This window comes from Terriglobia bacterium (assembly GCA_036496425.1).
Classification (GTDB): Bacteria; Acidobacteriota; Terriglobia; order 20CM-2-55-15; family 20CM-2-55-15; genus 20CM-2-55-15.
The window spans coordinates 1-46,020 of the sequence record DASXLG010000240.1; the positions used below are offsets into that span (position 1 = coordinate 1).

Consider the following 46,020-nt stretch of genomic DNA (forward strand, 5'->3'; position numbering starts at 1 on the left):
CGAGGGCTTCGCTTTCGGTGCCTTTGGTATTCTTGTCGCGATAGCCGACTCCCGCGGCGAACAGCAGCGCATTGTTTCCGTCTTTGGTGTTCAGTTTCGGATCGGCGCCGTTTTCCAGAAGAAGCCGCATCATCGCCGCGTCGCCCGAGCGGGCGGCGCGCATGAACGGCGTCGAGCCCTCGGTCAATGTGATATCGCCGGTATCCATGCCGCTGCGTCCGGGCAGATTTTTGGTCAGGGCTGTATTGGGCCGCGCGCCGCGCGCGAGGAGCGCTTTCGCAAGATCCATGCTTGGCAACGGATCGTCGCTTTTTCGTTCCGGTAAAGCGGACCAATCTTCGTTCCGGATGTCGATGACGGCATACAGCGGCGCCCGGCCGTACACGTCGACGGTGTTCGGATCGGCGCCGCGATCGAGGAAAAATTTCGCGAAGCTGTACTGTTTGTTCATGATCGCGACCACCATGGCGCTGGTGTTATCGATGTCGCCGTAGTTGATGTCGACTCCGGCATCGAGCATCACTTTCGCGGATTCGATGTCGCCTTCCCGTGCGGAGAATGAAAGAGCGGTGAACCCGCCGCGGGCGATCGGAGATATGGAAGAAGCGGCGCTCAACCGCGGCGCCTTCGTTTCGCGATCGATCGACCGGGCTTTCCAGTCGGCTCCACGAGCGAGCAGCAATTTTACGACTTGGGGATGGCGTTCCGCGGATGCCCACATCAACGCGGTTTGTCCTTTGTAGGTTTCTCTGGCATTCACATTGGCGCCCCGATCAATCAGGACTTTGACGGCATCGACGTTGCCGGCGCGCGAAGCCGTCATGAGCACGGTTTCACCGGCTTCGCCGGTAACCGTGTCCGGGTTCGCACCCGCTTTCAACAGGACCTCGATCATGGCGCCGCTTCCGGAGACGACGGCCTCGGATAAGGGTGATGCGCCATAGCGGTTAACGGCTTTGGCGTTGGCGCCGGCGCGCAGCAGCAGGTTGACGGCTTCGAGATCGTTGAAATGGGCTGCCCAATGCAGGGCCGTTGTGCCGTCCGGTTGCGCGGCGTTCACGTCCGCGTGCTCTTTGAGGAGCGCGCGCAATGCCGGCATATCGCCGCTCGCCGCCACATCGGCGGCGGTCAAACCTGCGCTGTAGCAGGGCAGAGAACACAAAAGGCACAAGAGGCCGAAGAATCGCTTCACGATTACACCCCCGATAAAAAGCCCGTGCTGTCGCCGACGCTTTCCTGTGGAATTCCCGCTTTGTCCAATATCGTCATCAGAAGATTCGCCATCGGCGTATTTTCCGGATATTTAATATGCCGTCCGCCTTTGAGCCTTCCCGCGGCACCGCCTGCAATCAGTACCGGCAGCGGTCCATGGTTATGAACATTGCTGTTACTCATCGCGCTCCCATAAAGAAGGAGCGAATGATCGAGCAGGTTGCCGTCGCCGTCGGGAGTGGCCTTGAGTTTTTCGAGTACGTACGAGAACAACTCGACGTGGTAGGCATTGATTCTGGTCAACGCCGCCAGCCGCTCCGGATTGTTCTGGTGATGCGATGCCGGATGGAAGCTTTCGGAAATGCCCAGCCGCGGAAACGTGCGGTAGCTGACCTCGCGGGCCATCATGAATGTCGAGATGCGCGTGATGTCGGCCTGAAATGCCACCGTCATCAGGTCGAACATCAATTTCGTGTGTTCATAATGATCGTCGGGAACGCCGCTGGGAGAGACGGGCAGGCTGAGGTTCGAGTTCGTGTTCTGCTTTTCGGAGAGCTGGATGCGTCGCTCGATCTCGCGCACCGTGTCGAGGTATTCCGCCACGCGATTGCGGTCCGTCGGACCGAGATTGCCCTGCAGCTTTCGGATCTGCCCGGTGACGGCATCGAGGATGCTGCGTTGGGTCTCGATGCGCTGCAATCTTTCGGCGGGGGTGGCGCCGTCGCCGAACATCCGGTCGAACACGACGCGCGGATTGATTTCCATCGGCATCGGTGTCGTCGGCGTACTCCACGAAATCGTGTTCATGTAGGTGCAGCTGAATCCGACGTCGCAGGAGCCGACGAGGCCGCTGTAGTCCTCGATCGCCAGTTCAAGTGAAGGCAGCAGCGTGTCCTGGCCAATCTTCTTTGCTGCGATCTGGTCGATGGTGACGCCGGCGCGGATATCCGCGCCATCCGTCCGTTTCGGGTGCACGCCGTTGAGGAAGACGGCCGGACAGCGCGTGTGATCGCCGCCGTTGTCGCCGGGACCTTGAGGGCCGGCCATCGCGTGGGCGAGATTCGTCAGCACGACCACCTGGTCCTTGTATGGTTCCAGCGGTGTCAATATCGGCGAGAGCTGGAGCGCGCCTTCTTCTTTAGGAGTCCAGTTGTTCATGACGCCGCCGTGCGGCATGAAGCAAAGCCCGAGCCGAATTCGGGGATTCGCGGCGGTTCGCGCGAGGGGCGTCTGTGCCGGAAGCATGGATTCCAGGAACGGCAGCGACATCGTCACTCCCGCGCCTCTTATAAAGGTCCGGCGGGACAAGTGCTTTTTCGTAATGAAGCTCAATTGGCCTCCTGTTTTGCCTGCGCTTCACGCAACTGAAACGGAGCGCTTTTCACAATTCCCATCACGATGGACGAGAACCGGTAATTCGTGTTCCGGCTGTCGTGCACGATTTTGCGCACGGCCGGCATGTTGTAGTATTCGACGCCTCGCCCGAGGGCATAGGTCAGCATCTTTTCCGTCATCACCCCGACGAAAACTTCCGGCTGCCTGACCAGCGCCTTGCGCAGCGCATTGACGCCGTCCAGCGGCGTGCCGTCGAAGAGCGTGCCGGCCGGATCGATCTTCGCTCCGTCGTCCGCGGTTCTCCAGTGCCCGACAGCGTCAAAATTTTCAAGCGAAAAACCGATCGGGTCCATGACCCGATGACAACCCGCGCACACGGGATCTTTCCGGTGCAGTTCCATGCGCTCGCGCAGCGTCTTCGGCTGTCCGGCGCCGGCATCCTGGAGCGGCGGAACGTTTGGCGGTGGCGGAGAAGGAGGGACACCCAGAAGGTTGGTTAAAATCCATTTCCCTCTTTCGACCGGTGATGTGCGATTCGGATAAGAGGTGACTGTGAGGATGCTCGCCTGGCCGAGAAGACCTCGCCGCGCCTCGTCGGCTACCGTGATGCGGCGGAACCGGTCGCCGTAAATGTCCGGGATTCCATAGTGCCGCGCCAGCCGTTCGTTGACGAACGTGTAATCGGCATTCAAGAGATCGATGACGCTGCGGTCTTCTCGCATGATGCTGTCGAAGAACAGCCGGGTTTCTTCTTTCATCGCGCTACGCAGGTTGTCGTCGAAATCCGGAAAGGTTTCAAGATCCGGCGCGGAGTTCTTGAGGTTGCGCAGGAACAGCCACTGCTCGGCAAAGTTTGAGATCAAGGCGCTCGATCGCTTGTCGGCCAGCATCCGTTTGACCTGCTGCTCGAGGATGGCCGGATCTTTCAATTTCCCCTGCGCGGCGGCGGTCAACAGCGTGTCGTCCGGGATGCTGCTCCAGAGGAAGAACGACAGGCGCGAAGCCAGCGCGAAGTCGTCCACCCGATATACCGCGTTCGATGCGAGAATCGGAGGATCCTGCTCGAAGCGGATGAGGAATTCCGGGCTGGCCAGAATGAACTGGAGCGCCGATTCGATTCCATTGTCGAAGGTTCCGTTGCCTTCGCGGCCGTGCTTGTAGAAGTTCAGCAGCGTTTGCATCGTCGCATTATCGACGGGCTTGCGATAGGCGAGCCGCGCGAGCGACGAAAGAATCTTTGTGGCGCAGCTCAATTCGTCTTTCGGAGCGGCCGGCTTGCAGATGAATATCTTCTTTCGCGAAGGCGTATCGCCGGGACCGGTTGCACTGAACGGTCCTTCAACGGTCAGGCGGTCGACCGATGGGTCGCCCATGATGTCGAGTCCGTCAACCGTCGTTCGCATGAACGGCTTGATCAGATCGTCTCGGACCGCGTGGCTCTTCAGTACGGTGGTTGCGGAGAGCGTATGGATGCCTGCCTTCACCGGAATGCGCACGGTGAGCCGGCGGTCGAGATCCGCTCCGAACGTGCCGGGGTTGGCGGCCATCGAGCGGAAATCTTCCGTGCCGCCCGCGGTGACGAGGCGCAGGCGAACGTCGTCCATTGCGATTTCGATGTCATGCGGGTCTTCCATTCCCCGCATCAGGTCGAACGTATTCCTCCAGAGCCGAAGCTTGATGACATACTCGCCGTCCAGAGGGAAAGTGTGGCGCGCCAGAATCCCGCCGCGAGTGCCCAGCGGCAGTCCGTCGAGATGCTGATCCTGCGAAAGGTCGGGCCGCACACGATACGTTGCCGTGCTGGACGCAATGGCGAGATCACCGACGGCCATCCGGCTGATATTCCAGGAAGCGGACAGATAGCGTTCCATCAATGATGGCGAGACTTTCAGGACGTCGGCAATGTTGTCGAACCCGCTGCTTTCGTCGTCCGGAGGAAGATATGCCGACGGATCGATGTCGAGGCCAAGGAGATCGCGAATCGCGTTCGCGTACTCGGTGCGATTCAAGCGATGCATCGTCGCGCGTCCGGGTCTTGGCCGGGCGGCGGCAGATTCATCGAGGGATGTTTCGAGATACGAAGCGAAGCCATCGAGCGCCGGTTGTTCAGGCCGCTTCATTCCGGATGGAGGCATCATCCCGGCCCGAACTTTGCGGATCACTTTCTCCCAGGTTTCGGCCGACTTCGGAACGTTGGTGAGATCGGCGTGCTCGAGTGACAAGCCGGCCGTGCGCGCCTTGTCGTTATGGCAGGTGACGCAGTAGGTGTTGATCAGGCTGGATTGCGCCGCAGCGTTCTGTCCCGCGGACGCCTGCACAGCCCCCGCCGTGGTTAGAGCCGTCGCCATAAAAGCGGCGGCTGCACCGGCCATCATCGCTCGAACGACCAATTCATACCTCCCTCAAAGGAATTGAATTTACCCGCAGTATAACTGAACAAAGGAGATTAGCCACAAAAGGCACATAAGGGTCCTTTTTGTGCCTTTTGTGGCTAATCTCCTTTGTTCAGGACTGGTTTCTCAGTTGAAGTAGCGCGTCGCGAACTCCAGGAACACCGGCCAGTTCGGACCCGGCGTATGTCCGGATGAATGCTGGCGGAACCCGATATCTCCCGTCACGACTGCGGTTTCGATCTGCGGAAACTCGGTTGTCCCGAGGTCCTTCTTTCCCAGCAGCCGGTACACCGGCCCCGCGCCGACGCCGGCGAGAAACGTGCCTTTAGGATCGACCCACGCATCGTTGATGCTTTCCGCCTGCTGCCCGATGGGTCCGCGGCTCGCCTGGAAGCGCGGGTCGCCGGTGGCCATCAGCTTCACCGTCCCGTCCGGATTCAAATCCGGTCCCTTGCCGGTGCTCAGGAATACGGGCCGAGGCGCGACCAAGGCAACAAGTTCGTGAGAGTCCACCGGAAGGGTGTCCCAGCGTCCGGCATATTTCAGGTAGTTGCCGGCCATCCAGTGATACTCGTTGGTTGCGGCAATATTTTCGATCGCTTCGCCGTACTTGCGGCGATGGAGTTTTGCGCCGCTCTGGCCTGAAGAGCTGATGAAGCCGGTGAGGAAGCGCTCGTCATAGGCGAGCGCCACCAGCGCCGCCTTGCCGTCGCGCGAATGGCCTTGCACAGCGACTTTCTTCGCATCGACCGCTTTGTCCGTTTCGAAATAGTCGAGCACTTTGCTCATGCCCCAGCCCCAGGCGGAAAGGACGCCCCAATCGTCGAGACTGCGCGGCTGTCCTTTATTAAACAGGCCGATGATGCCGCACGTCAGTCCCTGGCCGTTGTCGGCCTGAATGCTGGCAGTCGACACGCTGGCATAGCCCCATCCACGCTTCGCGATCTGTTCCTGCGCCGACGGCGGCGCATTCGGATTCGCGGGCGGAGCGCCGCGGCCGGCAAGTGCTGCCGGAGGCGGCCCGCCCGCGCCTCGTCCTTGCGGAGCGGCGCCGGGGAGGGTGCAGAGCGTCGTTGTTGGAACTCCTTCGGGCGCGCGGCCACCGCCTCCGAACATCAGGACAACCGGAACCGGTTTCGCCGCGTTCTTCGGCGTGCTGAGCGTGGCTAGGATCGTGACGTTCAACTCGGGATAACCGGCGTTATCGACTCGGCCGATGAGTTGTTTCGTGATCACCGGAATACTGCCGGCCTTATCTTCGGTCGTACTTGCCACAGTCCAAGTTACTTTCGGAATGTTTTTCGGCCTCCGGCCGTAGACCTCGCGATCGAACAATTCGACAATCTCCGCGCGGCGTTTGCGCCACTGCGCCGGCGTCTTCACCTTGGAGCCGTCGTTGAAGGTCAGCGGGTCCGGCAAGTTCGGATATGGATTCGCGGTGCTTTCATCATATGTCGATGCGAGGTAAGCGCCCGGCCCGCTCGGGAACAGCGTGATCTTCAATTGATCCATGACACGCTGCCGGTCCTGCTGGCTGCTCATCACGACATGCGTGGGAAAGGAGTGCGCGGCCAGCATCGCCGCTGCGATCAGGCCCAGCAATGGAATCGTTTTCAGCCACCCTCGTTGAGTCATATGGCGGCAGTATAAGTCGAGACCGTCTCTGATTGCGAGTTTGCTGGAGTGTTTACGGGATGCCCAGAATCTTGTGGGTTTGGAGACTGAGCCGCCACCGGGGGTGCGCCAGGCAGTAGTTCATGGCGAGCCTGGTATTTTCCGCGCGCAAGGGGCCGTCCATCGGCTGCAGGAAGAACCACCGGAAGTCGAGACCTTCGAATAGCTCCGGCACCGCGCCGGATTGCGGAAAGACGAGCTTCAGTTCGTCACCGGACTGGAGCACCAGGCCGGCGCCGGCTTTCGGGCTGACGCAGATCCAATCGATTCCGTCCGGAGCCCGCATCGTGCCGTTGGTCTCGATGGCGATTTCGAATCTCTGCTTGTGCAGTTCGTCCACCAGGGGCTGGTCCAGTTGAAGCAGCGGCTCGCCGCCCGTGCAGACGACGAGCGGGCGCGCTTGCGGTGTGATTGCGGCGGGCCACGCCGATGCAATCTTTCCGGCGAGAGCCGCAGCCGAAGAAAATGTGCCACCACCGACGCCATCCGTTCCGACGAAATCTGTATCGCAGAATTGGCAGGTCGCTTTCGCGCGATCCTGCTCGTGTCCCGACCACAGATTGCAGCCGGCAAAGCGGCAAAAGACGGCGGGGCGCCCGGCATTGGCGCCTTCGCCCTGTAATGTGTAGAAAATCTCTTTGATCGAGTACAACTTTAGAACCGGTAGTGCATACCGGATTGCATGATTATATCTATGAAAACCGCAGCCACGCGTTTTGGATTTACTGTAGTTATCCGGGCGAATAGAATGCGGAGGCGGCAATTTAATGTCGTGCAATCTTTTGAAAGGAATCTGATGAGAAAAATTTCGATTTTATCGGTGGTGCTGGCATTGGCGTGCGGCGTCGCAATGGGCCAACGAGGCCGCGGAAGAGGTGCCCCGCCACCGCCACCGCCGGCCCCGATGATGGATCTCGCAAATAAGGTCGTCGATGCCGTCAACAAGCAGGACACCATGGCGCTTCAAAAGCTCGTTACTGCCGATGCCGTCTATCTCGATGAAGACGGACATCAGCCGCCGGTTTCCGCCTGGATCATGAGGCTGACCACCGGCACGCCGGCCAAGAAGATGGAAGTCACTGGTATCCGCGGCCAGATGTGGGACGACGGCGGCTGGTTTTCCTTCAACTACACGCTGAGCGAAAACTTCAAGGAAAAGCCCGTAATGATCAAAGGTACGGCGAGCTTTGTCGTCAAAAAGAACGGGCCGGACTGGCAGATCACGATGGTTCACGGGGCTCTGGAACAGCATATTGCCGGAATGACGCAATAGCAGCATTGCCGAATTGCGATTGCCGGGAGGAATAGATGAGAAGGCCGGTGCCGCTGCCGGTTCTTGCGCATCTGGTGTATTCGAGTCTATTTCTTCCGAAATCGCTCTCCACCGCCGCGCACTCCGCCTGCTCGTTAACGAATCCCAACGTTTACGAATCTAATCATTCCGCTGGATTTGATCGCTGGAAGGGACCTCCGCTGTCCAGGATGCGGATGGACTATAATCCGCATGGCGAAAGCCTCGATGAGTCCGATCTTTCTGGATAAAGCATCATATTGGGTCAATCTCGCCTACATCGGTTCGGTTTCTCTGACACTGGTTGTTTCCGTTCTTGCTGTTTTCATTTCGCAGCAACGCGCCGCCGTGCGGGACGCCGAACTTAAGAAGGTCCAGGCGGACTCTGCCCAGCAGGTTGCGCTGGCGAATGAACGCACGGCTTCGGCGGCCCAACACACCGCGGAAGCCAATGTGGTTGTCGCCCAGGCAGAGTCGCGCACCGCGGCCGCCACTCGGGCGCAGGAAGAGTTGCGTAAGCAGAACCTGGTTCTCTCCGTTCAACTGGAACAGGAAAGAAAGCTTCGCGCCGAAGCGGAGGAACGAGCCGCTCGCGAAGCCGCGGCAAGGACGGCGCGTACGTCGGCCCCGCGGAAACTGACTGCCAATCAAATGCAGGTCATCGCTTCCACCCTGCGTCCCTTCGCTGGAAAACACGTCACGATTGTGGAGTTGGTGGATCCCGAAGCCGGTCCCCTCGCTCAACAACTCACCGCCGCACTGTCGCAAGCGCAATGGTCTCCTGTCGTCAGCCGCTTCGGCGCCCTGACGCCTCCGCAATTCGGCATCGTCTGCACCCACAGCGGCACCGACAAGGCGGCGATCGCCCTGGTCGAAACCCTCCGCTCGTTCAACCTCACCGTTTACGAGCGCAAAGCCGAAGGCAACTCCACGCTGGAACTGCTCGTCGGCCTGAACGGTCCTGCCAATTCCGCCCAGTAAGCTTCCTGACACGGGATTGCCCGGACGGCTTCAGAATGCTCCACGTTTCGTTTCGCATGCAAGACGGCTACAATTTCAAGCGGTACCGTGGAGCGATAGACGATCATGAATTCATAGGGAAATGCGCGATAGAAGAGAACGGGGGCTTTGGTCAAATCTTCACGCCGATGTCCCAGGCGTGGACTAGCTGCAAGGCGCTCGGTTAGTTCGCCGAGGGCCGCTCCACATGATCGATGACGATAACCTCCACGGGAACTTTGGCAGATTCCAGTTTCAGTCCGAGTTGTTCGGTAACGGCGGTGAAGATGGAAGGACGATCGGATACATCCGGATTTGGGATGTTCATGGGGGCCTCGGTCCATTCCAGATGGAGATCGTAGGCTCCGGTCAATCCGGTCTTGTCGATGACCGCCCTGCGCACGGTTCGGGCAATGTTTCCGGCCAGCGTTGCCATGCTCACGCCCGTGCCATCGATGGCACGGTTCGTTCCCGCTTGCGTTAAATGAGGAAATCCGCAAAAAACGGTGCCGGGCGCCCCTGGGGCAGGAGGAGGTGGGGCAGGCGCAGCCAGGGAATAAGTGGTGCAGCTGCCGTCTTTCGTCAGCTGCAGTTTTGCATTGGTGTTGGACCGAGTCAGTTCGTACACGGGAAGCTGCTGGGTCTCGCGATGAAATGCCAGCTTGAATCGCTCGACCAGAAGCGACTGAAGCATCGGTCCTTCCATCTGTTGAACCGTGGCATTGCCCTCCGCCTTGGCCTGAACATCGAAGCGATCCGAACCGATCCAGGATGGGCCTCCGGCGACTTGATAGTCGCCGACGCCGTAAGCCAGAACGATCAGCGTCCGCGGAGCGAAGTTCTCCATCAGCAGCCGGCCCGGAACCGCTTGAATCAACGCCCGATCGGAAGCGCTCGCGCTCGGTTTGACGGATGCGACCTCAAACGCAGCCGTCCCGGGCGTAGTCGCCTGGCCGAGCAGACTGCAGCAAAAAGCCAAACAGATGAACGCCAGTCGTTTCACAATTTCCTCCAAAGGCGTTTATAGACACCGCAATATGTCTTTTGTTCCGTCATACAATCTGGCGGTTGATTCTATGCGCTAGTGTGGAGGCGCGATTAAGCTGCTGGTTAGACTCAAAAGGATCGACAGATCTGAGCTCTTGATTGGCCTCAACCAAGTTGGCATAATCCGCTTAAATTTCTTATCATTTACCTGTGCTCGGGAACCATAAATGGAAATTCCGCTGAATTTGCTTGAGGCCACATGAAGAGTCATATCTTGCGAGTTCTGTTGTTGTCGCCCGTCTTCTCCCTCCTGGCGATGGCCCAGTCCCTCGAAGGAGTCTGGCAAGGGAACGTCACGATGCCGAATGCAGCTGAAAGTCGCGCTGCGATCCGAGTCACGCGCGCCGATGGCTCTCTCGCGGGTGTCATGTTTCTGTTGGATATCAACCTACAACTGCCTGTCGCCAATATCTCGCTGCAAGGCGCCACCGCGAAGATGTCTATCGCAGGCATGACGTATGAAGGCACGCTGAGCGCTGACGGCAACTCCCTGGCCGGCAAGCTGACGATGGGAGGCAATACCATGCCTATGCCATTAAAGCGCGCTACACCGGAGACGGCCTGGGAGCTGCCGAAGCCGCCCGCGATCCTCGCGAAAGATGTGCCGCTCGAATTCGTGGTCGCCACCATCAAACCCGCTCCCGTCACCAACATCCCTTCCGGAACTTATGGCATCGGGCCTGGTAGCTACCAGGCCCACGGAGCCTCGCTGATCTACCTGCTGACCTTTGGCTACAACATGCACCCCAAACAATTCGCCGGTCTTCCCGCATGGGCAACCTCCGATCGCTACGAAGTCAATGCAAAGCTCCCTGAAGGAGGCAGGCCTACCGATGCCCAATTGCGCATCATGGTTCAGAACCTGGTGAAGGACCGCTTCGGGATCACCTTGCATATCGAAAAACGCGAACTCTCGGCCTACACGATTAATGTTGGCAAGGGCGGTCTGGCGGGCATCAAGATGACGAGGAGCGAATCTCAGGCGAGCAATGGCGCCGGCACCTTCGCGGGTTCCGTTCCCGGCACCGGCCTCATGACCATGAACAACGCCACCATGACCGATATGGCCAGTCTAATGCAACGCGTCATGCTCGACCGTCCGGTGGTCGACCAAAGCGGACTCACTGGGCGCTACAACGTCGCTCTCAAATGGGCTCCGGACGAAACGCAGTTCACCCAAATGAACCTCATGCTCGCCCCGCCTCCGGGAGCCGATCCTCTACCCGACCTCGTGACCGCCTTCCAGGAGCAACTCGGCATGAAACTGGAATCAACAAAAGCGCCTGTCGATGTCATCGTCATCGATAAAGTTTCGCGCCCGTCGGAGAACTGACTATTGGTAAAAGCGTGGCCCCCAGGCATTGATGACGAATAGACGACTGCTGTTACTGAGCAACGGTTCGGAGCTGATAGGCCAGAAGCCCAGTGAGTTTGCGCGTGGCGCGCTGACAGACTTTCTTGGCGCGGCGGTGAAGCGCGTGCTCTTTGTGCCTTTCGCGACGGTGATGTATTCGGAGGACGAGTATCTTGCGAGCGTTCGCCGGCATTTCGGCCCGCTGGGCTATGACGTCGAGTCGCTCCACACCGCCGCCGACGCGTCCGCGGCGGTCGAACGGGCGGACGCAATAGCGGTTGGCGGCGGTAACACTTTCCACCTCCTTCGCGGCCTCTACCGCGCCGGTGTGGTCAAACTCATTCGCGAACGTTCCCATGGCGGTATGCCATACGTCGGCTGGAGTGCGGGCTCGAATATTGCCTGTCCAACGATCCGAACGACCAACGACATGCCGATCGTCGAACCGCCAACCTTGGACGCTCTCGGCCTCGTTCCATTCCAGATAAACCCTCATTACACGGACGCTAAAATTGAGGGTCACATGGGAGAGACCCGGGACGAGCGGCTCATGGAGTTCACGCACGCGAATCCCGGCGTCCCCGTCCTAGGCATACGCGAAGGCACGATGCTGCGAATCGATGGTTCGGAACTGAGGCTTTTAGGCGGCAAACCTGCCCGGCTCTTCGTTAAAGGGGAACTACCACGCGACATCGCGCCCGACGAGTCTTTCAGCTTTCTCTTACACTAAAACGAACGGCGGATGGACAGACGGCTTTCTGATTTTTCGGCGATCGATTACTCTTCCAGTTTTTGTTGAACGCTTCGGACCTTTTCGTCCATCGTCTGCTGGCGGTCGATTCGTGTACCGAATCGCAAGGTCGATGAAACTCTTGGAGTCCCCATGGCGTGCACCACCTCATGGCATCGCTTGATGGCTGCGAACACGTCATCCCACTCCCCTTCGATATTCGTGCCATAGGCGTGTAATCGAGTTTTCAGCCCGGTTTCCGCAAGCACACGTTCACAAGCAGCGATTTCTTTGGAAACCGAGACGCCGATCCCGATCGGAATAAGGCAAAATCTGCAATGACCTTCATGTCGACCAGTCTATTGCAAACCCGGCCGACTTCAGCGCGATGAACAAGAAAGAGCTGACGGAAGCCGATATCCGCACGGCCCGATTTTTGTCTGCCGGCCTAATCTCGAGTTAACGGCGTCCGATCGTGAACTTCAAGCCGCCAAAGACGGTGAAAGGGGCGCCGGGGGAGACGAAGGTCGTATTGCGGACAGGGATGTCTCCGCTGGGGTAGGCGGTAAACTCGCGGGCGATAAAAGCGCCGCTGTCGCTATAGGGTGAGGTAGCGAGCTGGCCGGTGGTGTAATACTTCCGGTTGAGCAGGTTATCCATCTGCGCAAAGAGCTCGAGGTGCGGGCTGAATGTGTAACGGGTGCCGAGGTTGACCACGCCATAGGATGGGACCTTGCCGATGCCGAGGTAGTACTGGCCGTCCGCCTGGTACTGGTTATTTTCGTTGCCCTTGACGTATGAGCTTCCAAGCGCCTGGATGTCGGCGCTGATGCCGAGCTTATTCAATGGATGGCAGTCTCCATAGAGCTTGAGCATGTGCTGCGGCACCTGCGGGATCTGGTTGCCGGGAGAAATGGTGATATTGCCGCCATCGGTCACCCCCTTTTCGCCGGCGTGTGCATTGGTGTTGCTGCTGTTGCTGCCGGAGCCGATGATCTGCGTACTCTGGTAGGTCGCCTGGAGGAAAGTGTAATCGACGCCCGCGTCCAGCTTGCGCAGACGCGCAAGAACCGAAGCTTCAACACCCTGGCGGCGGGTCTGGCCGAAGTTCTGGAAGTAGCCGAAGCCGGTCTGCTGCGATGCGACGAAGAGAAGGTCGTCGTTGTTAATAGTGTGGAAGTAGCCTGCGGACCAGCTGTAGCGGCCGTCAGGATTGCCACGGACGCCGAACTCGTAGGTGCGGCTGACAACCTGCTTAAGCGGCGGATCGCTGACGAGCGCGTTGGGCAGCGAGCAGGGGAAGTTGAGATCGGCGCAACCGAGTTCAGTGGAGGTCGGGGCACGGCTCGATTCGCCGTAATCAAAGTAGGCGTTCAGCAACGAGCCGGCCTTGTAGACAACGCCGGCGGTTGGATTGAAGCGCTGGAAGACGTTGTCGGCCGTCAACCCGGGCCGGCCGGATGTCGCCGGAGGCAGCCGGTCTGTGTTGTTGACGCCGGTGTGGTTGTAACGGCCGCCGGCGTTGAAGGCCCAGTTGCCTGTGCTGTAGGTATCGGTGACGTAGACACTGGGGGTGGTCGTGACGCCGTGAAGGTTGACGCGGTTGTCATCCAGTGTTCCATCGTCGTCGCGCTCGCTGCCATCCTCGAAGGAAGGAACACGGGTGATGCTGATGCCGTCGCTGTTCAGGTAGCCCCACTGCGAGTTCTGAACGTAGGTCAGGCTGCCACGGTCAAGACCTGCACCCAGGGTCAGCTTGTTCTGCGCGGTGTTCCAGGAGATCGCCGCAGTTACCCCATAAGCATGTTGGCGGTTGACCGTGTCGGTATCGACGCCCGTGCACTTTTCCGCAGGCTCACCAGCGCCTCCCGAGTTGAGCTCGAGGCTCGCGGCGATGCAGCGCAGATAAGGAAATGGCGTGTTGGCTGCCGTGATGGCTGTGCCTGGAAACGGAATGCCGGCATTGCTGAGAGCCGTTTTATCGGCTGCGCTCAAGGTATAGAGTGACTGCGTAAAGCTGTCGTCATTGACGTCGCCGTTGGCTGTGTTGGTGCGTGTATAGCGGACGTAGGCGTTGGCGTTGATTGCGAGGCCATGGCTGAGCGCCTGGGCCGCGTTGATCGTCAGGAACGGCTGGTGCTGATCGGTGGCGTCGGGAATGGAATAGACGCTGCTATAGCCGTGATTGAGGCCAACGTTTCTGCTGATGGCGCGGAGGTCCTGTGTGCCGTTTCCGATAAGGCTGTTGATGGCGTAGCCGCCCGAGACCGACACGATGGTATTGCTTTTGGCGTAGCCGAATTTGGCGAAGCTTTGCCTGACGTCGGAGGGCGACTGCACGCGCCAGCCGTCATCGTGAAAGAGGGTACCGGCTGCGAACCAGTTCCATGCACCATGACTGCCGCCGTACTGGCCTTCGACGGCGCGCCGGCCGAATTGGCCGCCGTAGCTGCTGATGGAGAGGCCGCTGTCGGTGAGGCCGCTCTTGGTCTGAACCGTGATTGCGCCGCCGAGGGTGTTCAGTCCATAAACCGGATCAGACCCGGGGATGAGTTCCATGGTGTTGATAGCAATTTTGGGGATGAGATCCCATTGGACGACGTCGCCAAAGGGTTGGTTCTGGCGGACGCCGTCCATGTATACCGACAGGCCCGCAGGTGCGCCCACGAGCGGGGACGCAGTGAAGCCGCGATAGTTGATGTCGGGCTGGAACGGGTTGTTCTGATTCTCGTTGACGTAGACGCCGTTGAGGCGGCGTTTTATGGCGTCGCTGAGATCGATGGCGTTGGTGTCGACGACGGTCTGGGCGGAGAGCGCCTGCACCGGCACGGGGACATCGGACAACGGCACATCCAGTGTGCCGATCGGTGTGGATGCGATTACATTTACGCTTGTCGATATCCCGCTCACCAGCAATGTCACATCGCGAGTGAGAGGAGTCGAAGATTGCACCTGGAAGCTGATGGTCTGCGAGGCGAAGCCGGATTGGGCGATGGCCAGCTGGTAGTTGCCAAAAGCGAGATCGGGAATGGTCAACAATCCGTCGGCGGCGCTTTCGACGGGGCGGCCGCTGCCGGCGGCTGGACCGGACAGCGTGCCATGGGCTTGCACCGAACGCCCTGAGGAGTCCATGACGTGCACCCGGATCTCACCTGTCCTGGCGGCAGTACCGGAGTTCTGGGCGAAGCCGGAATTGGTTGCGAAACCTGCAATGCAAAGCGCTATAACGAGGATGATGGCCTTCCGGACTGAACAGAAACAGTGCAGCATGCTGCCTTTCTTCTAGCGAAAAAGCGAATTTTGACCGGGCAGATACCTGCCACTCTCCTGATATATTCCTCCCAGGGTGATTTTGTTCAAAAAAATGTGTTTACTCCTGACGAAGCGCCTGCATGGGATCGACGCGCGAAGCTCGCCAGGCGGGGATCGCGGCGGCTCCGAAAGCAGTCACGAGCAGGACGAGCGTGACTGCGGCGGAGGATTCGAGGTTGGGCGCGAAGAAGCTGAACCCGCCGTCTCCTCCCGAGCCGGCGGCGCGAGTTCCGGCGATGCTCAGGATGAGGCCGAAGATCAGCCCGAGCGCAAACATCGGCGCCGCGTGCTTCAGCACGGACTTCACGACGTGTGCACGTTCGGCGCCGAGGGCCATGCGGATTCCGATCTCGCGCGTTTTCCGGCTGACCTGATCACAGGAAGAGCCGTTGGGCAGAAATGCGCAAAGGAAAGACAAAAAAGCATTGAAGGCCCAGGGGAAAGTCGTCATCACTGTAGATCACTGAATTGTGTGATGATATCGGCGTGAAAATCACCGGGCTTACAACGGCATTATTGATTTTTACCGCAGCGGTAACGGCCGGCGCGCAGGGACGCGGCGGCGCTCCGCGGGGCGGAGGGGGCGGCGCGGGCAATGGACCGCGCGCAAGTACCATCGAGCGCGTTACCGTTCACGGCAAGGCGCTCGAAGGCAATCTCGAAGGCGACTCGCCGGATCGGCAGGTCGCGGTTTACCTGCCTCCCAGCTATGCCGCCGATCCGGCGCGCCAGTTCCCCGTGGTTTACTTCCTGCACGACTATGGAACGCACAGCAACCCCATCGATCAAATCAAAGAGTTCGCCGACAGGTACGCCGCGATGCAGGGGTTCAGCGAGCCGGTCGTCGTGGTTCCCGACGCCTATACGTTGCACAAAGGAAGCATGTATTCGAGCTCGGTCACGACGGGAGATTGGGAAAGTTTTGTCGCGGAGGATCTTGTCGGTTACATCGACACCCACTACCGCACGCTCGCAAAACCGATCAGCCGCGGCCTGGCAGGCTACTCGATGGGCGGCTACGGCGCGCTGCGAATCGCGATGACACATCCCGGAGTGTTTTCCAGCCTGTACATCATGAGCGCATGCTGCCTCTCCGCGATGAATCCAACTCCGGACGCCATGCTTCCGGCCTCCCCGTCCGACAAGGAAATGACAATGGCGGCAGCAGCCGCATGGTCTCCGGATCCGAATAATCCGCCGCTTTTTCTCGATCTGCCGGCAAGCGATGGCAAAACGCGGCCCGACATCGCCGGGAAATGGGCAGCGAACTCCATTCTCACGATGCTCGAACAATATGCTTCGACTTTGAAGAAGTACTACTCGATCGCAATCGAGACCGGAACGAAAGATCCGTTTATCGCATCGAATAAACAGTTGCACGAGGCCATGGTCCGCCTCGGCATTCCGCACGCATTTGAAGCATACGACGGCGATCACACCAACATGCTGAACGACCGCATCGAGCGGAATCTCATCCCGTTTTTCTCGAAGAATCTGGCAGCGCCGGCCAACCCCACGTCGCCCGGCGTGCACTGACAGGTTTCGACAGCTGATCGCGATTCGATTCACTCGTGCAGGAATGCTTCTGCGAGACGATCGATATACTTGCCGACCGGCGTATAGGAAACGACCACCGACAAGGCAAAGGCGCCGAGGCCGGTCAGGGCGGCCTCCGCATAGTCCCCGGAATAGTGGGACCCATGGATTATCGCATCTGCGGCGAAGGCACAGATGCCAAGGAACGCGGATGACGTCCAACGATTGGCGAGGTGCCGCGCGTGACGCGTCAGCGTGACGCCGAGAACCGGGGATACGGCAAGCAGGCCGGTCTTGGACGCAATCAACAGATGGCCCAAGGCGATGTCTCCAAGATGGCCTTGCACCATCAGAATCAGACACACCGCTCCCGCTTCAACAGCTTTGTGACTGCAGAGCAGTAATCGAAATTGGTGCTTCTCAGGTAACAACCGGGTGATTACCCCCGCTTCGCCAGATATCGCTCGATGAGATGATCGAGCGACAACGCGCCCGGACCACGCGTCAGCAGGAAGATCAGAATGGATCCCCATAGCACGTGATCGGTCCACGCCTGAGGGTACACGAATATCTGGATGACGGTGATCATACCCAGCAATGGCAACGTCGCAAAGCGAGTGGCCAGGCCCAGGAACAGAAGTGTGGAAAAAGTCAGTTCATTGAACATGGCCAGACGGGCGGCAACGGCCGGCGCGAGCACGGGCACTTTGTATTCTTCTTCGAACAGTTTCACGGCAAATTCAAACGAGTTGTACTTCAGCAGACCTGCCGTGAAGAACACGGCTCCGACGCCGATCCGCATCAACAACTGGATGATCGACAGCGGAAAACGGCCCAGTAGTTCGCGCGCCGATACGAATAATTGCCGCAGAGGCGGCCCGTGTGTAATGGTATGTTCGGAAGCGCTCATAACATTTCTCCTTTGCCGCTCTCCTGGATAGCGATGACCAGACCGGCGCCAATCAGCATCGCCAAAGCACGGCCCGCATCGAAGGCAGAGTCCGCATCGAGAGCGCACTCGGCGGCCTCACCGACGGAACGGCCTTCCGAAATAGATTTGCGAAAAATAAATTCGGCAGCATCGAGCCGGTGAATGTTGAATTCACCACGAGACCCGCGGATTTCAAGCCAGACTTCCGCAGGTTCAAATGACAATCGCTCCGGCGCGCTCTCCGATAAATACAGCTTGAGCAGTTCATCGATCGGCCATGATGCCTTGAGATAGCGGACTCCCGCCTGCAACAACAGCGGCGTCTCGAAAATCTTCGCGGCATGAAGTGACATCAGTTCGTCCCAGAGAACTGCCGCCTCATCCGCCGCAACCGTGACATGACCTGCATGCCATTCCAACTCCGCGAACTCGCCAACATAAGGCGCACGACCGGCGGCGGGAGTTGCCGACAGGTATCGGGGAAACGCTTCACCATATTCTGCGATACACGGCGCGAAGGGCGGATGCTCGAGAACAAACCGTTTCGCGGCTTCGGTAACGAACGGCGATCCAATCAGCCACACGGTTGCCGGAAACTTGGCCAATAGGGCCATCACCAGGCTGGTTTCGTAGTTTCTTCGGTGAATCTCGAGCCTTCTCTGGGGATACTTTCCGCCGGTAAGCAGCTTACCGGCAGCCGCAGTTTCACCCCCGACAACCGCGCCGCGAAGGAGTTCCTGGATATCAGCCAGCGTTGGCACGGAATGCCTCCCCGGTCAGAGTTTCCGCGGTAATCGCATCGGCGCGCAGAGCTTCGCCAAGCAAGTTTGAGAGCGGTGGCAGATCATTATCCCATTCGATCAAAGCGGGCCTGGATCCGAAACGGCGAAGAGCATAGGCATAAAGATCCCATGTGGGTCCCGCAATGGAAGCCGCATGAGTGTCGATCAATATCTCTCCGCCGTCATTGGCCTCGTCCTTTTCCGGCGTAAAGCCGCCCAGGTGCAGTTGAGAGATGGCTTCCGCCGGCAGGCTATCGATGTACTTCTTCGCGTCATAACCCATGTTATGCGCGCTCAGATAGGTATTACTGATATCCAGCAGCAACCGGCATCCGGTGCTTCCGGCGAGCTCCGAAAGAAATTCGGCCTCGTTCATCGTCGATGAGCGGAAGCCGACATAGCTCGCCGGGTTCTCGACGAGATACGGCCGTCCCAGGACATCCTGAACTTCCTGAACGTGAGATTGGACCACCTGCAGCGCCTCCTTATTAAAAGGAAGAGGCAACAAATCGTTCAGGTACTCATTGCCGAACGTGGACCAGGCCAGATGGCCGGAGACGAAAATGGGATCGACCTGCTCCACCAGTTCGCGCATGCGCTTCAGGTGCGGGCGATCGATCCCATTTGCGCTTCCAACAGAGACTCCGACGGTGTGAATGGAAACGGGGTAATGATGAGATATCTCCATCAGCAGTTCTTTCGCGTGAGGATTGGCGAGGAAATTCTCGGGATGAATCTCGAACCATCCCACGCTGGGGCGAGTGGCCACCACTTCCGCAATATGGGGAAGTCTCAACCCAATGCCTGCCCGCTCCGGTATCCGGCGATTCGGTTTCATGCGATGACCACTCTTACAGCGATAACGCTATTTCGGCATCTTGCTGCCGCCGACGATACGCTCGCAGTAACCTGCCGGAACGTAGATCCATGCTTTCGGATCTCCGTTTATCTTGGATGTGCCGCCACAGGAATTCGCTCCAGTGGACGCGCAATCGTTCTTTCCGGCCTTTGAAATTCCGTAACACTTTTCCGCTTTGAAAGTTGGTGCGGGAGCCGGCTTCTGGGCTGAAAGAATGGCGGGACCCGCGACTGCCGCAGCCAGGGCCGCAGCGACAACGAAACGTTTGTTCATGAAAGTCCTCCGAATGGTGTAGCCCGGCACGCCGGGCCCGGTGTTCTCGTCGAGAAGTATATGCCCGCTGGGTTTTCGGATATTCCCGGAAACCCGTCTCAAGTACCTTTTTTTGCGGATTTTCTTCGGGAAGCGTTTACAGCCTCTGCAGGAACTGAGAAACGGAAGGGGCAAGGTCTGCTGCGACTTTGAGATTCCCGTCACGGTCAAGGTTGGATACGACAAACGCCAGGAAACGATTTGTCTCAAAGCCGGCGATCTCCAACTGATCCTGATTGTCCCTGTACACCCGGACACCGGACGCTTCCATCGTGGCCGCCACCTGGGCGCGCGTGAAGGCTTCCCCCTTCTTCTCCGTGATGACGAGCGAAAGAATTGCGCCATTCCCGCCGGTTGCAATCAGGTGCACATAGTCGCGCCCATTGAACGTGCAGCGATGCCCCTGAATGAGCTGGAAATGGGGTCCCAACTTTTGTTTCACCACAGGAACCAGATCGATGAACTCCGGGCCCAGCGCGGTCTCTCCGGTCGCCTGCTTCATATGGTCGAAGGAGAGCAACTGCTTCCATCTCCCAAGTTCCAGAGTGCAGTGAACATGATCCGCCAGCCCGATCCGCAGAATTTCCCTGGCCTGGGTGGAGATAGTCTGGAATACGCCTTGACCGCCACCGGCCTCCCGGGTTCTCAAACCAATCATGCGCACGGCAAGCACTCCACCTACGGCCAGGACCAGCAGAGCCGCCACCGCAAGACCCCACTGCCGGGGCTCCGGCGCGAAAAAACCGCCGCGTTTTCCTTCGCGAATTGTCTTCTGAACGCCTGCGAGCAGACCGGCGGGCGGCTCCTCCAGCATTACGGCCTGCCTGACCGCCTTCTTCAAGCGGCCGCGTTCTTCAAGGAGGCGCGTGCAATCTGCACAAACGGCAAGGTGGCGCAGCACCTCATGGTTCGTCTCCACGAGCAACTCGTTGTCTAAATACGAATCGAAGTACCTCCGAACCTTTTCGCAGGCTTTGTCATTGAAATGAATTACGTTCATGACTCTTGCACCTCATTGTGCGGGCCGGTGAGGCGCAACTCTCTTGCGTAACCGGCCAACGACAGCCGAAGCTGTTTTCTGCCGCGGCTCAGGCGGGACATTACGGTTCCTACGGGGATATTCAGCGTCTCCGCGATCTCCTTGTACGCAAATTCGTGAACGTCGGCCAGCAGAACAACTTCCCTGTACTCCGGCGGCATCGCGTCCAGAGCCTGCAGGATATCTTCATCCCGCACCTCCTCAGGAATGGATGGCTCATACGCCAGTGTCTCTTCGAATGGCTGTTCGCCCTCGGGAACGACCCTGTTTCTGAACCACCGACGCCGGTAGTGACGCACCTCATTAAAGAGAATCTTGAAGAGCCATGCCCGGCAGTTGGTTCCCGGTTCGAACCGGTGGAAAGACTTCCAGGCCTGCAAATATACGTTCTGCACCAGGTCCTGCGCTTCGCCACGATCGCGCACGAGATGGACGGCCGTACGATACAGATCGTTCAGATGCGGAACAGCAGCTGCCTCGAACTCTCCCGCCTGGGCGTTCTTTCGGAAAAGCACAGTCGCTCGACTCCCTGTAATTCCTATCAGCCGCTCACGGGTCCGGCCTCAACCTTGCCGCAACCTGAAAAACAGTAGTGCATTCAAGATATAAAAGCCCGGCCGTAAGCCAAATATTCCCAGAAACGGTTTTTTGTCGGGAGGCAGGGAAACGAACGGATTTTCTTGCGTCACCGGGCTACGGGAATTCCCATCTTCCAGACGCCTGTCACCCTGGTGGAATCGCCAAGCACTGAAATATTTTCGAGCGGATCGGCATCAAGAGTAATCACGTCGGCATCGTAGCCGGGAGCCAGCAGGCCGGATTGCGGCGCCTGGGGACCGAGGGTGGCGGGACCGTTGGCGGTGGCGGCTTCGATGGCCTGCAGCGGCGTCATCCCGGCTTTCACGAGGTTCGCGGCTTCCAGGCCGTTTTTCCCCCACATGGCGGGACCGCTCACGAAGATGTCGGTGCCGGCCGCGATTTTCACGCCGCAGCGGATGGCAATTTTGATCGCCTCCAGGTGGCGTTCGGCGAGCGCGTTGAGTTTGCGGAAGGCATAGTCGGGCATGGAGCCTTTCATGGCCATCAGCCCCTCGACCACGAACCGTGTGGGAACCAGCATGACGCCGTGTTTCGCCATGAAATCGGCGCCCTCCTCGTCCAGATAGGAGCCATGCTCGATCGTCTTCACACCGGTACGGAGCGCCGCCATGATCCCCGGCTTCCCGTGGCAGTGCGCCGCGACGATACGATCGGCACGGGCAGCCTCTTCGACGATGGCGCGCATCTCCTCGTCGCTGAACTGCTGATGGATGGGATGATCCACCTCGCTCATAACTCCACCTGAGGCGCAAATCTTGATGAGCTTCGCGCCGAGCCGAAGCTGACGCCGGACCTGATAGAGACAGGACGGCACGCCGTCGCAGAGCGCGAGCAACGACGAGGCGCCTTCGGCCGAGTGAAGCACGTCGAGGGGGAAGGCGTGAATGTCCGCATGGCCGCCGGTCATGCTCAGGACTGCTCCGGCAGCATAGATATGGGGGCCGGGGATCGACCCTTCCGCGATCGCCCGGCTGAGGAAGATGCCCAGCCCACCGACTTCACGTATGGATGTCACTCCCGCGATCAATGCCCGCTCCGCATCCTTGACGGACCGCGCCGTGGCAACGGGAATCGCCTCTGAAACGAGCACCGAAAGATCCGGACGAGTCATTCCGAAAAAGTGCGCATGGCAATCCCAGAGACCGGGCATCACGACTTTCGCCTCGGTTACTGTTGCGCCAGGAGTCGAGGGCGCTTTCGCGGAAGGTCCCGCATAAGTTACTTTTCCGTTCTCCATGATCACGCAGCCGTGCTCGATGGGTTCGCCTCGTCCGGGAATCAGCCGGTTCGCTTCAATTCGGGTTAATTGGATTTTCATATAAACCGCTTCTGACGGCATACTACCGGATCAGGAGAGGCAATGCACCTTGAGGAGGGGACAATGTCGGCACGCGTTCGCGCAAGATCGATTCGAATTCTGCTCTATCTTATCTTAGTGGCGGGTCTGGCCCGTCAAGCCAATGCCCAAAACCTGGTCGAATACAGCTCGGAAGCCAGATTCCAGCTGGACCTGCACGTCCCGGATGCTGTGCTGGCCACGTTTCTACCGAAGGGCTGGACACCCAATATTGCCGCGCAGGGCGCCGCCAAGGATTGCAATCTTCGCGCGGTGTTCATCGATCGTGTGACGATCAACGGGCCGGACGGGAAACCGGTGGGCAAGGGATCGAACCGCCTGGTATATCTGGTGGCTCCGGTCAAGGACCCGTCCGGCGCGACGGCGCAGCTGGTGATCGGCGGGCTGAGCGAAGATCCGGGCGACGCGCCGGGCCCATTCGGCAATTACCTTCATGCCGCCATGCATACCATGCAGCGGACGACCTCCGACACCGCCGGCGGAATTGCCGATTCCCAGGATTGGGTTTTCGCCGCCGCGACAGGTGAACGCCTTGAAATGCACATCAAGTATGAACGAGGCGTCGCGAACAAAACCAACCCGGCTGAAGTGAAGTTCTACTCGGCGAAAAACCCGGCTTTCTACCAGATTTCGAAGCAGGAGCAGGTGCTGGATATCCTGCGGAATGCCACAACCAATCCGCCCGACCGGGTAAAAGAGTTCTCATTCAAGGCCGGCGGCGGCAGCTATGCGAAGCTCTTAGACGGCAGCGAAAAGCTGCTGAGCTGGGACAACATCCTCTGGATTAATCGATCCGTCAGCGTGCCGTGATAATGGACTAAGACGTAATTCAAATTGCATCATTGCAAGTTTCTTCATTTCTTCAATTGAAGAAATGAAGAAACTTGCAATGATGCAATGATCCAATAGTGCTTAAATCTGTTTCCCGCCCAGAACCGTCATGCTCGGAAAGAGTCTCTGGCGGCCCATCCGTTTGTTCCCGTAATTATCAACAAACTCGAACATTCCTCCCCGAAGCTCGAGGATGGCCACATCCGCCGGCGCCCCCACGTTTAGAGTGCCGCGGCCGCGAAACACCGGAAAAACGCGCGCGGGGTTGACTGTGGCGCGCGCGATGACCTGATCGAGCGGCATGCCCGGGATCAGAAACTTGGACATCACGTTCGGGAAGTTGATGACCTGTGCGGTCCGCGCCTCCACCGTCCAGTCGGTGGAAAACGTGTCCGGGAGAAAACGTTCGCGTAAAACGCTGTCGACAACATCCCATCGCAAGTGGCCGGTGCGGCCATTGCCGAGATCGAAGAACACACCGCGGCGCCGCGCTGCGATGACTTCAGGCAGTATGCGTCCGTTCTCATCAATGATGCTGTTGGGCGGAGGCGCGAACATGTGCGTCACGACATCGCCCGGCTTGAGAAGCGCGAGCAGCCTGGGCAGCGGCGTCATCGTCTGCCCCATGTGGATCATTACCGGAATCCTGTAAGCGGTGGCGGTTTCCTGGGCGCGCCGGAGCACTTCATAATCATTCGGGCCGGCGACGTCGCGTGAAAGCCGCGCCTTGATGCCGGCAATCATGCCGCGGTTCTTTTCGATCGCCGCGCGAAGAAGCGCGACGTCCGCACGATTGAGATCCATCGTATCGCCTTCGGGCAGAATGCCTGCCCGGCCGATGTTGATCAAAACCTTCGCGGCCTGCGGGGCCGACTTCGCTACAGCGATCGTATCCTCGATGTGGTCTGCGCCCTGCGAGCCGGCATCGATCCAGCCTGTCACGCCGTCCGCGAGGCAAAGCCCCGGGCCTTCTTTGGTACGCGCCGCATGAGTATGGATATCGATCAGACCGGGAACGACCAGCTTGCCCTTCGCATCGATGATCTTCGCTGCATCCGAGTTCAGGTTGGCTCCGACCGCCGCGATCCGATCACCGGCGATGGCAACGTCACGGACGCCGTCGATTTTCCGCGACGGATCGATCACGCGGCCGCCTTTGATGATGAGATCGTATTTCGCTGCCGCGGATCCCAGGGCGACGGGCAGTCGGGCCAGCATCCCGGCCCCTGCCGCTGTGAAGACAAATTGCCGCCTATTCATGATTGGCAAACCTATCACAGTTCCGGTATTGTTCCCTTCTTCCATAAAAAGAGGACCCAATGTTGCAATTATTTCTACTTGCCTTCCTGGCGATGTTTCCTGCGCCGGCCGCGCAGACACCAAAAGCGCAGCCACCGAAAACCGTCCGTCTATACGTGTTCGATTGCGGGACGCTGGATATTCCGGACACTTCACCGTACCGGTTCAAAAAGGAAGAACTGGCGACGAAGGACATGTCCGCGCCGTGTTTCCTGGTGGCGCATCCGATGGGCACGTTGATGTGGGATGCCGGCCCGGTTCCGGATAGCGCTTTCAAGCCGGGCGGCGGGCCGGGAACCATGCGGTATGCGACGGCGAAGAAGACCCTGACGTCGCAACTGGCGGAGATCGGATATGCCCCCGGGGACATCACGTATCTCTCCATCTCGCATTTCCACTGGGATCATGTGGGAAACGGCAACCTTTTCGCCCGTTCAACATGGCTGGTACGTCCGCTCGAACGCGATATCATGATTATGGATCCTCCGTCACCCCGGACGGAGCCTCAGAATTACAGCGCGCTCAGGAACAGCAAAACGGTGATTGTCACCAGAAGCGATTACGATGTCTTCGGCGATGGAACGGTGGTCCTGAAGTCGGCGCCGGGACATTCGCCGGATCACCAGGTGCTGTTTCTGAAACTGGAGAACACCGGGCCGGTGGTCCTGAGCGGGGACCTCTATCACTATCCGGAGGAGCGCAAACTGAAGAAGATTCCGACCACGGAATTCAATGCGGCGCAGACGGTCAAGTCGAGGGCGGCGATCGAGGATTTCCTGAAAAAGTCGAAAGCCCAGCTGTGGATTCAGCATGACCTGATCGCGAACGCCAAGCTTAAGAAGTCGCCGGCATATTACGACTGAGGCGACGTCTTCCAAAAAATGCTTGTTCCCGTGGAGTACGGGCGATAGAAATAACTTCATGATGATTACGTTCAAAAGACCCGATGGAAAAGAGTGCTCCGGCTTTTATGTGGAGCCGAATACCGGAAATCATGCTCCCGCAGTTGTTGTGATTCAGGAATGGTGGGGACTGAACGACCAGATCAAAGGAGTGGCGGATCAGCTCGCGGCAAGCGGCTATCGCGCGCTCGTGCCCGACCTTTATCGCGGCAAGCTGGGCCTCGACGCGAAGGAAGCGGAACATCTGATGACCAATCTGGATTTCGCCGACGCGGCCACACAGGACATTCGCGGCGCGGTGCAGTATCTGAAGGAACACAGTTCGAAAGCCGGAGTGACCGGTTTCTGCATGGGAGGCGCGCTGACGATTCTTTCCGCCGTCAACGTCCCTGAAAGCGATGCCGTCGTTTCGTGGTACGGATGCCCGCCCCTCGACTACGTCGATGCTTCAAAGATCAAGGCCCCGTTGATGGGTCACTGGGCGTTGGACGATACGTTCTTCCCGATCAGCCAAGTCGACGGCCTCGAACAGAAACTCAAAGAGGCCGGCGTGAAGTACGAAGGCCACCGCTACAAAGCCAAACATGCCTTCGCCAATGAAACGAACGAAGATCCATCCGCACCGATTGCCTACAATGCCGCCGCAGCTGAAGCCGCCTGGGGGCGAACGCTGGAGTTTTTCGACCGGTACCTGCGCTGAAAGCGGGGAATAGCCACACAGATTTAACAAAATCGCCGTTCAATCCGTCTCTCCAAGCTTGCATACTGGGCTCGGATGTTGCGGAAAATCATACTGATGATCGCGGCAGCGGCGGGATTGCAACAGACTCCGCCGCAAGCGCCGTTACGGGTCAATGTCGATCTGGTGAACGTGTCGTTCACCGTCACCGATCGCACCGGCCGTTTTGTGTCCAGCCTTAAGCAAGACGACTTCACGCTCGAAGAGGACGGGAAGCCGCAGGAAATCCAGCGCTTCAGCCATGAGAACGAGAGACCACTCACGATCGGCCTTTTAATCGACAAGAGCCTGAGCGTGAGTCGTGTCCTGCCCGACGAAAAAGCCGCGGCAACCTCGTTTCTGGATACGACGCTGAAAACGGGCGACCTCGCCATGGTCATCAGTTTTGACCGCTCCGTCACGCTGGAAGAGGACTTCACCGAAAATAAGAGCCGGCTTCGGACCGCCATCAACGGGCTGACGGTTGGAAACGGCACCGCTGTCTATGACGCGATCTACCTTGCCTGCAAAGAGCAGTTTCCGAAAGAGGGCGGCCGCAAGGCGATCATTCTCATCACCGACGGCCAGGACACGATCAGCAAAGTGCAACTGAGCGGAGCGCTCGTCGCCGCGCATCAGAGCGATGCCGTGATCTATTCGATATCTAACCGAGTCGGCGGATTTTTCGGTAACCGCGGGAGCGGCAACCCGGAAACGTTGAAGCGCTTTTCACTCGAAACCGGCGGAACGGTTTTTTTCGTCGGCGGACGCAGCGACCTCACGGAAGTCTTCTCCGAAATTTCCGACGAGCTGCGGAGCCAATACAGCCTCGGTTATGTTTCAACGAATACTACCCGCGATAACAGATACAGGCAGATTCGCATCGTCCCGAAAGATCCCACTTATAAGGTGAAGGCCCGGGAGGGCTACTACGCGCCAGGAAGCTAATTCCGCACGATAACCTGCGCGTCGAGCTCGTCGCTGTGTGGCCGGTGGATGGCAGTGATCGTGACGTGATCGCCCGATTTCAAGTCGGAGAATTGAAGAGGGTTGGAAAGCCCTTTCACCCTCGTGGCATCGGAAACAAAAACTTTCACTTCCTTGGAATTGTCGGACGCCGCATTCGGAAACGGAGTTCTTCCCGGGAATCCGCCGCCCCGGCCGCGCCGGCCGCCGCCCCGGCCCGGATACGGAGCATTCTGCACCGGACGCCGGGCGCCATCCCCGGCATCCATCGTGAATTTGAACTGAAAAGTTTTGTGCTTGGTATCGATTTTTTCGACGCGCCCGGTCGTGACGAGCTTTATGGAATCCGTATCATCGGCGGCGATCGTCCAGATTTCTGCCAGGGATAAGGTAATCGTAAAAGCGAGAATGGCACAAAGCCTGTGCATCCAGATTTTTATATACGAGATGAGCCCACTTCACAAGGTAGAATGGCGCCGAGGTGGGGCATGAGAGCGCTCCTGACAACCGGGTTGTTGATTTGCATCGTGGCTGCAGCGGTGTTTGCCCTGCCGGTTTCCTCGGATCTGCAGACCTTCCTGAAAGACCGGCTGGCATTCACGCCGCTCGAACTCGGCCAGCTGGATCACGGGCAGATTGTCGTCAAACTGCCGCCGACAATGGAACAGCGGGAAGTGGCGGCATTTGCCATCATGCAGCTTCGCGTTCCGGCGGACTACTACATCAGCAAGTTTCAGGACATCGTCAATTTTAAAAAGAGCGATAACGTTCTGGAGATTGGAAAGTTCAGCAATCCGCCGAAACTGGAAGACATGGCCGATCTGTCGCTCGATGCGGCCGACATCGAAGCCATCCGGCAATGCCACCTCAACAAATGCGATGTGAAGATGCCGGCGTATTTCATCGAGGAGTTCATGACCGACCTCGACTGGAAAGCGCCGAATTACCGCGAACGCGCCAACGCGGTGATGCGGCAGAAATTGCTGCAGTACCTCAAAGGGTATTTGCAGGGCGGCAACGCCGCGCTCGCGGAGTATCGCGACAAATCCTACCGGCTGCGCCTGGTCGATGAATTTCATTCTCTGCTTCAGCCGGCGCCTTACACGTATGGCTATACGCCGGAGTTTCAAACCTATCTGGAAGCGTTCCCCCGCTCGCGCCCGAAAGACTCGCAGGACTTTATCTACTGGTCGAAGGAGAAGTTCGGCCTGAAGCCCGTGATCAGCATCACGCATGTCATCATCTACAAGCGGGTCCGGCCGGAAGCAACCGACGTCCTGATCGCATCGAAGGGAATCTATGCCAGCCATTACTTCGAGGCATCGCTCGGTCTGACGGCGCTGGTCCACGGGCCTGGATCGGACCTTTCGCACTCCTACCTGATCTATCTCAATCGTTCCAGAGCCGACGGCCTGCGCGGCCCGCTGTCGGGTATGAAACGGGCGCTGATCAGCAGCAGCCTGCGGGACGGAGCCAAGAAGAATATGGAATTGGTCCGGCAGCGGTTGGAGTCGCAGTACCACCCGTAAGTGAGATCTATTGCAACATTGCAATAGATCTCCCGTGCTAAACTGCCCAGATGCCATATCCAGAAATGCTCGTTAAACCTATGCGTGAGGACCTGACGCGTTTCGGCGTCGAGGAGACCCGCACGCCTGAAGAAGTCGACCAGGTTATCCGGAACACCAAAGGCACCGTCATGGTCGTCGTGAATTCGGTCTGCGGCTGTGCCGCCGGGCTCGCACGGCCTGCAATCGGCATGGCTCTCAAGCATGCGGCCGTGCCGGACAAAGTAGTGACCGTCTTCGCCGGCGCGGACGTCGCCGCCACCGATCGGGCCCGAAGTTATTTCAAGGGCTACTTTCCATCTTCGCCGTCGGTCGGGATCCTGCAGAACGGGCAGATCGTATTCATGCTCGAACGGCATCAGATCGAAGGCCGGGATCCCAACTCCATTGCCAAGGATCTGACCGAGGCTTTCGACCGGTTCTGCGTACCGACCGTCCAAAGATAAAAAAGGGCGCGGATTCCGTGTAATCCGCGCCTTTTTTGTATAAACTTCATCCACTTATGCGCGCCAAGAATCTGGGTCTGTTCCTGGGGGTATTCCTCTGCAGTCTCAACGGGTTCGCTGCCGGAGGCGATGCGCGTCTTGCCGATGCGGTGATGAAATCCGACCGGAGTACCGTCCGGTCTCTGCTCCAGCAGAAAATCGACGTCAACGCCGCCCAGGCCGACGGGATGACCGCGCTTCATTGGGCGGTGCGCTCGGACGACGCCGATCTGGCTCAACTCCTGATCCGATCCGGCGCAAAGGCCGATACCGTCACTCGTTATGGAGTGACGCCTCTCTACCTCGCATGCGTGAACGGCAATGCAGCGATGATCGACATTCTGCTGCGGGCCGGCGCGGATGCGAATTCCGCGAACCCCGGCGGAGAGACCGCGCTGATGACCGCTTCGCGGACCGGCAAAGCCGACGCGGTAAAATTGCTGCTGGATCGTGGCGCGGATATCAATGCCAGGGAGAGCGTCCGCGGCCAGACGGCCCTCATGTGGGCGGTTCTCGAAAATCATCCCGATGTCGTGAAACTGCTTCTGGATCATGCCGCGGATATCAATGCTCAAAGCACCGTCGTCATTCCAGACGGCACCACCGGTACTCCGCAAGCCACATCCGCCGACATTGGCGCGCACGGGCCGGGAATTTATCGGTCCCGGGCCGTGCCAAGTCCTTCGGGCGGCATGACGGCTCTGCTGTTCGCCGCCCGCGACGGCAATCTCGAAATGGCCCGGATTCTCGTCGATGCGAAAGCAGATCTGGAAAAGCCGGCTGCCAACGGCACGCATCCCCTGGTTGCGGCAATCACGAACAATCATATCGAGCTTGCGCTGTTCCTGCTCGACAAAGGCGCCGATCCGAACGCCGCCGACAACTTCTATAAGCGGACACCCCTGTTTGCCGCCGTCGAAATGCGCAATCCGGACTTTACCCGCGACACGCCGCCGCCGCTTCCCGACAAACGCGATCCGATGGATTTGATCAAAGCGCTTCTTGCAAAAAACGCAGCTCCTAACGCCCGAGTCAACACCACGCCGTTCCGCGGGTTCTATCAGGTGAGCGCCAACTGGGCGAACTTTGACGGCCAGACCGCGTTCATTCGGGCCGCCCTCAATGGCGACGTCACACTGATGCGCCTGCTCCTGCAACACGGCGCCGATCCCAACATGGCAACGAACGATGGCTCCACAGCCCTGATGGCTGCAGCCGGAATCAATTGGGTCGTAGCCCAGACCTACAGCCGGCCGGACGGCGAATATCTGGAAGCCGCGAAGCTCTGTCTCGAAAAAGGTGCGGATGTGAATGCCGTGAACTCGCAAGGGTTCACCGCAATGCACGGCGCAACCAATCGCGGCTTCGACGCGATGGTAAAACTGCTCGCCGAGCACGGTTCCAAGTTGGATGTAAAAGACAAGCAGGGGCGTACACCGATGACCTTCGCGGAGGGTGTGTTCCTTGCGGTTCAACCCCCGGTCCGAAAGCCGTCGACGATTGCGCTCCTTCAAGAGCTCATGGGTGCAAAATGAAAAAGGGTCTCCTTTTGTGCCTTTTGTGGCTCATTTTCCCGCTGCTCATGGAGGCGCAGGGCCCGCAACAACAGCTCGTGACCAAGTACTGCGTGGGCTGCCACAACGACCGGGCAAAAACCGGCGGCCTCTCGCTCGAAAAACTCGACGCCGATCACCCTTATGAAAACGCGGAGACCTGGGAAAAAGCCATCCGCAAATTGCGCGCCGGTCTGATGCCTCCGAGCGGAGCGCAACGGCCCGACCGCGCAACGCTCGAAGCATTCCGCGGCACGCTCGAGAACGCGATCGATACGGCATCACTGCAGCACAAGAACCCGGGAGTGACGGCGCTGCACCGGCTGAACCGGACGGAATATGCGAACGCCGTCCGCGATCTGATCGATGTCGACGTCGATGTTTCCACCATCCTTCCGGCCGACGATTCCAGTGAAGGCTTGGACAACATCGCCGATGTGCTTGGAACGTCACCGGCTTTGATCGAACGATACGTTTCTGCAGCGGCAAAGATCAGCCGGCTGGCTGTGGGTGACACCGGCATCGGCCCGCTCTCGACAACCTATAAAGTTCGCGGCGATCTCACCCAGGACAATCACATCGAAGGCCTGCCGATCGGAACGCGCGGCGGCATTATCATTCGTCACAACTTTCCGGTCGACGGCGAATACCAGTTCAAATTTTCATTGCTCAAGGTGAACTTCGGACCGCAGTACGGCGGCGCCGCCAAGGGCGAACAACTCGAGATGAGCGTGAACGGCGCGCGGGTCGCGCTGATGGATCTCAGGTCCGCCCCGTACTACTACATTCGCGGCGGCGCGCAAGGCGGACCGGCAACTCCCCTCGAAATCCGGTTGCCAGTGAGGGCCGGGCCACAGACGATCATCGTCACATTTATCAAGAAGACAGCAGCGGGTGTTGATGACCTGTTCCAGCGCTATGAGGCATCGACGGCCGATCTCCAGACCGGTGTGCAATTCGGATATACAACCGTTCCCCATCTGGCGGGCGTCGAGATCCTCGGTCCCTACAACATTCTCGGGCCGGGCGAGACACCGAGCCGGAAGCGTATTTTCGTATGCCACCCGTCGTCTGCCGCCGAAGAGCCGGCTTGTGCCAGGAAAATCATTTCCACGGTGGCGCGGCGCGCGTACCGGCGGCCGGTTACAGATGCAGACGTCGAGCCCCTGCTAAATTTCTACCGTCAGGGCCGCAAAGACGGACCTTTCGATAAAGGCGTCGAGATGGCGCTGCGCCGGATTCTGGCCGACCCGCAGTTCGTATTCCGGTTCGAGCGTGATGCCGCAAATGTGCAGGCAGGCGCACCGCACCGGGTGTCGGATCTCGAACTGGCGTCGCGGCTCTCGTTCTTCCTGTGGAGCAGCATCCCGGACGATGAACTCCTGAGCGTTGCCGAGCAAGGCAGACTGAAGGACCCCCAGGTTCTGCAGCAGCAGGTCCGGCGCATGTTGAAGGATCCGAAGTCCGGGGCGCTGGTGACGAACTTCTCCGGACAATGGCTTTACCTGCGCGAATTGAAGAACCGGAATCCCGACCTGATCATGTATCCGGATTTCGACGACAATCTGCGGCAGTCCTTCCAGCGCGAGACGGAGATGCTTTTTGAAAGCATCGTGCGCGAAGACCGCAGCGTTTTCGATGTCCTGAATGCCGACTATACGTTCCTGAACGAGCGGCTTGCGAAACACTACGGAATTCCGAATGTCTATGGCAGCGACTTCCGCCGCGTCACGGTCCCGGACAACCGCCGCGGACTGCTGGGCCAGGGGAGCTTCCTGACCATCACGTCGAACCCGAACCGGACATCGCCCGTCACTCGCGGTTCGTGGATCCTGGAAAATCTTCTTGGCAGTCCGCCTCCGTCTCCGCCCCCGAACGTGCCGCCGTTGCCTGAAAACACCAACGGTCAGGGAGTTTCAACGGTTCCGACTTCGGTCCGCGAGAGAATGACGGCGCACCGGGCGAATCAGCCGTGCAAAGGGTGCCACCAATTGATGGATCCCATCGGGCTTGCGCTGGAAAACTTCGACGGCGTCGGCCGCTGGCGCGCGGAGGATTCCGGAAGCAAAATCGATCCTTCCGGCCAGCTGGTCGACGGCACACCGATCGACGGCGTCGCGACGCTGCGCAGCGCCATCCTCAGCCGTCCGGACGCCTTCGTTCAGACCATGACCGAGAAACTGCTGATGTATGCCGTAGGCCGCCCCGCGCACTATTACGACATGCCGGCGATACGCAAAATTACCCACGACGCCGGACGCAATAATTATCGATTTTCGGCGATTGTTACCGGTATCGTGAACAGCGAGCCCTTTCAGATGAGAGTCAAGAAAGCGGAGGAGACCCCATAATGTTCATCACCAAGAAGCATCTTTCCCGCAGAACATTTCTTCATGGCGCAGGTGTCACCGTGGCGCTGCCCTTCCTGGAGTCCATGGTAGGGGCGCAAACCGCACTCCAGAACTCGGCGGCGGCGCCGAAGACGCGGCTGGGCTGCTTCTATGTTCCGCACGGCGCCACCATGTACAAGTGGACGCCCGCAACGGAGGGTAAAGACTTTCAATTCTCCGAAACGCTCAGCCCGCTCGAAAAATATCGTGATCGTCTGTGTGTGATCAGCAACCTGGCGCATCAGGCGGCAACGGGAGCGGACGCCGGAGCCGAGCACGCGCGCTCCGCCGCCATCTTCCTCAGCGGAGGCCAGCCGCAAAAAAATTCCGTCCGGGTCGGGGTAACGGTGGATCAGATTGCCGCAGGACGTATCGGCCAGGACACGCCGCTGCCTTCGATCGAGCTTGCGATCGAAGACGTCAGCTTGAGCTGCGGCGCCGGCTACGGCTGCGCCTACTTCAACACGATTGCCTGGCGCACGCCGACAGTCCCGCTGCCGATGGAAAACAGCCCGCAGGTCGTATTCGAAAAGCTTTTCGGCGACGGCGGAACCACGGAACAACGCCTGGCGCGCAAACGCGAGGACCGCAGTATTCTGGACGCGATCATGGAAGAGACCGCCGGCCTGAAGAAGGACCTGCCGTCATCCGATCGCGCCCGCGTCGACGGCTATCTGGACGACATCCGGGAAATCGAACGGCGGATCAAAACCGTTCTGGATAAGAATGCTCAGGACGGCGGCGGGCAAAACGTGCCGGACGCGCCTGTCGGAACGCCCGAAGCCTTCGAAGATCACATCAAGTTGATGTTCGACCTCCTCGCGCTGGCCTACCAGAGTGACATTACCCGCGTCGCGACTTTGATGTACGCGAAAGATCTCAGCCCCGCCAGTTATCCGGCCAGCGGGAACCGGGGCGGCTTCCACGGCTCGTCGCATCACGCTAACGTGAAAGCGAACATGGATTCGTTCGCTCTGATCAACAAGTATCACGTGCAGATGCTGGCCTACTTCATCGATAAACTGTCGAAGACGCCCGACGGCGATGGGAACCTTCTCGACCACTCGATGATTCTTTACGGCAGCAGCATGAGTAACGGTAACCAGCACGATCACGACCCGCTGCCGATCGTGTTGCTCGGCGGCGCTTCCGGAAAGCTTCAAGGCAATCGCCATATCGTGACGCCGGCACACACACCCATGTCGAATCTGCTCCTGAGCATGCTCGATAAGCTGGGCGTCCAGAGAGACGCTTTCGGCAACAGCACTGGGCGGCTCGAAATCTGATTTCCCCGGCGGGTGATCACATGGCGGAACGAGATCATCTGATTCTGACGGCCACCGGTCCCGACCGGGTCGGCCTCGTCCAGCAGCTGTCCCGGTTCATTTCGAACCACGGCTGCAACATCGAAGACAGCAAGCTGGCTGTCTTCTGCGGCGAGTTCGCCATCATCCTTCTGATCACCGGCGAAAGCGCCAGCCTTGCGACGATCTCGCAGAATCGCCAACAAATCGAAACGGAGAGCGGCCTCGAGGTGAAGACCAGGACGCCCTCCGCGAGCAAGCCTTCCGAGTTTTTACTGCCCTACAAGCTGGTGGCTTCCTGCATGGACCATCCCGGGATCGTCTACCAGATCAGCGGATTGTTGAGCGGGCTGGGCATCAATATTCAATCGCTGGAAACGACCACATACCCGGCTCCGGTCAGCGGCGCGCCCCTGTTTCGACTCGAAGCCCAACTCGCCGTACCGGCGCGCATGAATATCAACGACCTCCGCGAGCGTCTGGACCAGCTGCAGCGTGATGAAAACATCGATATCGAGTTGACCACGCAGAAAAACTAGGTAGCCGTCCAGTTTCCTAGCGCATCGATCCAGCGTTTGGCGTCATCCCGCGCCTGAGCCAATTCGCGTTCGCCCTGCGGCGTGATGGTAAAGCTGCGGTCGTTTTCCGAGAGGAACTTCCTCTGGACAAGGCGGTGAACAGTGGACCGTATTTCCGGCAACCCGTATCGGCTGGAACTGAGTTCCATGGCCTTTTCCGCAATGTTGTCGAGGTCGCCGGCGGGCACGAGCAAAACCGCGGCCAACACCAGGGGTTCGAGGGCTCCAGGCCACGGTGGTGGGCCTTCATTTTCCCTCCGTTCCGCGAGCTCTGCCTGCAACTCCCGGATATCATTACGCAATTGTTCCCGCCTGCGGCCCTGTTCTTCGAGCCGGGGAAGCAATTCCTGAAGCCGCCGCCGGAGCTCTTCTTTTTTGTCGTTCATATCATCCTCACAAGATTTCTTCGAGTTTGGCGCGATTTCGTGTCAGGATCGACGACACCGTTCCGCGCTTCATATCGAACTCTTTGGCAATTTCCTCAGCGCTGAGTCCGTCGCGAAAGTGCATGATCAGCATCTCCACGATCGCCGGGTCCAATTGCTCCAGAGCCGCCTCCAGCCGCGCGTTCGCTACATGCCGCAGATCCGGACGCGTGCTGTTATCCATAAATTCCGGACCGGCATGCTTGGGCTTCGGGATGCGGTCTGCCTGCTTGCGCCTTCTCGCGCGCAACAGGCTGATGGATTCGCGCATGGCCGAGCGGCGCAGGTATCCTCCCGGGTTGTCGCGGATTCCTTCGAAGGGTTCCCGATGGAGTAGCCGCACAAAAACGGTTTGCGCCACATCCTCCGCATCGTAGTCGTTGCCGGTGACCCGGCGCGCCGAGCGTTGCACCATCTCACCGTGATCGACACAGTACTGCTCGATCAGCTTCCACCAATCCGCGAGTTCCATAGTCTGGGTAACCGGTTGAGTATTATTCATATGGTTTGCCGGCATACTCTCCCGGAAAGGGAGAGTATGCCGGCCCTCGCTGCTAGCGGGCCATACGAGTGGCGTTGCCGTCCCAATCCGACCACCCGGTCTTGCTCAGAACACGGACTTCAAACTGATAGACCGTGCCGGGGGTCAGACTGGAAACGGTTGCCGGGGGCTGCGTCGACGGAACCAGAGAACTGGTCCACGCCGGCGCCGCCGTCGCAGAGGCGCCTGTCGCTACCGGAGCCCAGCGCACTTCATAGCTGAGCGCTCCGGCAACGGCCAGAAGCCATACCAGCAACACACCGCTGTTCGGTCCTTCCGTGATCTTCCGGATGAACTGGGACAACGGCGGAGTCGCCGTGCGGACTTTCGAGACGGCCTGGAAGCCGCTCGAACTGAAGATCGTCACATCGTCCTTGCAGGCCGACTCGACATAGTGCGCGAGTTGCCGCAGGATCTGGATCAGAACTTCCCCCTGATGGTTGCGTTCGGTCAGCACCTTCTTGCCTCCATCCAGGGCCGCTGCGAGTAGCGTGTTGAACGTGTCGATCGCCGTCTTGAAGGTCGGCATATCGACCATGGGATTGGGATAAGCGGCATTGCCGTTCATCCCGTTGTAGACGGAGCAGGCGAAGGTGTAAAGCACCGCCGGCACCGCCTTAACGAACGTGAGAGACGCTTTAATGGGCGTCACTTTTGTTGGACTCGTCATACTGTCTGTCTTTCTACGGGAATTACGTCCCGTTCGGTTAATGGTTAACGGTTTATCCGGCATCCACAAATCGTGCCGGGGTGACCCGAAGCTTTTCGCCCCGGGGAGCCGCTGTCAATCAGCGGCTCTACTGGTATAACGCTCCAGAAGTCCGGTTTGCTGCAATCCGCGAAAATATTTTTTCGGCTGGACCGAAATTCTTGCGAGGATATGCGAAACAAGGCAGAGTGACGATCTATGGGAAGCGGAAGGGCAACCGGGTGCTTGACTATGCTGTGCATGCGGCATGCAATAGGAGACATGATGGGCTTGATCTACACCAAGATCTTTTTAGGCAATCCTTGGGAGACAGAGTTGAAGCAGCTTGAAGTCGAAGCGCTCGTCGATACGGGTTCGATGCTGCTCTGCATTCCGGAGCATGTGGCGCTGCAGTTAAGACTGAACACGGCTGAAGAACGGGAAGTCACAATCGCCGATGGTTCGATAAGGCTTTGCCGATACGTTGGGCCGATCGAAGTCCGATTTGACGGGAGAACGTGTTTTGCCGGGGCGTTGATTTTGGGTGATCGCGTTTTGTTGGGCGCCGGGCCGATGGAAGACATAAATTTGGTGATCAATCCACTCACGCGGACCGTCCAACCGAATCCAAAGAGTCCGAATATTCCTTCCACCATAGTTATGGCGTCCTGGTCGGACGGCCGGTCTTCGTAGGAAGCGATGTCGTACGCTCCCTCGTAATTGAGATCTTTCCTATAAGTACTCCTGATCTTCTTCGCCGATGGCGGACTCCATGCCTTCGGCTTCATCCATAGCTTGCATCGCCGCCTGAGCGATCTCTTCGTCTTTGGATATGGATAAGTCGACCAAGGCAGGCCCGGCCTCTTCCGGACTGACGTAAGCCGCGGCACTGATTGCGGCCAGCAGCAGCCGCCGGGGTGTGGTTCGCGAGGCCAGCAGTCCTTCGATATGCGGCCAGGCCTCGCTGACTTCGTGTGCGGCGGCTGCCTTGATCGCCTGATAGTGGATCTCCTCGTTGTCGCTATTCAGCGATTGAAGGATTTCTTCCTCGAATCCTGGAACATAGCGCATCGCAAACACAGCGGTGAGCTTCCAATCCTTGTCGGCGCCACCATAGGCTGTACGAATTGCTTCGGCGTGCCAGTCGGCGTCAGCGCGTACGGAGGCTTCGAGGACGTGTCGCCGGACAAGTTTGCGCGCCGACTCATCCTTATATAAACCATGCAATGTGGCCTTATATAAACCATGCAATGTGGCCTTGATCTTCTCGAAGGTTTCCTCCGTAATCGGCGGGTTTTCGCCGATGTCTTCCAGGAAGGGGTCGTCGAATCCGTCCATCTCCGTCTGTTCGAGCACCGGCCCGAGCGCGATTGCGGCGGTCGCGCGCATTTCATCGGATTCCGTCGAATTGCTCACAATGCCGAGCAAGAGTTCGGCCATCTCGTCATCCATGACCACGAGTTCGCCAGAGAGCTCGGCGGCGATCCTCCGATCGGATGGCGGGCCGCTGCGCAAGGTTTGTTTCAGCAGGTCTGCCGCATTGTCGGGCCACTCCCATGGGGACGTATCTGCCAGCAATCGTATGTTCACAACATCAATTGTACTCAGTCAAAGTAGTGATGAGGCTGGAAACGTTAATGAAGGCTAAGCGATCGAGGAGGATAGGCGAAACAAGGCAGGGTGACGATCTATGGGACGAACCGGAAGGGCTGCCGGGCGCCTTATCAAATGCTTTCTCAAAATGAAAACTTTTCGCCAAAGGCGCCTCCCGCGGGAATTCATTCTTTTCTGTGGCATGACCACACGGCATCTGATAAAACATGTGGTACAGCCACAGGAGAGTAGATGAACGATAAACTGGATCTATTACAGGGCACGCTCGACCTCATGGTGTTGCGCACCCTTGCCGCGATGGGACCGCAGCATGGATACGGTGTCGCACGGCGGATCGAACAGATCAGCGGCGATACTGTGGTCCTCAATCAGGGAACAATTTATGCCGCCCTGGTGCGGCTGGTGCAGCGCAGGCTGATCAAGGCGGAGTGGGGCACCTCGGATAACAATCGGAAAGCCCGGTATTACTCCCTGACGCCGCGCGGCCGCAAACACCTTGAGGAACGGGCGGAGACGTGGCAGCGGCTGACATCCGTGATGGAACGTATTTTCCAGCAGGATCCGGAGGAATCGCAGAGATGATCTCATGGCTGTGCCGGCTATTCGCCCGGCTCCACGCTCTTTTTTTCCAGTCACGGCTGGATCGGCAACTCGATGAAGAGCTTAACATGCACATCGAGCTGCTTATCGAAGAGAACATTCAGCGCGGGATGAACCCGGAAACGGCGCGCCGCGAAGCCCGGCTCAAAGTCGGCAGCCGGGACGCCGCCAAAGAACTGCATCGCGATGCACGCGCGTTCCGCTTCGTCGATGATTTTCTTCAGGATGTGCGGTACTCGATGCGAGTGCTTGTCCGCAATCCGCTGTTCATCCTGCTCGCAGCGCTGTCGCTGGCGATCGGCATCGGCGCCGACACCACGGTCTTCTCCGTCGCGAACGCACTGCTTTTCCGCCGGCCCGCCGGTATCCGTGAACCGAATCGGCTTATCGACATCAGCCAGGCGAAACCCGGACGGATCGACGTACGCGAAGTTTCGTATCCGCAATACATCGATATTCAAGAACGCGCTTCGACTCTGGATGGCGTTTTTCTATATGAGCCCATGCCCAGACCGGTAAGTCTTTCCGGCCGCGATGGCGCCGAATCCATTTTCGCAACCACCGTCTCCGTAAATTATTTCGAGGTCCTCGGAGCGCAACCGGCCGCAGGACGGTTCTTCAACTCCAACGACAGCACGAACGGCCGCAGCGAACCGTTCGCAGTAATCAGCTATTCCCTGTGGCAACAGCACTTCAAGAGAGATACCGGAGCGATTGGTCAGACGATCAGGATCAACCATGAGGCATATGCCGTGCTGGGTGTTGCATCCGAAGGCTTCCAGGGCTCAAGCATTACGACTCCGGACGTCTGGCTTCCTGTCGGCGGAACTCCCCAGGATTCGCTGCGCCTCACAATGCGTGGAGTCGGGTGGGCACTCATGGGCGGCCGATTGAAACCGGGTGCGACAACCGCTCAAGCAGCGGCCGAGTTGAAGGCCATCGGAACGGCACTCGCCAACGACCACCCGAACGAGAAACGGGGTCTCGAACTCCGCGTGGCGGATCTTTCTCCAATTCCCGGAAATCTTGTGCTTCCCGTTACCGGGATATTCACTCTGATGATCGCATTCGTATCACTGGTCCTGGTCATCGCGTGTGCCAACCTCGCGGGAGTCCTGCTGTCGCGGGCAACTAAGAGACGCCGTGAAATCGCCGTCAGGCTTGCCATCGGCGCGGGACGCTACCGTCTGATCCGCCAACTCCTGACCGAAACACTGATGATCTTCAGCATCGGTGGAGTTGCCGGCCTCCTGCTGTCCCGCGGGCTGACGGCACTGCTGATCTCGCAACTTCCGAAGACCGGAATTCCGTTCCATCTCTCGACCGGTCTCGATGGCCGTGTGGCCGCGTTCACGCTCGGGCTGTCGCTGATTTCGGCTGTGCTGTGCGGACTGGCGCCGGCGCTTCAGTCATCGAAAACCGATGTCATTTCGACCCTGAAAAACGATGCCACGGCCACAACCCATCGTTCGCGCGCGCAGAACGTCTTTGTCATCGCCCAGGTTGCCTTCAGCATCATTCTGGTCGTTGCGGCAGGCTTATTTATTGGCGCGCTGCGGCGGATGATTTCGCTTGATCTGGGATACGATCCGCATAATGTGGAACTCGCGACCGTCGACCTCTCGATGGCCCAGTATGGTGAAACCGGGCGCCCTTTCATACGTGAACTGGACGAACGGATCCGGGCATTGCCCGGCGTGCAGGAGTCGACCATAGCGGCGCTGCTTCCAACAGATGCGGGCATCAGAATCGGCCTGCGGGATGTAAAGGCAGATTCGCCCCCGCCGGACCCCGACCAGCAGCCTTCGAGCGTGGCCTGGAATTTCGTGGGACCGGGCTACTTTTCAACCATGAAGATTCCCTTTCTCGACGGCCGCGACTTCGACGCGGGGGATCAAACCGAGTCTCAACCCGTTGCAATCGTGAGCGAGACGGCAGCCCGGAAGCTATGGCTCGGGAGGAACGCGATTGGCCAATACCTGCCGGCCGGCGTTCTGGCTTCGGAGGGCGTCAATGCCAGGGCTGCGCTCGTTGTTGGAGTCGTGCGCGACGTCAGATCCATGGGCCGCGACGCGCGGATCGCTCCGTTAATCTATCGGCCTCTGCAGCAGCAATACTTGCCCCGTGTGACGATCGCGGCCCGAACAACGCCGGGCCATCGGCTGGCAGGTGAGATCCGCGCCGCATTGTTTTCAATGAATCCAAATCTGCCGATTCTCACGTCGCAGACACTTGAGGAAGCGGCTGACGCGAATGTCGCGGGACAGCGTGGTGCAGCTTCGGTGACAGGCGGTCTTGGCCTTGTCGGCCTCCTGCTTGCGTCCATCGGTGTCTACGGCGTCACGGCATATACTGTTGCGCAACGCACGCGGGAGATCGGAATCCGCATGGCGCTGGGAGCGCAACGGAGCCAGGTCACGCGAATGGTGCTGCGCCAGGGAATGTCGGTGGTCGGAATCGGCTCAACCATCGGACTGGCTCTGGCGTTCATCGCAAGCCGGCTGCTTCAGGGCTCGATGCTGAATATTCCTCCAACGGATGTCGCAACATTCGCGGGAGCCGCCGCGCTCTTTATTGTGGTGGGACTGATTGCATGCTGCGTCCCGGTACATCGCGCAACCCGAATCGACGCCATGAGCGCCCTTCGCCACGAATGATGCAGGCATGAAACAGCCTGCCAGATTTTGCTGAACGTCCGGAATTGGCGCTGCCCCGATGGTTTTCCCATGGTGTAGTTCAGGTAAGCAGGATCGAACGTTCCGCGATTGGATTGCTGCTCTGCCTCTCCCGCGCGAATCCGGCTTCCTGGGTGTTCTGGATCTGCTCAAAGTTGCGCAACACGGTAAAGGCCGGGATATCTACCTTATTCGCTTCCACTACATTCCACCGAAGCGGTGTCGTAGCGAAATGAACTTGCGCGAGAAGGCAGTCCGCGTTATGAAGAGAATCGGGTTCGAAGCGAGCTGACGCTCGTGGTGGAGCCGGTGGTGATTGGCGTGGTCGGCGTCCCGGTGAGCGTGGGGTATGCTATTTCCTCGCAGAAATATTCGATATTGTCGGCGTTATACCACGCCCGCCGCGGACGCCTGGTGGCGAGGATTTTGCAGTCCCCAGTCCCATATGCAGTGCTTCCATCCGGCATGTCATGATCCTTCGTGCTGCACAGATTGTGGGACAACTCGTGAACCAGCGTGCCTCCGACACTGTCGAATCCCTTCAATTTCATGCGGGACTGTCCGGTACCGACCTGCTTGGCGAAGAAGAGACTGCACAGTCCAATCACACTGTTTGAAGTTCCAGCATACGTTTCCGCATACCCGACGACATCGTAGGCGCCGAGATTCCCCGTCTTTCCGGGATAGTCATTGGGCTTTCCGATGACGCTGTTGTCGCCGCGATAGTACAAGTTGACGTTTCCGGTGAGGAACGCCTCAATCACGCCAAGAATGGTGACGACGCCCAGCCACCAGTCGCGCTCGTTCACGTTCAGAGGGCTCACCGGACGCGGTCCAAACCAGCGTTCCATGATGGGGAGCACGTCGGTGTTGGAGCCGCTGACGGCCCCGCTGGCGGCCAGGTAGGCGGGAAGAATCATGGCCTGAGCTTCCGAAACGGCAGTCTGCGCGTCTCTTCGTTTCAGGGCGGCGCCCGGATTCGGCTTCGTTATTGGCGGCGGCACAATGCCACTTGGAGGCACCGGAGCCGGAGTGGTGATTGTCGGCGTCGGCCAGTAAGACCCTGCCAGTATCACGGTGCCCGTTCCCGTCCGTGCCGGTTTTGCACCGAATTTTGTCCTTAGATTGTCGAAGTTCGTTGCATCCTGAGACGCGCTTGTACCCACGCGGCCTATTGTGCCTCAACTTGTCCGTCTTGTCGTGCAATTTCCCAGCAGCACGTGTCTGTTTATCGCTTTTGGTAACAGACGGAGACTCCGGCGATGTTCCTGCCTCGGGCATGGCTTATCTTACCGTTGTGGCTCTAGTGAGACGCGTACTTCACGCAGGAACTATGGTCGGCAAATGAGGAACCGTCCGCACGGACGAAGTGTTGCCAGCCGTATCCATCGCAATCGCTCGAACTGAGCGGGACGGCGTGGGCTGGTACGACATGGTAATCGCGTGTTTGCCCATTGGTGGTGGTTCGGATCAGGCGCAACCGGGATTCGTCATATGTGCCGTGATGTTCCGTGATTTCCTGGACCAGTCCGATTCCTTTCGCGAACCAACGGTCGACCATTGTTCCAGATCCTTCGCGTGCGGAGAAATGAAACGTGGTGGCTCCGCCGATGCCATAGGGGTCGGCATTGATGCCAATCATGTGCCACACAAAGTCGGGATCGTAACGAGGCCTGTCTGCGACGCGTCCCCAGACTTTACCTTGCGTCATCGGAAAGCAGAATTCAGCGGACACCCGGTTGGCCTTCAGATCTTCACGGAACTGTCGAGCAAGTTGATTATTTTCAACCTGAACGTCATACACACAATCTCCGGCAATCAGAATGTATGCCGCCTCGTTTGCCCGAATCGAGGGGATGCGGTGAGCGATAACGGGCAGCGGATCCAACGCTCGGCTACGCTTTAAAATCAGGATGCCTTCGGGAAGCCGGGCGGAACTCTCAATGGTTTCTTCAACACGCCATCGGCCGGTTTCGGGATTCGCAATGCCGCCGTTTGCTCCGTCGAGTTCCTCGCGCTCGTACATCCAACTATCGCCCACCCGGCTCGGGTACCACTCACTGACGATGTTTTGGGCCTGAACCTGCGCTAAACAGAGGAGTAAGACCACCATCGCTTGGAGGCCGAACAGCCGCGCTCGCATCGCATCACCTCCGACCATCATACCTCTGTTCGACCGCGTTAATTGTCCGCAGGCTTCTCTGTGCGATCGAGCGCAAATATTGGGAAGGAGACCCTCCAGACCCCCCGTTTGCTGCAATCCCCGAAAATATTTTTTCGGCCGGACCGAAATCTTCGTTCCGATGCACCGAAACATAACTTTCCTGGAGGCAAGCTTGGATCCCGCAAATCCAAGCCAGAATTTGCCGAACTTCAGTTTGGATTTCCCGAACTCTAGCTTGGGTTCGCCGGATTCAAGCCTGGATTTCCCGAGCCCTGGCTTGGATTTCCGGTAACCAAGCCTGCTTTTCCCTTAACCAAGCTTGGATTTATCAGACTCTGGTTTGAATTTCCCAAATCCAGGCTTGGATCTCTCGAAAACCGGGCTTGCTGTTCCAGAAACCAGGCTTGGATTGCCACATTCTGATTTGGATTTTGCAAACCTAAGCGTGCTTTCCTCAAACCCAAGCTTGGATTTGCCGAACGCCGGTTTGAATTTCCGAAATCCAAGCCTGGATTTGTCAAACCCATGCGTGCTTTCGCCGGAGCCCGGGTTGGAATTATCGGATTCTGGTTTGGAGTTCCGAAATCCGAGCTTGGATTTGCCGAGGGCAAGCTTGCCTTTGGCAGGATCAAGCCGGCATTTGCGAGACTCTGGCTGGATTTCTGAAATACAGGCTTGGATTAGCCGAATCCAAGCCTGCGCGCTGATTTTTCTCGTCTGAGCAGCATTGGACAAAAACAGTTGAGCGAAAGAATCGGGAACCCATCGGGACGATCGGTGTCTATCTCTACATGAGGTATTGGTGGATCTCGGTGCTTTGCGTCATTAGTTCCGTTTCCGCGTCGAGTTCAGTGCTGAGGATTTCGATCCGCGTCGAAACTCCAGTAATTGTCGGACGCGTGATTTGGATTGAAGCGAATGTGCCGCAAACATCTACGCGATTCAGCTGTCTCGACCTCAAACGTGACGGTAAACTCATGCCCCTTTCTCCGATCTGCCCTGACCCTCTACCCACGGGCCCTCCACCGCTTGCATTGCACCTGATAGCACCCGGTTCACCGGGAATGCGCTACCCCTTATATGCGCGCTACGGAATCGATCGGCCTGGGAAGTATTCCGTTCGCTGGAGGGTTCTGGAGGTGATTCCGCCGCCACCCCCGATTTCGACTGCAGGGGACAAGAAACCCTTGACCTTTAACAAGATTAGAGAACGTTTGGCGGCTCAGTCCAATTGGGTTGATTTCACTGTTTCGAAATAAAAATATCTCCGCGCGCCATGCAACGCCACGCGAACGGGAGGCTTATGAACAAAGACTAAACTCTGATTGAGCCGTCAGCGGAATCGCTCGCAGAGGTCCTTGAGCAGATTTCTCGCGTAACAAGCTGCGCCCGTGAGATGACCGCCCCTACATCTATCAATCAACGCAATACGCGCGATCGCCGCGCCTACGGGCCGAATCCCGCCGATTTCATGCCTCTTAAGGCTTTCGCCCGGCTACTGCGCCATTTGCGCAATTGAAATCGACAAGCCATCGGGATCGGTAAAAACAGCGAGCTTGATTCCCTCGCCTTCGCGCTGCATCGGCGGCATCACGAACCGAACGCCTCTGCCCTGCAGTTCAGCGTAGGTCTTATCCACATCGCTGACATTGAAACCGATCGAACAGGTGCCGGCAGCCTTGTTCTGATCGCCCCCGCCAGAGGCATCACGTTTGACGCCGCCACCGTGCAAAGCCAGCGTGGTGGTTCCTGTGGAGAACTCGCTCCAGTCCGGCGATTCAAACTTCAACGGAAGCCCTAACCGGTCGCGATAGAACGCCACCGATTGAGCCATGTCAGAAACGATGATCATCGTGTAGTCCAGATTGCTAAACATGATATGCACCTCAAGGATGGCGGAAGGATATCACGACGATTCGTGGCCTCGTGCTGCGGGAATTCAGGTGTGCGCCCCCT

At 58.6% G+C, this 46,020-nt stretch carries 47 protein-coding genes; 19 read left to right on the top strand and 28 right to left on the bottom strand.

Features of this window, described 5'->3' with window-relative positions:
- From VGK48_16735 to queE, 5 genes are all read right to left on the bottom strand, one after another.
- Positions 1-1,192, bottom strand: a 1,192-nt coding sequence (locus VGK48_16735; GenBank protein ID HEY2382823.1) for an ankyrin repeat domain-containing protein, incomplete at its 3' end; no start/stop codon positions are given.
- Between the two features lie 2 nt (positions 1,193-1,194).
- Positions 1,195-2,544: a DUF1552 domain-containing protein gene (locus tag VGK48_16740; protein HEY2382824.1), complete on the bottom strand. Its 1,350-nt coding sequence runs from the start codon at positions 2,542-2,544 to the stop codon at positions 1,195-1,197.
- Complete coding sequence (locus VGK48_16745; GenBank protein ID HEY2382825.1) at positions 2,541-4,937, bottom strand: DUF1592 domain-containing protein; 2,397 nt, start codon at positions 4,935-4,937, stop codon at positions 2,541-2,543. The genes VGK48_16740 and VGK48_16745 overlap by 4 nt, the downstream gene beginning before the upstream one ends.
- 129 nt (positions 4,938-5,066) lie before the next feature.
- Positions 5,067-6,575: an acetylxylan esterase gene (locus VGK48_16750; protein HEY2382826.1), complete on the bottom strand. Its 1,509-nt coding sequence runs from the start codon at positions 6,573-6,575 to the stop codon at positions 5,067-5,069.
- A gap of 52 nt (positions 6,576-6,627) precedes the next feature.
- Complete coding sequence (gene queE / locus VGK48_16755; GenBank protein HEY2382827.1) at positions 6,628-7,266, bottom strand: 7-carboxy-7-deazaguanine synthase; 639 nt, start codon at positions 7,264-7,266, stop codon at positions 6,628-6,630.
- Between the two features lie 144 nt (positions 7,267-7,410).
- Between queE and VGK48_16760 the strand changes: the two genes are divergently transcribed.
- From VGK48_16760 to VGK48_16770, 3 genes are read left to right on the top strand one after another with little or no spacing between them, the layout of a single operon-like run.
- Positions 7,411-7,887, top strand: a complete 477-nt coding sequence (locus VGK48_16760; protein HEY2382828.1) for a hypothetical protein — start codon at positions 7,411-7,413, stop codon at positions 7,885-7,887.
- Between the two features lie 35 nt (positions 7,888-7,922).
- Positions 7,923-8,156: a hypothetical protein gene (locus tag VGK48_16765; GenBank protein HEY2382829.1), complete on the top strand. Its 234-nt coding sequence runs from the start codon at positions 7,923-7,925 to the stop codon at positions 8,154-8,156.
- Positions 8,134-8,886 carry a hypothetical protein gene (locus tag VGK48_16770; protein ID HEY2382830.1) on the top strand — a complete coding sequence of 251 codons (753 nt, stop codon included), beginning with the start codon at positions 8,134-8,136 and terminating at the stop codon, positions 8,884-8,886. Before VGK48_16765 ends, VGK48_16770 begins: the two co-directional genes overlap by 23 nt.
- A 202-nt stretch (positions 8,887-9,088) precedes the next feature.
- On the opposite strand, the gene VGK48_16775 is transcribed toward VGK48_16770, so the two are convergent.
- Positions 9,089-9,907: a TIGR03435 family protein gene (locus VGK48_16775; protein ID HEY2382831.1), complete on the bottom strand. Its 819-nt coding sequence runs from the start codon at positions 9,905-9,907 to the stop codon at positions 9,089-9,091.
- A 243-nt stretch (positions 9,908-10,150) separates the two neighbouring features.
- On the opposite strand from VGK48_16775, the gene VGK48_16780 reads away from it, so the two are divergent.
- Together VGK48_16780 and pepE are read left to right on the top strand one after the other, a co-directional pair.
- Complete coding sequence (locus VGK48_16780; protein HEY2382832.1) at positions 10,151-11,284, top strand: TIGR03435 family protein; 1,134 nt, start codon at positions 10,151-10,153, stop codon at positions 11,282-11,284.
- Between the two features lie 31 nt (positions 11,285-11,315).
- Positions 11,316-12,035, top strand: coding sequence for a dipeptidase PepE (gene pepE, locus VGK48_16785; GenBank protein ID HEY2382833.1), 720 nt, complete (start codon positions 11,316-11,318; stop codon positions 12,033-12,035).
- A 47-nt stretch (positions 12,036-12,082) separates the two neighbouring features.
- On the opposite strand, the gene VGK48_16790 is transcribed toward pepE, so the two are convergent.
- From VGK48_16790 to VGK48_16800, 3 genes are all read right to left on the bottom strand, one after another.
- Positions 12,083-12,358 (bottom strand): MTH1187 family thiamine-binding protein, encoded by a 276-nt coding sequence (locus tag VGK48_16790; GenBank protein HEY2382834.1) that lies wholly within the window; start codon positions 12,356-12,358, stop codon positions 12,083-12,085.
- 136 nt (positions 12,359-12,494) lie between these two features.
- Positions 12,495-15,305, bottom strand: a complete 2,811-nt coding sequence (locus VGK48_16795) for a TonB-dependent receptor (protein HEY2382835.1) — start codon at positions 15,303-15,305, stop codon at positions 12,495-12,497.
- Positions 15,306-15,405: 100 nt separating this feature from the next.
- Positions 15,406-15,798, bottom strand: coding sequence for an FtsX-like permease family protein (locus VGK48_16800; protein ID HEY2382836.1), 393 nt, complete (start codon positions 15,796-15,798; stop codon positions 15,406-15,408).
- Positions 15,799-15,815: 17 nt separating this feature from the next.
- Here VGK48_16800 and VGK48_16805 point away from each other — a divergent pair, with 17 nt between their 5' ends.
- Positions 15,816-16,883: an alpha/beta hydrolase-fold protein gene (locus VGK48_16805; GenBank protein ID HEY2382837.1), complete on the top strand. Its 1,068-nt coding sequence runs from the start codon at positions 15,816-15,818 to the stop codon at positions 16,881-16,883.
- 29 nt (positions 16,884-16,912) lie between these two features.
- On the opposite strand, the gene VGK48_16810 is transcribed toward VGK48_16805, so the two are convergent.
- From VGK48_16810 to VGK48_16845, 8 genes are all read right to left on the bottom strand, one after another.
- The gene (locus VGK48_16810; protein HEY2382838.1) at positions 16,913-17,248 is read right to left on the bottom strand and encodes a hypothetical protein; all 336 of its coding nucleotides are present in this window, start codon (positions 17,246-17,248) and stop codon (positions 16,913-16,915) included.
- A gap of 74 nt (positions 17,249-17,322) precedes the next feature.
- The gene (locus tag VGK48_16815; GenBank protein HEY2382839.1) at positions 17,323-17,793 is read right to left on the bottom strand and encodes a DoxX family protein; all 471 of its coding nucleotides are present in this window, start codon (positions 17,791-17,793) and stop codon (positions 17,323-17,325) included.
- Positions 17,790-18,575 (bottom strand): DNA-binding domain-containing protein, encoded by a 786-nt coding sequence (locus tag VGK48_16820; GenBank protein HEY2382840.1) that lies wholly within the window; start codon positions 18,573-18,575, stop codon positions 17,790-17,792. Before VGK48_16820 ends, VGK48_16815 begins: the two co-directional genes overlap by 4 nt.
- On the bottom strand, positions 18,559-19,434 hold the full coding sequence (locus VGK48_16825) for a DUF692 domain-containing protein (GenBank protein ID HEY2382841.1): 876 nt from the start codon (positions 19,432-19,434) through the stop codon (positions 18,559-18,561). Before VGK48_16825 ends, VGK48_16820 begins: the two co-directional genes overlap by 17 nt.
- Before the next feature lie 27 nt (positions 19,435-19,461).
- Entirely contained in the window at positions 19,462-19,728 is a 267-nt protein-coding gene (locus tag VGK48_16830; protein ID HEY2382842.1) for a DUF2282 domain-containing protein, read from the bottom strand.
- Positions 19,729-19,864: 136 nt separating this feature from the next.
- Positions 19,865-20,767, bottom strand: a complete 903-nt coding sequence (locus VGK48_16835; GenBank protein HEY2382843.1) for a zf-HC2 domain-containing protein — start codon at positions 20,765-20,767, stop codon at positions 19,865-19,867.
- Positions 20,764-21,321, bottom strand: coding sequence for a sigma-70 family RNA polymerase sigma factor (locus VGK48_16840; protein HEY2382844.1), 558 nt, complete (start codon positions 21,319-21,321; stop codon positions 20,764-20,766). Before VGK48_16840 ends, VGK48_16835 begins: the two co-directional genes overlap by 4 nt.
- Before the next feature lie 170 nt (positions 21,322-21,491).
- Entirely contained in the window at positions 21,492-22,664 is a 1,173-nt protein-coding gene (locus VGK48_16845; protein HEY2382845.1) for an amidohydrolase family protein, read from the bottom strand.
- 123 nt (positions 22,665-22,787) lie between these two features.
- Between VGK48_16845 and VGK48_16850 the strand changes: the two genes are divergently transcribed.
- Complete coding sequence (locus VGK48_16850; GenBank protein ID HEY2382846.1) at positions 22,788-23,573, top strand: hypothetical protein; 786 nt, start codon at positions 22,788-22,790, stop codon at positions 23,571-23,573.
- A 102-nt stretch (positions 23,574-23,675) separates the two neighbouring features.
- Here VGK48_16850 and VGK48_16855 read toward each other — a convergent pair whose 3' ends face one another.
- Positions 23,676-24,854: a hypothetical protein gene (locus VGK48_16855; protein HEY2382847.1), complete on the bottom strand. Its 1,179-nt coding sequence runs from the start codon at positions 24,852-24,854 to the stop codon at positions 23,676-23,678.
- Between the two features lie 59 nt (positions 24,855-24,913).
- Here VGK48_16855 and VGK48_16860 point away from each other — a divergent pair, with 59 nt between their 5' ends.
- The 3 genes from VGK48_16860 to VGK48_16870 all read left to right on the top strand — a co-directional run bounded on the left by VGK48_16860 (position 24,914) and on the right by VGK48_16870 (position 27,461).
- On the top strand, positions 24,914-25,756 hold the full coding sequence (locus tag VGK48_16860; GenBank protein HEY2382848.1) for an N-acyl homoserine lactonase family protein: 843 nt from the start codon (positions 24,914-24,916) through the stop codon (positions 25,754-25,756).
- A gap of 61 nt (positions 25,757-25,817) precedes the next feature.
- Positions 25,818-26,495 (top strand): dienelactone hydrolase family protein, encoded by a 678-nt coding sequence (locus VGK48_16865; GenBank protein ID HEY2382849.1) that lies wholly within the window; start codon positions 25,818-25,820, stop codon positions 26,493-26,495.
- A 75-nt stretch (positions 26,496-26,570) separates the two neighbouring features.
- Positions 26,571-27,461 carry a VWA domain-containing protein gene (locus VGK48_16870; protein ID HEY2382850.1) on the top strand — a complete coding sequence of 297 codons (891 nt, stop codon included), beginning with the start codon at positions 26,571-26,573 and terminating at the stop codon, positions 27,459-27,461.
- Here the strand turns inward: VGK48_16870 and VGK48_16875 are convergent.
- Positions 27,458-27,907 carry a hypothetical protein gene (locus VGK48_16875; protein ID HEY2382851.1) on the bottom strand — a complete coding sequence of 150 codons (450 nt, stop codon included), beginning with the start codon at positions 27,905-27,907 and terminating at the stop codon, positions 27,458-27,460. The genes VGK48_16870 and VGK48_16875 overlap by 4 nt on opposite strands.
- A 60-nt stretch (positions 27,908-27,967) precedes the next feature.
- On the opposite strand from VGK48_16875, the gene VGK48_16880 reads away from it, so the two are divergent.
- The 6 genes from VGK48_16880 (at position 27,968) to VGK48_16905 (ending at position 35,318) form a co-directional block, all read left to right on the top strand.
- The gene (locus VGK48_16880; GenBank protein HEY2382852.1) at positions 27,968-29,008 is read left to right on the top strand and encodes a hypothetical protein; all 1,041 of its coding nucleotides are present in this window, start codon (positions 27,968-27,970) and stop codon (positions 29,006-29,008) included.
- A 65-nt stretch (positions 29,009-29,073) separates the two neighbouring features.
- Entirely contained in the window at positions 29,074-29,493 is a 420-nt protein-coding gene (locus VGK48_16885) for a BrxA/BrxB family bacilliredoxin (protein ID HEY2382853.1), read from the top strand.
- A 56-nt stretch (positions 29,494-29,549) separates the two neighbouring features.
- On the top strand, positions 29,550-31,067 hold the full coding sequence (locus VGK48_16890) for an ankyrin repeat domain-containing protein (GenBank protein ID HEY2382854.1): 1,518 nt from the start codon (positions 29,550-29,552) through the stop codon (positions 31,065-31,067).
- Entirely contained in the window at positions 31,064-33,436 is a 2,373-nt protein-coding gene (locus VGK48_16895; GenBank protein HEY2382855.1) for a DUF1592 domain-containing protein, read from the top strand. Before VGK48_16890 ends, VGK48_16895 begins: the two co-directional genes overlap by 4 nt.
- Positions 33,436-34,761, top strand: a complete 1,326-nt coding sequence (locus VGK48_16900) for a DUF1552 domain-containing protein (protein HEY2382856.1) — start codon at positions 33,436-33,438, stop codon at positions 34,759-34,761. The genes VGK48_16895 and VGK48_16900 overlap by 1 nt, the downstream gene beginning before the upstream one ends.
- 20 nt (positions 34,762-34,781) lie before the next feature.
- Entirely contained in the window at positions 34,782-35,318 is a 537-nt protein-coding gene (locus VGK48_16905; protein HEY2382857.1) for an ACT domain-containing protein, read from the top strand.
- Here VGK48_16905 and VGK48_16910 read toward each other — a convergent pair.
- The 3 genes from VGK48_16910 to VGK48_16920 are packed head-to-tail and all read right to left on the bottom strand — an operon-like array spanning position 35,315 to position 36,993.
- Positions 35,315-35,743: a hypothetical protein gene (locus tag VGK48_16910; GenBank protein HEY2382858.1), complete on the bottom strand. Its 429-nt coding sequence runs from the start codon at positions 35,741-35,743 to the stop codon at positions 35,315-35,317. The two genes, VGK48_16905 and VGK48_16910, sit on opposite strands and share 4 nt — an antisense overlap.
- Positions 35,744-35,750: 7 nt before the next feature.
- The gene (locus VGK48_16915) at positions 35,751-36,284 is read right to left on the bottom strand and encodes a sigma-70 family RNA polymerase sigma factor (GenBank protein HEY2382859.1); all 534 of its coding nucleotides are present in this window, start codon (positions 36,282-36,284) and stop codon (positions 35,751-35,753) included.
- Positions 36,285-36,336: 52 nt separating this feature from the next.
- Positions 36,337-36,993: a fibronectin type III domain-containing protein gene (locus VGK48_16920; protein HEY2382860.1), complete on the bottom strand. Its 657-nt coding sequence runs from the start codon at positions 36,991-36,993 to the stop codon at positions 36,337-36,339.
- A 303-nt stretch (positions 36,994-37,296) separates the two neighbouring features.
- On the opposite strand from VGK48_16920, the gene VGK48_16925 reads away from it, so the two are divergent.
- Complete coding sequence (locus tag VGK48_16925; protein ID HEY2382861.1) at positions 37,297-37,704, top strand: clan AA aspartic protease; 408 nt, start codon at positions 37,297-37,299, stop codon at positions 37,702-37,704.
- A 39-nt stretch (positions 37,705-37,743) separates the two neighbouring features.
- Here VGK48_16925 and VGK48_16930 read toward each other — a convergent pair whose 3' ends face one another.
- On the bottom strand, positions 37,744-38,601 hold the full coding sequence (locus tag VGK48_16930) for a hypothetical protein (GenBank protein HEY2382862.1): 858 nt from the start codon (positions 38,599-38,601) through the stop codon (positions 37,744-37,746).
- A gap of 255 nt (positions 38,602-38,856) precedes the next feature.
- Here VGK48_16930 and VGK48_16935 point away from each other — a divergent pair, with 255 nt between their 5' ends.
- Both VGK48_16935 and VGK48_16940 read left to right on the top strand, forming a co-directional pair.
- Positions 38,857-39,207, top strand: a complete 351-nt coding sequence (locus VGK48_16935; GenBank protein HEY2382863.1) for a PadR family transcriptional regulator — start codon at positions 38,857-38,859, stop codon at positions 39,205-39,207.
- A complete protein-coding gene (locus VGK48_16940; GenBank protein ID HEY2382864.1) occupies positions 39,204-41,882 on the top strand; it encodes an ABC transporter permease in 2,679 nt (892 codons plus the stop codon). Before VGK48_16935 ends, VGK48_16940 begins: the two co-directional genes overlap by 4 nt.
- A gap of 79 nt (positions 41,883-41,961) precedes the next feature.
- Here VGK48_16940 and VGK48_16945 read toward each other — a convergent pair whose 3' ends face one another.
- The 5 genes from VGK48_16945 to VGK48_16965 form a co-directional block, all read right to left on the bottom strand.
- Positions 41,962-42,102, bottom strand: a complete 141-nt coding sequence (locus tag VGK48_16945; protein ID HEY2382865.1) for a hypothetical protein — start codon at positions 42,100-42,102, stop codon at positions 41,962-41,964.
- 58 nt (positions 42,103-42,160) lie between these two features.
- The gene (locus VGK48_16950; GenBank protein ID HEY2382866.1) at positions 42,161-43,066 is read right to left on the bottom strand and encodes a M35 family metallo-endopeptidase; all 906 of its coding nucleotides are present in this window, start codon (positions 43,064-43,066) and stop codon (positions 42,161-42,163) included.
- 137 nt (positions 43,067-43,203) lie between these two features.
- The gene (locus tag VGK48_16955; protein HEY2382867.1) at positions 43,204-44,043 is read right to left on the bottom strand and encodes a hypothetical protein; all 840 of its coding nucleotides are present in this window, start codon (positions 44,041-44,043) and stop codon (positions 43,204-43,206) included.
- A gap of 330 nt (positions 44,044-44,373) precedes the next feature.
- Positions 44,374-44,799 (bottom strand): hypothetical protein, encoded by a 426-nt coding sequence (locus VGK48_16960; protein HEY2382868.1) that lies wholly within the window; start codon positions 44,797-44,799, stop codon positions 44,374-44,376.
- A 760-nt stretch (positions 44,800-45,559) separates the two neighbouring features.
- Entirely contained in the window at positions 45,560-45,940 is a 381-nt protein-coding gene (locus tag VGK48_16965) for a VOC family protein (protein HEY2382869.1), read from the bottom strand.
- Positions 45,941-46,020 lie beyond the last annotated feature (80 nt).

Excerpts from the sequence above, each read along its gene's own strand:
- VGK48_16965 (HEY2382869.1), bottom strand. The coding sequence starts at position 45,940 with ATGTTTAGCAATCTGGACTACACGATGATCATCGTTTCTGACATGGCT.
- VGK48_16880 (HEY2382852.1), top strand. The coding sequence starts at position 27,968 with ATGAGAGCGCTCCTGACAACCGGGTTGTTGATTTGCATCGTGGCTGCA.
- VGK48_16940 (HEY2382864.1), top strand. The coding sequence starts at position 39,204 with ATGATCTCATGGCTGTGCCGGCTATTCGCCCGGCTCCACGCTCTTTTT.
- VGK48_16905 (HEY2382857.1), top strand. The coding sequence starts at position 34,782 with ATGGCGGAACGAGATCATCTGATTCTGACGGCCACCGGTCCCGACCGG.
- VGK48_16910 (HEY2382858.1), bottom strand. The coding sequence starts at position 35,743 with ATGAACGACAAAAAAGAAGAGCTCCGGCGGCGGCTTCAGGAATTGCTT.
- VGK48_16750 (HEY2382826.1), bottom strand. The coding sequence starts at position 6,575 with ATGACTCAACGAGGGTGGCTGAAAACGATTCCATTGCTGGGCCTGATC.
- VGK48_16890 (HEY2382854.1), top strand. The coding sequence starts at position 29,550 with ATGCGCGCCAAGAATCTGGGTCTGTTCCTGGGGGTATTCCTCTGCAGT.
- VGK48_16925 (HEY2382861.1), top strand. The coding sequence starts at position 37,297 with ATGGGCTTGATCTACACCAAGATCTTTTTAGGCAATCCTTGGGAGACA.
- pepE (HEY2382833.1), top strand. The coding sequence starts at position 11,316 with ATGACGAATAGACGACTGCTGTTACTGAGCAACGGTTCGGAGCTGATA.
- VGK48_16765 (HEY2382829.1), top strand. The coding sequence starts at position 7,923 with ATGAGAAGGCCGGTGCCGCTGCCGGTTCTTGCGCATCTGGTGTATTCG.
- VGK48_16835 (HEY2382843.1), bottom strand. The coding sequence starts at position 20,767 with ATGAACGTAATTCATTTCAATGACAAAGCCTGCGAAAAGGTTCGGAGG.
- VGK48_16885 (HEY2382853.1), top strand. The coding sequence starts at position 29,074 with ATGCTCGTTAAACCTATGCGTGAGGACCTGACGCGTTTCGGCGTCGAG.
- VGK48_16800 (HEY2382836.1), bottom strand. The coding sequence starts at position 15,798 with ATGACGACTTTCCCCTGGGCCTTCAATGCTTTTTTGTCTTTCCTTTGC.
- VGK48_16825 (HEY2382841.1), bottom strand. The coding sequence starts at position 19,434 with ATGAAACCGAATCGCCGGATACCGGAGCGGGCAGGCATTGGGTTGAGA.
- VGK48_16900 (HEY2382856.1), top strand. The coding sequence starts at position 33,436 with ATGTTCATCACCAAGAAGCATCTTTCCCGCAGAACATTTCTTCATGGC.
- VGK48_16770 (HEY2382830.1), top strand. The coding sequence starts at position 8,134 with ATGAGTCCGATCTTTCTGGATAAAGCATCATATTGGGTCAATCTCGCC.
- VGK48_16830 (HEY2382842.1), bottom strand. The coding sequence starts at position 19,728 with ATGAACAAACGTTTCGTTGTCGCTGCGGCCCTGGCTGCGGCAGTCGCG.
- VGK48_16955 (HEY2382867.1), bottom strand. The coding sequence starts at position 44,043 with ATGCGAGCGCGGCTGTTCGGCCTCCAAGCGATGGTGGTCTTACTCCTC.
- VGK48_16860 (HEY2382848.1), top strand. The coding sequence starts at position 24,914 with ATGTTGCAATTATTTCTACTTGCCTTCCTGGCGATGTTTCCTGCGCCG.
- VGK48_16920 (HEY2382860.1), bottom strand. The coding sequence starts at position 36,993 with ATGACGAGTCCAACAAAAGTGACGCCCATTAAAGCGTCTCTCACGTTC.
- VGK48_16855 (HEY2382847.1), bottom strand. The coding sequence starts at position 24,854 with ATGAATAGGCGGCAATTTGTCTTCACAGCGGCAGGGGCCGGGATGCTG.
- VGK48_16760 (HEY2382828.1), top strand. The coding sequence starts at position 7,411 with ATGAGAAAAATTTCGATTTTATCGGTGGTGCTGGCATTGGCGTGCGGC.
- VGK48_16850 (HEY2382846.1), top strand. The coding sequence starts at position 22,788 with ATGTCGGCACGCGTTCGCGCAAGATCGATTCGAATTCTGCTCTATCTT.
- VGK48_16935 (HEY2382863.1), top strand. The coding sequence starts at position 38,857 with ATGAACGATAAACTGGATCTATTACAGGGCACGCTCGACCTCATGGTG.
- VGK48_16875 (HEY2382851.1), bottom strand. The coding sequence starts at position 27,907 with ATGCACAGGCTTTGTGCCATTCTCGCTTTTACGATTACCTTATCCCTG.
- VGK48_16895 (HEY2382855.1), top strand. The coding sequence starts at position 31,064 with ATGAAAAAGGGTCTCCTTTTGTGCCTTTTGTGGCTCATTTTCCCGCTG.
- VGK48_16780 (HEY2382832.1), top strand. The coding sequence starts at position 10,151 with ATGAAGAGTCATATCTTGCGAGTTCTGTTGTTGTCGCCCGTCTTCTCC.
- VGK48_16870 (HEY2382850.1), top strand. The coding sequence starts at position 26,571 with ATGTTGCGGAAAATCATACTGATGATCGCGGCAGCGGCGGGATTGCAA.
- VGK48_16795 (HEY2382835.1), bottom strand. The coding sequence starts at position 15,305 with ATGCTGCACTGTTTCTGTTCAGTCCGGAAGGCCATCATCCTCGTTATA.
- VGK48_16915 (HEY2382859.1), bottom strand. The coding sequence starts at position 36,284 with ATGAATAATACTCAACCGGTTACCCAGACTATGGAACTCGCGGATTGG.
- VGK48_16815 (HEY2382839.1), bottom strand. The coding sequence starts at position 17,793 with ATGAGCGCTTCCGAACATACCATTACACACGGGCCGCCTCTGCGGCAA.
- VGK48_16865 (HEY2382849.1), top strand. The coding sequence starts at position 25,818 with ATGATTACGTTCAAAAGACCCGATGGAAAAGAGTGCTCCGGCTTTTAT.